Source organism: Pseudoxanthomonas mexicana (assembly GCF_010093385.1).
Lineage (GTDB): Bacteria > Pseudomonadota > Gammaproteobacteria > Xanthomonadales > Xanthomonadaceae > Pseudoxanthomonas_A > Pseudoxanthomonas_A mexicana.
Map to the genome: position 1 here is coordinate 1 of NZ_PDWV01000022.1, position 55,554 is coordinate 55,554.

Consider the following 55,554-nt stretch of genomic DNA (forward strand, 5'->3'; position numbering starts at 1 on the left):
GGCGTGTCCGGGCCGGGGGTGTCGCGCGGGCGGTGCGGATCCGTCATCCGGCGGGGGACTCCTGAAGGCATGGAACGAAAGCAGCCCACCGTCGATGACGGCAGGTGCCCTACCTTGTATCGGCCGGGTTCAAGGAAACGTGAGGGTGGCGTTGGGGTGTGGGGGATGTGTTCAGGGGAGCGGTGAGGCCCGCGCTCGCCCCTCATCCGCCCCCGTATCAAGTACGGGGCAGGCTCGTTGGGCACCTTCTCCCCGCAAGACGGGGAGAAGGAACAGCACGATATGGCGCGCCTCAGGCGCGCAGGACGAGGGACTGGCTTTCGTCCAGGGCGCCGTCTTCCTGGATGACCACGTGGCGCGTGTGGTCGCGGTCGAACAGCACCGGGCTGGGCGCCTGGAACAGCGGACGGCGCACGAAGGCCAGGCGCCACTGGAAGATTTCCAGCGCCTCCAGCGTCACCAGCTGCGCAGGCGTCAGGCCGGCGCGCAACGCATCGGCGCTGTGCACGGGCGCAGCCTTGCGGCGCTCGGGCCGGCGGGGCGCCGCCGCGGCGGGCGCGGGGTGCTGCCAGGGGCCGGAGATGACGGAAGCGTGGGCGGCGTTGCGGTGCATGGAGGCTCCAACCTGTACGGTGTCACGGTGCTTCTAACGGCCACGGGCGGCTGCGATTGAGGGTGACGACCACCCTGCAAGGCGTGGGCCGGAATGAGGGCCGGCCATGAAAAAAGCCCCGCGGGTGCGGGGCTTTCTCAGTCGCTGGGTCCCGGCGTTCGCCGGGATGACGGCGGATTACGCGAACGGGTCCTGCAGGACCATGGTGTGGTCGCGGTCGGGGCCGGTGCTGACGATGGCCAGCGGGCAGCCGGACAGCTCTTCCAGCGCCCGCAGGTAGGCACGCGCGGCCGGCGGCAGCTTGTCCCACTCGGTGATGCCGTGGGTGTTCTCGTCCCAGCCCGGGAATTCCAGGTACACCGGCGTGCACTCTTCCCACCCGCCCGCATCCAGCGGCGCGTACTCGGTGCGCTTGCCACGGTACTCGTAGGCGATGCAGATCTTCAGCGTCTTCATGCCGTCCAGCACGTCCAGCTTGGTGATGCACAGGCCGGAAATGCCGTTGATGGCCACCGCGCGCTTCAGCGCCACGATGTCCATCCAGCCGCAGCGGCGCGGACGGCCGGTGGAGGCGCCGTATTCCTGGCCGCGGTCGCGGATGCCCTGCCCCACCTCATCGTCCAGCTCGGTCGGGAACGGACCGCCGCCCACGCGCGTGGCGTAGGCCTTGCAGATGCCCAGCACGTAGTCGATGGCGTCCGCACCCACGCCGGTGCCGGCGAACGCGCCGCCGACCGTAGTGTTGGAGCTGGTGACGTAGGGATAGGTGCCGTGGTCGATGTCCAGCAGCGCACCCTGCGCGCCTTCGAACAGCACGCGCTTACCCTGCTTGCGCAGGTCGTGCAGGATGCCGGCCACGTCGGACTTCATGGGCTGCACGTATTCGCCGAAGGCCAGGGCTTCGTCGTAGGTCTTCTGGAAATCGACCGCGTCCACGCCCAGGTACTTGGTGAGCACGAAGTTGTGGTAATCCAGCGCCGTGCGCAGCAGTTCTTCCAGCTGCTTGGGGTAATGCAGGTCGGCCACACGGATGCCGCGACGCGCCACCTTGTCCTCGTAGGCCGGGCCGATGCCGCGGCCGGTGGTGCCGATGGCCTTGCCGCCGGCCGCCTTCTCGCGGGCCTGATCCAGGGCGATGTGGTACGGCATGATCAGCGGCGTGGCCGGGGAGATCTTCAGGCGCGAACGCACTTCCACGCCGGCCGATTCCAGCTCGTCGATTTCCTTGATCAGCGCGGCCGGCGACAGCACCACGCCGTTGCCGATCAGGCACAGCGCGTCGGGGCGCAGGATGCCGGAAGGGATCAGGTGCAGGACGGTCTTCTTGCCCCCGATGACCAGCGTGTGGCCGGCATTGTGGCCGCCCTGGAAACGGACGACGGCACCGATTTCCTCGGTGAGCAGATCGACGATCTTGCCCTTGCCTTCATCGCCCCACTGGGCGCCGAGAACGACGACTGACTGACCCATGACGGGTAACTCCTCGATTGGTGGGTGGCCATCGGGGCCACCGGAAGGGGTCGTGCGGGGCCGCCGCGTTACCGATGCCGGCGAACTCCATCGGGGAGCCGCCCGCCACGCCGGGCCCAGACACGGAAAAAGCCGGCGGGTATCCCACGCAGGGGGCCCGTCCGGCTTTTGTGCATTATCCGGGTTTAGGGGGGCGGGGGCTACCCGGGGCCGGGGGCGCCGTTCAGTGCTTCACCGCCCACAGCAGGGTCAGGCCGAAGATCAGGATGAACCCGCCGACCGCGCGGACCTGGCCGTCGGACATCTGCAGCAGTTGCAGCGCGGCGCGTTTCCAGCCGGCGGGGATGGCGAACAGCACCAGGCCTTCCAGGATGGCGACCAGGCACAGGGCGGACCAGAGTTCGGACATGGGCGGATTCCCGGCCCGGCGACCGGGCGCGGGGCGATGAAAGACGAAGGGCCAAACGGGACCGGCCGCCCTGGGGCGGCCGGTGGAAGGGCTCAGCGGTCGCTCTTCATGTACTGCAGGAAGGGGTCGTCCTTGTCCAGCACGATCACGCCCTGGCCATCGGCGAACGAGGCGCGATAGGCCTCCAGGCTGCGCTGGAAGGCGTAGAAGGCCGGATCGCGGTTGGCCGCTTCGCCGTAGATGCGGGCGGCTTCCGCATCGCCTTCGCCGCGCAGCTTCTGCGCGTCGCGTTCGGCCTCGGCCACCAGCACGGTCTGGTCGCGGTCGGCCTGCGCACGCACGATGCGGGCCTGTTCCTCGCCCTCGGCGCGCAGCGCGCTGGCCACCTGGCGGCGTTCGGCGCGCATGCGGTCGTAGACCTGGCCGATCACTTCGCTGTCGGTGGGCAGGTCGATCTGCTTGAAGCGGATGTCGACGATCTGCATGCCCAGGGTCTTGGCGCCGGCGTTGATGCCCGGCAGCTGCTTTTCGATCAGCTCGTTGCGGTTGCCGGACACCAGCTGGGTCAGCGTGCGCGAGTTGATCTCGTTGCGCAGCGATTCCTTGATGATCGGCGCCAGGCGGTCGGTGGCGGTTTCCTGGTTGCCGCCGGTGGCGCGGTAGAAGTCCGCGGCGTTGACGATGAAGCCGATGGCGATGAAGTCGACGCTGACGTCCTTGCGCTCGGAGGTGAGCGAACGCTCGGGCGGGAACTCGTTGGCGGTGAAGCGCTGGTCGAACACGCGCGCGGTCTCCACCAGCGGCCACTTGAAGTGCAGGCCGGGGCCGATCTCGCTGCGGGCCACGCGGCCCAGGTTGAGCACCAGGCCCACCTGCCCTTCGCGGACCACGAACACCGAGCCCATCAGGCCCAGCAGGACGGCCACGGCGATGCCGACGATCAGGGAGGTCCTCATGGCTGGGCCTCCTCGCGGCGGGGAGTGCGCACGGAACTGCGCGCACCGGACGGGGTGCTTTCGACCTGCGGCATCACGACCTCGGCGGGAAGGGCGCCGGCGGGCGCGGGCGCGGCCGGAGCCTGCGCACCGCCCATCGGCACATAGATCAGCTGGCGGCTGTCGCCACCGACCACCTTGCGGTTGTCGGCCAGCACCTGCTGGACGGTATCCAGCCACAGGCGCTTGCGGGTGACTTCCGGTGCGTTGCGGTACTCGTCCAGCAGCAGGCTGAAGCGGGTGGCGTCACCGGTGGCCTTGGCGATGGCGGCGGTCTTGTAGCCTTCGGCCACGGTGCGCACGCGCTGGGCCTGGCCGCGGGCCTCGGGCACGATGCGGGCGGCGTAGGCGCGGGCTTCGTTGACCAGGCGCTCGTTCATCTGCTGGGCGCTGTTGACCTCGTCGAAGGCGGGCTTGACCTCTTCCGGCGGGCGCGCGTCCTGCAGGCTCAGTTCGGTGACCACCAGGCCGGTGCGGTAGGCCTCCAGCGAGGCCTGCAGCGCGGTGGACGCGGCCGCGGACAGCGGGCCGCGCGCGTTCAGCGCGGCGTCCAGGTTGGAGCGGCCGATCACTTCGCGCACGGCGCTCTGGGCGGTCTGCTCCAGCACGCGGACGGCGTCGGTGGTGCCGAACAGGAACTTCTGCGGATCGCCCACGCGGTACTGCACGTTGAACGAGACGGTGATGATGTTCTCGTCGCGGGTCAGCACGGGCAGGCTGTTGCTGAAGGTGCGCACCTCGGTGGCGTTGACCTTGGTGACGCTCTCGATGGGCCAGGGGAACTTGAAGTTCGGGCCCGGCTGCATGGTGCGGTTGTACTGGCCGAAGCGCAGCACCACGCCGCGCTGCTGTTCGCCGATCAGCTGGAAGCTGGAGAACAACACCAGGATGCCGACGCCCAGCAGGACCCAGCGCAGCGGGTTGCCGCCGCCACCGGCGCCGCCGAACAGGCCGCGCAGGCGCTCGACCACGTCGCCGATGCCGCCGCCCTGCCGGTTGCGCGGCTTCCAGCTGTTGTTCCGGTTGCCGTTGTTGCCAGATCCGCCGCTGCTGCTGCCGGGGGTGTTCCAGGCCATGCCCACTCCATCGTGAAGGATTCGCACGGCACGGGGCCGGCGCAGGTTTCGATTCTACTAGATAGGGGCGGCCCGACCGGCAAGCAAGGCCGGGAGGTCATGGGGCCGCCTGACAGCTGTAGGAGCGACGTGAGTCGCGACCGCACGGGTGAACCGCCCGGGGGGCAAATCCCCTGGTACGGAGTTCCCGCGGTCGCGACTGACGTCGCTCCTACAACAGCAACCGACCCCGCCCTACTGCCAGTCTTCCCGCTCGACCTTCGGCAGCAACGCCTCCAGCGGATGGCCGCCGGCCTGCGAGGCCAGGCGCTGGGCGTCGGCCAGGGCCAGGTCGACGGTGACGCGCCAGCCGTGTTCCTCGAAGTCCTCGGCCAGCACCGCGCCCAGCGCATGCAGGCGTGCGCGCAGGCGGGCGGAGTTGGACGGCAGGTGCAGTTCGCCGCGCACGCGCTGGAAGCCCAGCCGCTGCGCCAGCGCGCCCTTCAGCAGGTCGATGCCCTGCCCGTCGCGGGCGGAAATCCACACGCGCTCGCGGCCCATGCCGGCGCTGGGCGCCTCGCCTTCGTCCACGCCGGGATCGGGCTGGTCGTGGCGCGGGGCGGCGCCTTCGATGCGGTCGATCTTGTTGAACACCAGCATCTGCGGCAGGTCGCCGGCGCCGATCTCCTGCAGCACCTCGTCGACCTGGGCGATGCGCTCCTCGCGGTGCGGATCGGCGGCGTCGATGACGTGCAGCAGCAGGTCGGCCTCGCGCGCTTCGCTCAGGGTGGAGCGGAACGCGGCGACGAGTTCGTGCGGCAGGTCGCGCACGAAACCCACCGTATCGGCCAGCACCACCGCGCCGCCGGGCAGGTCGATGCGACGCACGGTGGGGTCGAGCGTGGCGAACAGCTGGTCGGCCGCGTAGGCCTCTGCACCGGTCAGCACGTTGAACAGCGTGGACTTGCCGGCGTTGGTGTAGCCCACCAGGGCCACGCGCGGCAGTTCGCTGCGCACGCGGGCCCGGCGCATCTGGGTGCGCTGCACTTCGACTTTTTCCAGCCGCTTCTGCAATTGCTCGACGCGCTTCTGCAGCAGGCGGCGGTCGGTTTCCAGCTGCGTCTCACCGGGGCCGCGCAGGCCGATGGAACCGCCGCGCTGGCGCTCCAGGTGGGTCCAGCCGCGGACCAGACGCGTGGCCATGTGGCGCAGCTGCGCCAGTTCCACCTGCAGCTTGCCTTCGTGGCTGCGCGCGCGCTGGGCGAAGATGTCCAGGATCAGGCCGGTGCGGTCCAGCACGCGGCGCTGCAGGAATTTCTCCAGGTTGCGCTCCTGGCCGGGCGAGAGCGGGAAGTTGAGCAGCACCAGGTCGGCGCCGGTCGCGTCGGCGGCCGCCTTCACTTCCTCCAGCTTGCCGCTGCCGATCAGCGTGGAGGGATTGGGACGGTCGATGCGCGCGGTCAGCAGCGCGGCGATGCTGGCGCCCGCCGAGCGCGCCAGGTCGCTGAATTCCTCGGTCAGGCCGTCGTCGGGACGGCCGCCGGCATGCGGCTGGATCAGCAGCGCATGCTCGCCCTTGCGGGATCTTTCAAACAATGGGGTCGTGCCTCTTCAATCGAGGCCCGCATTATCACGCGGTTTCGTCGTCGCTGCCTTCCGCCCCGTCCTCGCCCTGCTGCACGTAGCCGCCACCGGGCCCCACGCGCACGTTGCGCGCCGGCACCACCGTGGAGATGGCGTGCTTGTAGACCATCTGGCTGACCGTGTTGCGCAACAGGACCACGAACTGGTCGAAGGATTCGATGGTGCCCTGCAGCTTGATGCCGTTCACCAGGTAGACCGACACCGGGACGCGCTCGCGCCGCAGTGCATTCAGGAAAGGATCCTGCAGGGATTGCCCCTTGGACATGACGTACTCCCGCCTTGCGTTCTTATAGTAGGTATGGTGTTGAACCCGGCGCGGCAAACGGCTCCCCAGCCGCTCCGGAGACCCGATGTTACACAACTCCGGCCCTCGGGGGCGCCGCCAAGTCCGGCAGCCGGTCGCAGTTCGGCCATGCTGGCCCCGGCGGGCTCAGCCGCACGGCAGGAACAGGGCCAGGGCCTGGGCCAGGCGTGCAGCGTCGATGGCGGGATCGAACCAGCGGGCGTCGAGCTCGCCGCGCAGCCAGGTGAGCTGGCGCTTGGCCAGCTGGCGGGTGGCGGCAATGGCGCGTTCGCGGAAGTCCCGGGCATCGCCCTGCCCGTCCAGGAATTCCCAGGCCTGTCGGTAACCCACGGCGCGCACCGCCGGCAGGTCCAGCGGCGCGGCCACCGCCTGCATCCCGGGCAGCACGCGCAGGGCGCGGACTTCCTCCAGGAAACCCTGCGCCAGCATCAGGTCGAAGCGCTGGGCGATGCGCGCGTGCAACACGGCGCGGTCGGCCGGCGCCAGCACCAGCTTCAGCACGCGGTACGGCAGCCGTTCGCGCCGCGCCGTACGTTGCCAGTGGCTGATCGGCGTGCCGGTCAGGTGGAACACTTCCAGCGCGCGCTGGATGCGCTGCGGGTCGGTGGCATGGATGCGCGCGGCGGCCTCCGGATCGATCCGCGCCAGCTCGGCATGCAGGGCGGGCCAGCCGGCCTGCTGCGCCCGGGCGGCGATGCGGTCGCGCAGGGCGGCGTCGGCCGGCGGCAGGGCGGCGAGCCCTTCGAGCAGTGCCTGGAAGTAGAGCCCGGTGCCACCGGCCAGCACCGGCAGACGGCCACGTGCGGCGATGTCGTCCATCGCGCGGCGCGCGTCGTGGGCGAAGTCGGCGGCGGAGTAGACCTGCCAGGGATCGCGCACGTCCAGCAGGTGGTGCGGCACGCGCGCCCGTTCGTCCGCGCTGGGCTTGGCGGCGCCGATGTCCAGGCCGCGGTAGACCAGCGCGGAATCGACGCTGACGATCTCGCCATTGAAACGTTCGGCCACCTCCAGCGCGAACGCCGTCTTGCCCGACGCGGTCGGGCCCATGATGGCGATGGCGGAAGGACGGGGGTCGAGCGACATGCGTGCATTGTCGCATCCGGCCGCCGCGCTGGCCGGTGGAACGCCGGACGCGGTCAGTCGTCGTCGGGCCAGCGGATCGCCGGTGTCGCCGCGGCCTTGCGCGGCGTCGGCACGGCGGCGACGGCGTTCCACACCTTCAGGGCATCGATGGTGGCGGCCACGTCGTGCACGCGCACGATCGCGGCGCCGCGCTGGGCGGCGATCAGGTGCGCCGCCACCGATCCGGCCACGCGGTCCGCCGGCACGTCGCGACCGGTCAGTTCGCCGATGCTGCGCTTGCGCGACAGCCCCGCCAGCACGGGCACGCCCAGTTCGACGAAACGCTCGAACTGCGCGAGCAGCTGCAGGTTGTGCGCGGTGTCCTTGCCGAAGCCGAAGCCCGGATCGACGACGATGCGCTGCTTCGCAATGCCGGCCATTTCGGCGGCGAAGATGCGCTCGGCCAGGAAACGGTGCACCTCGCCCACCACATCGTCGTACTGCGGTGCGGCCTGCATCGAACGCGGTTCGCCCTGCATGTGCATCAGCACGACGGGGACGCCGAGCGCGGCGGCGGCGTCGAGCGCACCTTCGCGGCGCAGGCCGTAGACATCGTTGATCATCCCGGCACCCGCCTGCACGGCCGCGCGCATCACCTCGGGCTTGGAGGTGTCGATGCTGATCGGCACGGCCACCTGCGCAGCCAGGCGTTCGATCACCGGCACCACGCGACGAAGCTCTTCTTCGGCCTCCACTTCGGCGGCGCCGGGTCGGGTGGATTCGCCGCCGATGTCGAGCAGGTCGGTGCCCTCCTCCACCAGCCTCAGCGCATGCGCGACGGCGGCATCGGTCGTGTCGTGCGCGCCACCGTCGGAGAACGAGTCCGGGGTGACGTTGACGATGCCCATCACCTGCGGGCGGTCGAGCCTGAGGATGCGGCCGGCGCAGTCGAGCTGGGGGACGGTGTCGAACATGGGCAGGAAAAAAGAAAGGCCAGACGCGAGTCTGGCCTTTCATCGCGATGCTGGCAACGCGGCTCAGGTCTGCGCGGCCGGTCCACCGATCGGCGGCAGCGGGCGGGACTCGGGCTTGTCGTCGTCCTTGCCGGCCTTGTTCCAGCCCATCGGCGGCGGCGGCTCGCGGCCTTCCATGATGGCGTCGATCTGCGGCGCGTCGATGGTCTCGTACTGCAGCAGCAGGTGGGACATCGTGTGCAGCTTGTCCAGGTTCTCGGTGAGGATGGTCTTGGTGCGCGCATAGGCGCGGTCCAGGATGGCGCGTACCACCTCGTCGATGCGGCGCGCGGTTTCGTTGGAGACGTTCTTGTGCTGGGTGACCGAACGACCCAGGAACACCTCGTCCTCTTCCTCGCCGTAGGCGATCGGGCCCATCTCGTCGCTCAGGCCCCACTTGGTGACCATGTTGCGGGCCATCTTGGTGGCCCGTTCGATGTCGTTGGACGCACCGGTGGTGACCTTGTCGGCGCCGAAGATCAGCTCTTCGGCCACGCGGCCGCCGTACAGCGAGCACAGCTGCGATTCGATGGCCACGCGGTTGAGCGAGTACTTGTCGCCTTCGGGCAGGTACATGGTCACGCCCAGCGCACGACCGCGCGGAATGATGGTGACCTTGTAGACCGGATCGTGCTCAGGCACCACGCGGCCGACGATGGCGTGGCCGGCTTCGTGGTAGGCGGTGAGCGTCTTCTCTTCCTCGCTCATCGCCATCGAACGGCGCTCGGCGCCCATCAGGATCTTGTCGCGGGCACGATCGAAGTGGTCCATACGGACGTCCTTCGCGTTCTCGCGCGCAGCGAACAGCGCCGCCTCGTTGCAGAGGTTGGCCAGGTCGGCGCCGCTGAAGCCCGGCGTACCGCGGGCGATGACTATCGGCTCCACGTCGTCGGCCAGCGGCAGCTTGCGCATGTGCACGCGCAGGATCTGTTCGCGGCCCTTCACGTCCGGCAGGCCCACCACCACCTGGCGGTCGAAACGGCCCGGACGCAGCAGCGCCGGGTCCAGTACGTCGGGACGGTTGGTCGCGGCGATCACGATGACGCCTTCGCCGCCCTCGAAACCGTCCATCTCGACCAGCAGCTGGTTCAGGGTCTGCTCGCGCTCGTCATGACCACCGCCCAGGCCGGCGCCGCGATGGCGGCCGACGGCGTCGATTTCGTCGATGAAGATGATGCACGGCGCATGCTTCTTGGCCTGCTCGAACATGTCGCGCACGCGGCTGGCGCCCACGCCGACGAACATCTCGACGAAGTCCGAGCCGGAGATGCTGAAGAACGGCACCTTGGCTTCGCCGGCGATGGCCTTGGCCAGCAGCGTCTTGCCGGTGCCGGGCTGGCCGACCATCAGCACGCCGCGCGGGATCTTGCCGCCCAGCTTCTGGAACTTGCCGGGATCGCGCAGGAACTCGACCAGCTCGCCGACTTCCTCCTTGGCCTCGTCGCAGCCGGCGACATCGGCGAAGGTCACCTTCACCTGGTCCTCGCCCTGCAGCTTGGCCCGCGACTTGCCGAAGGACATGGCGCCCTTGGCACCACCGCCGCCGCCCTGCATCTGCCGCATGATGAAGATCCAGAACCCGATGATCAGCAGCACCGGCAGGAAGTTCAGCAGGATGGCCACCAGCGAGATGCCGCTTTCGGGCTGCTCGCGGTCGATGGTGACGTTCTTGTCCAGCAGCGTGTCGACCAGCTTGTCGTCCTGCGGGCCGTACACGGTACCGGTGGAGCTGTCCTTGCGCTTGAAGGCGATGGCGTTGGTGGCCAGGTTGCTCTCGTTGGTGAACTTCACCGAGGCCACGCGGCCGGACTCGACCTCGCGCAGGAATTCGGAATAGGTGATCGGGCCGCCGGTCGCGGTGGCACCGCCCTTGGGCGAGAAGCTCTGGAAGACCACCATCAGCACGACGGCGACGACTACCCACAGCAGCAGATTCTTGGTCAGGTCGTTCATCCTCATCGGCTCCGGCGTTCCTCTTTCGTAATACGCACTTTACGTCACCTTACTTGATCTGGATCCGCTTACCCTGCCCCAGGGCGTACACCTCGGGGGAGCGCTTGCGGGAGGCATCCGGCTTGCGGATCGCCACCTTGTCGTAGCGGCGGCGGAGCTCGCGGATGTAGTCGTCGAACCCGGTGCCCTGGAACAGCTTGATCAGGAAGGCGCCGCCCGGCTTCAGGTGCCGGTCGGCGAAGTCCATGGCCAGCTCCGCCAGGTACATCGCCCGCGGCTGGTCGACCGCGTCCACACCACTCTTATTGGGGGCCATGTCGGACAGCACAAGGTCCACGGGCGCGCCGTCCAGCAGGGCTTCAAGCTGCGATAGGACGCTGTCCTCCCTGAAATCACCGTGAAGGAACTCCACGCCCGCCAATGGCGGCATGTCCAGGATGTCCATCGCCACGACCCGGCCGTGGTCGCCCATCGCCTGGCGGACGAACTGCGACCAGCCGCCCGGTGCCGCGCCCAGGTCCACCACCACCATGCCGGGCTTGAGCAGGCGGTCGCGTTCCAGCAGCTCTTCCAGCTTGTAGGCCGCGCGCGAGCGCAGGCCCTCGGCCTGGGCCTTCTTCACGTAGGGATCGGAGAAGTGTTCCTTGAGCCAGCGCTGGCTGCTCTTGCTGCGGGTGGCCATGTCGGCAAGGTCTCCGGGCACGCTGCGACGGGAGCCGCCGGAGCCGTTCGTGGGGGCCGCCATGATACCCTGATCGCCCTTTCCGACCCGTACCGTGCCGCATGCCTGTTGCCCTGACCGCCGCCCAGACCCGTTTCCTGCGCGGCCAGGCCCATGACCTGAAAGCCTTGCTGCAGATCGGCAACAAAGGCGTCACTCCGGCCTTCCTCGCCGAGCTGGACGCCGTGCTGGAACAGCACGAACTGGTCAAGGTGAAGGTGGCGGGCGAAGACCGCGAGGCACGCGACGCGATGATCGGCGAACTGGCCGAGAAGGCCGACGCCGCCCTGGTGCAGCGCATCGGCCATACCGCCGTGCTGTACCGCCCCAGCAAGGAACGCCGGCAGATCGTGCTGCCGCGCGGCTGATCCGACTCCCCTGGCTTCCGTCATGCAGCTGAGCCACGAACTGCCCGACTACGCCTTCACCCTGCGCTCCGCCGACGGCCGACACGCACGGGTGAACGACCTCACCCTCACCGACAGCTTCATCCTGTCCCCGCAGCAGCTGGTCGAGAACTGGCCGGTCAGGGACAGCGCCGCGCTCACCGCCGACGATCTGGCGCCCCTGCTGGCGTTGCAGCCGGAAGTGATCCTGCTGGGCACCGGCGAGCGCCAGGTGTTTCCGCCCGCCGCCGTCATGGCGGCCTGCCTGCGCCAGGGCGTGGGCCTGGAAGTGATGACCAACGCCGCGGCCGCTCGCACCTTCAACGTGCTGGCCGGCGAATCGAGGCGCGTGGTCGCGGGTTTCCTGCTGGCGCCGGGCTGATCCCGTCACGGGCGCGCGGACGCCGCGCGCGGCTACCGGCGCGGAACGTCGCTGTGCATCAGCCGTACCCAGACGCCGTAATGGTCCGACGGCCAGGCGCCGGTCGCATCGGGCTGATCGAGGATGATGTCGGCGTCGACGACGCGGAACGCATCGCGCTGGGCGAACACGTGATCGATGCGGATCGGCGCATGGCCCAGGTGCGGATTGAGCGTGGTATGCACCGCTGCGTTCGTGTCCACGCCCGGGTGCGCTTCCGAATAGGCCTCGGCGAAGCGCGTGCGCAGCGGCGCAAGCTCGGGCATATCGGAGCGCGCATTGAAGTCGCCCCCGATGATCGAAGGGGCGTCGCCCGCCGTCTCGCCTATCAGCGTCAGCACGCCGGCGATCTGTTCGGCCCTGATCGCGCCGCCCTCCGGCGTGTGGTGCAAGTGCGTCACGTAGACGTTCAACGGGCGGCCATCGACCGTCGTGCGCACCCAGCCGGCGTTGCGATAGTCGTCCAGTGGCGACAGCTTCACCTCGCGGGAGGCCTCGATCGTGCCCCGCACCAGGATCGCATTGCCGTAGCGGCGGGCCTGGGTGGGCGCATCGGCGGAAAAGAAGCGGTACTGGTAGCCCAACCGTAAAGCCAGGACCTGCGCCTGGTTGGGCAGTGCCGCATCCTGCAGGACCTCCTGCAGCAGGATCACATCGGGGGCGAGCGCGCGCAGGTCCGCGACGATCGCATCCTGCCTGCGCGGCCAGTCCTGCTTGTCGTGCCAGAGGTTGAGCGTCACCGCATCCACGGTGGCCGGGCTGTCTGCCGGCGTCACGACCTTCGACGCACAGCCTCCGGCCAGGCAGAGCAGCACGCTCCACAGCACGGCGACGAAACCTGCACGTGCCATCCTGACCCGCTTCATCGCGCCGGCAGATATTGCAACGGATCCACCGGCTTGCCGTTGTGGCGGATCTCGAAGTGCAGCATCTCGCGCGCGGCGCCGGTGCTGCCCATCTCGGCGATCTGCTGGCCGGCCTTCACGTTCTGGCCTTCGTTGACCAGGCGCTTGCGGTTGTGGCCGTAGGCGGACAGCCACTGCTCGCTGTGCTTGATGATGATCAGTTCGCCGTAGCCGACCAGGCCGGCGCCGGAATACACCACCACGCCATCGGCCGCCGCACGCACCGCCTGGCCGCTGCTGCCGGCGATGCCGATACCCTGCTTGGTGGCATCGCCGCCGAAGAAGCGCCCGATCAGATGACCTTCCGCGGGCCATCGCCAGGCGAACCCGCTGTTCGCCGGCGCAGGCGCCGGTGCAGGCCGGGTAACCGGCGGCGGCGTGGGCCGCGTCGTGGTGCCGGCGGTGGAACGCGGAGGCGTCGTGGTCGGCCTGCTGCTGCCCGGATACAGCTTGAGCGTCTGCCCCGGATAGATCGTGTAAGGCGCGCCCAGCCCGTTCCAGCGGGCCAGGTCGTTGACGTCAACGCCATTGCGGAACGCGATGCCGTACAGCGTGTCGCCGCGCTGCACGCGCACGGTCGCGCCCGGCTTGCCCTGCGAAGGCTTGCGCGTGGCGGACGATGCGGAAGGCTCGCGCACCACGGTGGTCGAGCAGGCGCCCAGCAGCGCGACAACCAGTCCGATCAGGACGACGGAGGTGATGCGGCGGGCGGAACGGATCGTCGTGGTCATGCGTCGCTTCGTTTCCTCACAGGGCATGTTCTCAGCCGGTCAGCCGCTGGAACAGTTCGCGTACGGCCACGCCACCGCCCCCGATCAGCACGCTGAAATAGACGATCGTGCCGATGTTGGCCAGATGGCCCAGCAGGATCGCGCCACCATCGCGCTGGATGAAGCCGATGGCGTACAACAACAGCGCCAAGGCTGGCAGGGTATTGCTGAATGGCACGAATCCGAAGGGTGCCATCAGCAGCAGGGCGGCCAGGATGAAGGCCAGGTTGTTGATCACGCCCTGCCCCGGTCCGTCGACGAAGAGTCGCAGCCGGTGCGGGCGGCTGATCTTCTCCATGCGCCGCACCCAGACCAGGCCGGCGGTCAGGCCCGGACGCAGGCGCGCGGCCGGCAACGCCTTGTGCTTGACCCGCTGCGGCAGCCACAAGGGCCGGTTGATCAGGCGGCTGACGCCGACCAGCAGGATGGCCGCGCCGAACACCGTGCTCACGCCCGGGATCGACACCGGGATCAGGAACACCAGGGTCAGCAGGATGGTGAGCAGCATCAGGCCTTCATCGCTGAAGACTTCCAGCAGTTCGCCCAGGCTCAAGGCGTCGGGTGGCAGGCGTTCGATGATGTCGGCCAGTTGCTGGCCCAGCGAAGCGGCCGGATCGGCGGCTTCCGTATGCGGTGCGTCGGTCATGCGCTCAGTCCAGCGTGCCCGACAGCAGCGGCACGAACACCACCGGCGCCAGCGTGGTTTCTTCCACGCTGCCGTCTTCGCGCTTCACCAGCCGCACCAGCGATTGTGAACCGCTGCCGCCGACCGGTGCCACCAGCTGCCCGCCCACCGCCAACTGCTCGACCAGCACCGGCACCAGCGCCGGCGCTGCCGCGGTCACGATGATGCCGTCGTAGGGACCGTGCTCGGCCCAGCCGATGCGGCCATCGTCGTGCTTGCTGCGCACGTTCAGGCCCAACTGGCGCAGGCGTTTGCGGGCCTGGCGCAGCAGATCGCCGATCCGCTCCACCGTGTAGACCTCCAGGCCCAGGATGGCGAGCACCGCGGCCTGGTAGCCGGACCCGGTGCCGATCTCCAGCACCTTCTTCGGCGAATTCTCCAGCAGCACCTCGGTCATCCGCGCGACCACCCAGGGCTGGGAAATGGTCTGGCTGTGGCCGATCGGCAGCGCCGTGTCCTCGTAGGCGCGCGTGGCCAGCGCCTCGTCCACGAACAGATGGCGCGGCAGCGTGCGGATGGCGTTGAGGACACGCTCGTCGACGATGCCGGCCTCGCGCAGGCGCTCGACCAGGCGATCACGCACACGCTGCGAGGGCATGCCCATGCCCACCGCTTCGGGCTGCAGGCGCAAGCGCGGCGTCCCGCCGACGCCTCCAGCGCGGCGGTGAGCCCGCCGACCCAACCTGCGACCTTCTCCAGCGCCTGGTAACGGGTCAGGTCCACGTGGATCGGTGTGATCGAGATGTACCCCATGCGCACGGCATGGAAGTCGGTGCCCGGGCCCGCGTCCTGCTCGCGTCCGGCCGGCCCGATCCAGTACACCGTGTGGCCACGCGGGTCCGGCTGCGGTACGCAGGGCTCGGAACGGTGACGGTTGCCCAGGCGGGTGACCTCGAAGCCGCGCACGTCGGCCCAGGCCATGTCGGGGACGTTGACGTTGAGGATGGTATCGGCCGGCAGCGGATCGGCCTTCAGCCGCGCCACGATCTCAACGGCGGCGCGCGCAGCTGTCTCGTAGTGCTTCGCGTCGTGGTTCTTGGTAGCCAGCGACATCGCCACGGCCGGCAGGCCCAGGAAACGCCCTTCCATCGCCGCCGACACGGTGCCGGAGTAGATGACGTCGTCGCCCATGTTGGCGGTGTTGTTGATGCCCGAGACCACGATGTCCGGTTCGAACTCCAGCATCCCGGTCAGCGCCAGGTGTACGCAGTCGGTGGGCGTGCCGGCGACGCTGCAGGTGTAGTGATCGATGCGCTTGAGCCGGATGGGCAGATCCAGCGTCAGCGAGTTGCTGGCGCCCGAGCGGTCGCGGTCGGGGGCGACCACATACACTTCATGGCCCGCACTGCGCAGGCCTTCTGCCAGGATTCGGATGCCGGGGGCGTCGACGCCGTCGTCGTTGCTGACCAGTACGCGCATGGGTTTCCTCGGGGACGGGCCCATGATACCGGAACCGCGCCGATGCTTCCCGCGCTTGCGTCGCAGGACGATGCGGCTACGCTGGCGGCATGGCCCGACCCGATCCGCCCGAAGACGACGACGCTGCGCTGTTCCGCGACGCCATCGGCGAAGTGCGCCGCATGGAAGACGCGCCGCCGCCGCCGCGCAAGGCGCCGCCCAGGCCCCGCGCGCGCATGGCCGAGCGCGACGAGCTGGATGCGCGCAGCGAGTTCCTGCGAGGACTGGATGCGCTTGAGCCGCTGGCGGCTGGCGACACGCTCAGCCATCGCCGCGACGCGCTGCCTGCGCGCGCATTCCAGCGCTTGAAGCGGGGGCAGTACGCGGCGCAGGACGAACTGGACCTGCACGGCGCCACGGCCGCGCAGGCCGAAGGCCTGCTGCGGCGTTTCCTGGCCGATGCCGCTCTGCACGAGTACGGCTGCGTCCGCATCATCCATGGCAAGGGCCAGCGCGCGGACGCCGGTGCACCGGTGATCAAGAATCTGGTCGACCGCCTGCTGCGCCAGCGCGCGGACGTGATGGCGTTCCATTCGGCGCCGCCGGCACAGGGCGGCACCGGTGCGGTGCTGGTGCTGTTGGCGCGTCGCCGTTAGGCGGTTTTCAGTTCGTCGAGGCGATGGGCTTGATGACGGTCCGCTTCGGCGGGTTCACCCAGACCACGCGCGTGCCGCGTTGCTTGGCCACGCCGTCCACATAGGCCACGTAGACCTGGTCGATCTGGGTTTCGCGCTGCATGAGCGGCGCATCGCGCATCGCACTCTGCGTGCTGGTGCAGCCTGCCGACAATGCGGCCAGAAGCAGTGTTCCGCACACGAGGCTGAGACGTTTCATGGTGACCTCCCGTCGGTTGGGGGTGGACATGACATCCAGTACACCGGAGCGCGCCTCCGGCTCACCTTCGGCTTATACGCCTGCTGCAGCAGGCTTCCAGTCCCCTCAGCGATCTTCCGACAAACGGTCGGAGACCACGCGCGACGCATCTCCGACCTCGCCCAGTTCGTGCAGCACCGCCGTCGCATAACTGCCCGGCGGCAGCGCGAAGCTCAACCGCAGCACCGATGAATCGGGCCACTCCCACGCCAGCCCCTCGGGGCGAAGCCGCAGGGCACGACGCTCCTGGCGCAGGCCTTCCTGCTCCAGGCCGGCCTTCAGCGCCTGGGCATCATCGCCCTGCAACGCGGCCTCTTCGCAGTCGCGGGCGGCCGCTTCCGCGCGGGAGGCGCCCTTTCCCCACAGCGGTCCCGTCGGATGGATGTCGAAATCCGCCAGGCGCTGCGCCAGCGTGCCGCTCCAGGGCTCAGGGCCGAAGACGCTGCGGCTGCCCGCGAGCATCCAGACCTCGCCCTCCAGACCGCGATTCCAGCTGCCGTCGGCCAGGCGGGCCGCCAGCACGCGGTTGAAAAGCTCCGAACGCGCGGCCGAGAGCAGCAGCGAACGCTGGTCACGTCGCACCCGGCGACCGGCGAACATCGCCAGCGCCGCCGCCACATTGCCCCCATCGCGGCCGAAGCGCTGCTCGCCGAACCAATTGGGCAGGCCCTGCGCGGCAATGTCGCTGAGCCGCGCCTCGATGGCGGTTCGATCGCCCACCACATCACGCAGGACCAGTTCGAAGCGGTTGCCGGCCAGCGCGCCCCGCGGCAGCTTGCGCGAATGCCACGAGGCCTCGATGACCTTGAGATCGTCCGACACCAGGGCCGCCAGATCCGGCGCCACCTTGCGCGGCAGGTGCACGCTGAAACGCTGGCGGGTGACGGCATGGCGATCCTTCAGGCCCGCATAGCCCACGCCCATCTCGGCGATGCCCGCCCAGGCAGCGATGCGCTTGGCGGCGAAGGCCGTGTTCATGCCGCGCTTCTCCACCGTCAGCAGCAGATGCTCGCCTTCGCCCGACGAGTCGAAGCCCGCCAGTTCTTCGACGAAGAAGTCCTCCGGCACGCGACGGTACTGCGCAGTGAGCACCGGCGCGCCGAACGCGCGCGGCAGCGGCTCGCTCATGCCTTCACCAGCAGCACCACGGCCTGCGCCGCGATGCCCTCGCCGCGGCCGGTGAAGCCGAGCTTCTCCGACGTCGTCGCCTTGATGCTGACGGCGCCCACCTCGATGCCAAGGTCTTCGGCCACACAAGCGCACATGGCATCGGCGTGGGGTCCGACCTTCGGACGCTCGCAGATGACGGTGACGTCCGCATTGCCGACGCGCCAGCCGCGTTCGCGCAGTAGCGCGTCGCAATGCCGCACGAACGCACGGCTGTCGGCGCCCTTCCAGCGATCGTCGGAAGGCGGAAAGTGTTTGCCGATGTCGCCCAGCGCCAGCGCGCCCAGCATGGCGTCGCACAGCGCATGCAGCACCACGTCGCCGTCGCTGTGCGCCTGTACGCCGCGCGCGTGCGGCACGCGCACGCCGCCCAGCATGACGTGGTCGCCGTCGCCGAAGGCATGGACGTCGAAGCCCTGGCCGATGCGGATGTTCAAGGTGTCGGGCATGGGGATACCGTGCGGGCTCAGGTGCGGCGCGAAAGCTCGAATTCGAACCTTTCAAGGTCCGCGCGCGTGGTGATCTTGAAGTTGCTTTCCGCGCCTTCGACCAGCAAGGGGCGCAGGCCCAACCGCTCCATCGCCATGGCCTCGTCGGTGACTTCGACGCCTTCGGCCGTGGCGGCTTCCAGCGCACGGGTCAGTTGCAGGCGGCGGAACAGCTGGGGGGTGAAGGCGCGCCACAGCCGCTCGCGCGGTTCGGTGCCGTCGATGCCGCCATCGTCGCCCGCGCGCTTGAGGGTATCGCGCACGGGGGCGGCAAGGATCGCGCCGACCGGATCGTTCCGGCCGCGCTCCAGCAGTTGGGCAAGGTCTTCCCGCCCCAGGTTCGGGCGGGCCGCATCGTGCACCAGCACGAAATCGTCCGCGCGCACGCTGGCCGGCAATGCCTGCAGGCCGGCCAGCACGGATGCGGCACGCGTCGCGCCGCCGGTACAGGCGATCAGCGGCCGACCCTCGTAATCCGTCCAGCCCGGCCAGTCCGGATCGTTCTCCGACAGCGGCACCACCACGCCTTCGACGGCGTCATGGGCGAACAGGGCCTGCAGCGTCCAGGCAAGCAGCGGGCGACCGTGCACGGTCAGGTACTGCTTGGGCAGTTCGCTTCCGAAACGGGTACCACGGCCGGCGGCAGGGACCACGGCCCAGACACCGGCCATCAGGGCGCCGCCTCTTCGTCCGCGTCGGCGGACGCCGGATCGTCCGACACAGGCGTGGCGGGCACAGGCTCCACCACGCGGTAGAACGTCTCGCCCGGCTTGATCATGCCCAGCTCGCTGCGCGCGCGCTCCTCCACCGCCGATTCGCCGGACTTGAGGTCCTCGACTTCGGCGGCGAGGGCGTCGTTGCGCTCCTGCAGGCCCGCGTTCTCGCGCTTCTGCGCCGCGACCTGCTGTTCCAGCGCGACGACCTGGCCCGTACTGCCGACGCCGAACCAGAACTTGTACTGCAGCCATCCCAGCAGCAGCACAAGCACCAGCAGGAGCCAGGGCGCCTTGCGCATGGACTACTTCTTCAGCGACACGAAGGCGTTGCGGCCGGCATAGCGCGCCTTGCTGCCCAGCGCTTCTTCGATGCGCAGCAGCTGGTTGTACTTGGCCACGCGGTCGCTGCGGCACAGCGAACCGGTCTTGATCTGCGTGGCCGTGGTGGCCACCGCGATGTCGGCGATGGTGGTGTCCTCGGTTTCGCCGGAACGGTGCGACACGATCGCCGCGTAGCCCGCGTGGTGCGCCATCGCGATCGCTTCCAGCGTCTCGCTCAGGGTGCCGATCTGGTTGACCTTGATCAGGATCGCATTGGCGGTGCCGGATTCGATGCCTTCCTTGAAGATCTTCGGGTTGGTGACGAACAGGTCGTCGCCGACCAGCTGCACCTTCTTGCCGATCCGGTCGGTCAGCAGCTTCCAGCCCGCCCAATCGTCCTCGGCCAGGCCGTCCTCGATGGTGATGATGGGGTACTGCGCGGCCCAGTCGGCGAGGAATTCGACGAACTGCTCGCTCGTCAGGCGCTTGTTCTCGCCCACCAGGTGGTACTTGCCGTTGTCGAAGAACTCGCTGGAGGCCACGTCCAGGCCCAGCAGCACGTCCTCGCCCGCGGTGTAACCGGCCTTGCCGATGGCTTCGAGGATGGTATCCAGCGCTTCCACGTTGCTGCGGAAGTCCGGTGCGAAACCGCCCTCGTCGCCGACCGCCGTGCTCAGGCCGTGGCCCTTCAGCACCGATTTCAGCGAGTGGAATATCTCGGTGCCGGCGCGCAGCGACTCGGCGAACGAGTCGAAGCCGACCGGCAGCACCATGAACTCCTGGAAGTCCACGTTGTTGTCCGCGTGCGCACCACCGTTGATGATGTTCATCATCGGCACCGGCAGCGTCACGTCGCCGGTGGCGAGGTACTGCCACAGCGGCTGCTTCTTCGAGGCCGCCACCGCATGCGCGTTGGCCAGCGACACGCCGAGCAGCGCGTTGGCGCCCAGGCGACCCTTGTTCTCGGTGCCGTCCAGGTCGATCAGGCGACGGTCCAGGCCTTCCTGATCGGTGGCGTCGAACCCGTGCAGCGCGTTCGCGATGGGGCCGTTGACGTTCTCCACCGCCTTGCGCACGCCCTTGCCCAGGTAACGGGTCTTGTCGCCGTCGCGCAGTTCCACGGCCTCCTTGGTGCCGGTCGAGGCACCGGACGGCACCATGGCGCGACCGAAGGAGCCGTCGTCCAGCGTGACCTCGGCTTCGAGGGTGGGATTACCGCGGGAATCGAGGATCTCGCGGGCGTGGATCTTGGCGATGGTCATCATCGTGTCGTCTGCTCAGCTCAGAGAGTGGATTCTAGGAAACCGTTCTTCTTGGTGATGGAGTCCAGCGCCAGCAGCGTTTCCAGCAGCGCTTCCATCTTGTCCAGCGGCCAGGCGTTCGGGCCATCGGACAGGGCCTTGGCCGGGTCCGGGTGGGTTTCGGCGAACAGGCCCGCCACGCCCACGGCGACCGCCGCGCGCGCCAGCACCGGGACGAACTCGCGCTGGCCGCCGGAGCTGCTGCCCTGCCCGCCCGGCAACTGCACCGAATGCGTCGCATCGAAGACCACCGGACAGCCGGTGTCGCGCATCACGCTCAACGAGCGCATGTCGCTGACCAGGTTGTTGTAGCCGAACGACGCGCCGCGCTCGCAGACCATGATGTCCTGGTTGCCGGTGGACTTGGCCTTCTCGACGACGGGCTTCATGTCCCACGGCGAGAGGAACTGGCCCTTCTTGATGTTGACCGGCCTGCCGGCGGAGCAGACCTTGCGGATGAAATCGGTCTGGCGCACGAGAAAGGCAGGGGTCTGCAGCACGTCCACGACGGCGGCGACCTCGTCCATCGGCGTGTACTCGTGCACGTCGGTGAGCACCGGCACGCCGACCTGCTTCTTCACCGCGTCCAGCACCTTCAGGCCTTCTTCCATGCCCGGGCCGCGGAAACTGGTGCCGGAGGTGCGGTTGGCCTTGTCGAAGCTGGACTTGAAGATGAAATTCATCCCCAGCCTGCCGGTGATTTCCTTCAGGCGACCGGCGACGTCGATCTGCAGCTGCATCGACTCGATCACGCACGGGCCGGCGATCAGGAACAGGGGCTGGTCCAGGCCGACGTCAAATCCACAAAGCTTCATTCACACACCTCTCGTTTGAGCCCCTCTCCCCCGGGAGAGGGGTTGGGGTGAGGGTACGGCGGAATACGGAGACTGGAACATACCGGATTCCGCCGGGCCCTCATCCGCCCCTTCGGGGCATCTTCTCCCGGCGGGAGAAGGGACATGCGTTTACGCCCGCGCTTCCTTCAGCAGCTTGCCGCCGGCCTTCTTTTCGCGCGCGGCACGGATGAAGCCGACGAACAGCGGGTGACCGTCGCGCGGCGTGGACAGGAATTCCGGATGCGCCTGGCAGGCCAGGAACCACGGATGCACGGTGCGCGGCAGTTCCACCATTTCCACCAGCAGGTCGTCCATCGACTTGGCGGCGATGACCAGGCCGGCGTCTTCCAGCTGGGTGCGGTAGCGGTTGTTGAACTCGTAACGATGGCGGTGGCGCTCGGCCACCACGTCCTTGCCATACAGCTCGCGCGCCAGCGTGCCGGGCTTCAGGCGCTGCTCCTGCAGGCCCAGGCGCATGGTGCCGCCCAGGTCGGAACGTTCGTCGCGCTTCTCGATCTCGCCGGCGGCGGTGCGCCACTCGGTGATCAGGCCGATGACCGGGTGCGGCGACTGCTTGTCGTTCTCGGTGCTGTTGGCATCGACCAGGCCCGCCACGTGGCGCGCATAGTCCACCACGGCCGCCTGCATGCCGTAGCAGATGCCGAAGTACGGCACCTTGTGCTCGCGCGCGAAGCGCGAGGTCAGCACCTTGCCTTCGAAGCCGCGATCGCCGAAGCCGCCCGGTACCAGGATGCCGTCCACGCCCTGCAACAGGGCCATGTCGGTGCCTTCCAGGTCCTGCGCCTCGATCCACTTCAGGTTCACGCGCGTGCGCTGGCGCAGCCCGCCGTGCTTGAGCGCCTCGCCCACGGACTTGTAGGCGTCCTGATGGTCGACGTACTTGCCGACGACGGCGATGGTCACTTCGTCCAGCGGATTGAGCGTGGCGTCTACTGCGGCTTCCCACTCGGACAGGTCGGCGGCCTTCGCGTTGTCGATACGGAACTGGCGCAGGACGATCTCGTCCAGGCCCTGCCCGTGCAGGCCCATCGGGATGCGGTACAGCACGTCCACGTCCGGCACGCTGATGACGGCGCGCTCGGGCACGTTGGTGAACAGCGAGATCTTGCGACGCTCGGAATCGGGGATCGGCTGCTCGGAGCGGCACAGCAGCACGTCGGGCTGGATGCCGATGGAGCGCAGTTCCTTCACCGAGTGCTGGGTGGGCTTGGTCTTCAACTCGCCGGCGGCGGCGACGTACGGCACCAGCGTCAGGTGCATGAAGAGCGCCTTCTCGGGGCCGCGTTCGGTGCGGATCTGGCGGATCGCTTCCAGGAACGGCAGCGACTCGATGTCGCCCACCGTGCCGCCGATCTCCACCAGCGCCACATCGAAGCCTTCTGTGGCCTCGTCGATGCAGCGGCGGATCTCGTCGGTGATGTGCGGGATCACCTGCACCGTGGCACCCAGGTAGTCGCCGCGGCGCTCCTTGCGGATCACGTTCTCGTAGATCCGGCCGGTGGTGATGGAGTTCTTGCGGCTCAGGCGCGTGCGCACGAAGCGCTCGTAGTGGCCCAGGTCCAAGTCGGTCTCGGCGCCGTCGTCGGTGACGTACACCTCGCCGTGCTGGAACGGGCTCATGGTGCCCGGGTCGACGTTGATGTAGGGGTCCAGCTTCATCATCGTGACCTTCAGGCCACGTGCTTCGAGGATGGACGCAAGCGAAGCGGCGGCGATGCCCTTGCCTAGCGAGGACACAACGCCGCCGGTAACGAAAATCAGGGGAGTCATGGCGGGGCTCCGGAAAGCCATAGTCTACAGGCAACACGTGTCGCCCGGAAGCGCGACGCCCCGCCGAAGCGGGGCGTCCTGACGCATCGAGGCACCTCGAAACCCTTGCCCTGCAAGGGTTTCCGGGAAGGCCTGGATCAGGGCTTGCGCTCTTCTTCTTCCTCGCCGGCCTTCTTCTGCTGGCCCTCGGCGGCCTTGCGCTGCTTGGCGGCGGCCTCGTTGGCCGCACGGCGGCGCGCCTTGGCTTCCGGATCGGAGGGATCACTGGTCTGGGACTGGTCCTGCTTGGGCTTGTCGGCGTCGGTCGCGGTCTTGGACTGGGCGAACGCCTGGACCGCGAACAGCGCGCCGACAGCGGCGGCGGACAGCAGCAACAGGTTTCGGGACTTCATGGCAAGGCTCCTCGTGGATGGCGGAAATCTGGGGGCGCCGGGCGGCGATCCCAAGGGCGTCCCTGTCCACGCGCGCAGTTTCAGCCGGTGCGACTGAACATGGCGAAAATATGGGGCAGGCGGCACACTGCCGCACCCTGACGCCCCCGACAGAGGATGTCGAATGCATTTCCCATGCCCCGTGCGCCGCCGGACCGCGTGCTGCCGCCACGGCGCGACGCTGGGAACGGCAAGAGTTTCCCTGGCGACTATCACTACAATCCACCCACCAGCGACGCCCTGCCGGGCGCCGCACCGCCCCGCTGAGACGCCGCAGACCCCATGAGCAGTCGTTACAACGCCGCCGACATCGAAGTCCTTTCCGGCCTTGACCCGGTCAAGCGCCGGCCCGGCATGTACACCGACACCTCGCGCCCCAACCACCTGGCGCAGGAAGTCATCGACAACGCGGTGGACGAGGCGCTGGCCGGCCATGCCGGCAGCATCGAGGTCACTCTCTACAAGGACGGCAGTTGCGAAGTCAGCGATGACGGTCGCGGCATGCCGGTGGACATCCATCCGGAGGAGAAGATCCCCGGCGTGGAACTGATCCTCACGCGGCTGCACGCGGGCGGCAAGTTCAGCAACAAGAACTACACCTTTTCCGGCGGCCTGCACGGCGTGGGCGTGAGCGTGGTGAACGCGCTGTCCACCCTGGTGGAAGTACACATCAAGCGAGACGGCAGCGAACATCGCATCACTTTCCGCAACGGCGACCGTGCCACGCCGCTGGAGGTGGTGGGCAGTGTCGGCAAGAAGAACACCGGCACGCGCGTGCGGTTCTGGGCCGACCCGAAGTACTTCGATACGTCGAAGTTCAACGTGCGCGCCCTGCGCCACCTGCTGCGCGCGAAAGCCGTGCTGTGCCCGGGCCTGAACGTCACCCTGTTCGACGAAGCCACCGGCGAGCGCGACAGCTGGCATTACGAGGATGGCCTGCGCGACTACCTCAAGGGCGAGATGGCCGGCCGCGAACTGCTGCCGCCGGATCTGTTCGTTGGCCAGCTGAAGAAGGACAGCGAAGTCGTCGACTGGGCCGTGGCCTGGGTGCCCGAAGGCGAACTGGTCCAGGAAAGCTACGTCAACCTGATCCCGACCGCACAGCACGGCACCCACGTCAACGGCCTGCGCAGCGGGCTTACCGACGCGCTGCGCGAGTTCTGCGACTTCCGCAACCTGCTGCCGCGCGGCGTGAAGCTGGCGCCCGAAGACGTGTGGGACCGCGTGACCTTCGTTCTGTCGCTGAAGATGACCGACCCGCAGTTCAGCGGCCAGACCAAGGAACGCCTGTCCTCGCGCCAGGCCGCCGGCTTCATCGAGGGCGCGGCGCATGACGCCTTCAGCCTGTGGCTGAACCAGCACGTCGACCTGGGCGAGAAGATCGCGCAGATCGCCATCGAGCGCGCCAGCGCCCGACTGAAGACCGAGAAGCAGGTCGTCCGCAAGAAGGTCACCCAGGGCCCTGCGCTGCCCGGCAAGCTGGCCGACTGCATCAGCCAGGACCTGTCGCGCACCGAGCTGTTCCTGGTGGAGGGCGACTCGGCCGGCGGTTCGGCCAAGCAGGCGCGCGACAAGGATTTCCAGGCCATCCTGCCGCTGCGCGGCAAGATCCTGAACACTTGGGAAGTCGCATCGGGCAGCGTGCTGGCCTCGCAGGAGGTGCACGACCTGGCCGTGGCGATCGGCTGCGACCCGGGCAAGGACGACATCAGCGGCCTGCGCTACGGCAAGGTGGTGATCCTGGCCGATGCCGACTCCGACGGCCTGCACATCGCCACGCTGCTGAGCGCGCTGTTCCTGCGCCATTTCCCCGCGCTGGTCGCTGCCGGCCACGTGTTCGTGGCGATGCCGCCACTGTTCCGCGTGGACGTGGGCAAGCAGGTGTTCTACGCGCTGGACGAGGAAGAGAAGCGTCTGCTGCTGGAGAAGATCGAGCGCGAGAAGATCCGCGGCGCGGTCAACGTCACCCGCTTCAAGGGCCTGGGCGAAATGAATCCCTCCCAGCTGCGCGAGTCCACCATCCACCCGGATACGCGTCGGCTGGTGCAGTTAACCGTCGACGACGACCTGCAGACCCGTGGCCTGATGGACATGCTGCTGGCGAAGAAGCGCGCAGGCGACCGCAAGACGTGGCTGGAGACCAAGGGCGACCTGGCGTCGCTGGACGTCTGATCGCAACCGTTCATTGCACGAGGCCGTCGCGATGGCCTGGTTTTCCTGCGACCGGTGCCATGGCGCGCAGCGGTTGAACATCGCGTTCACCCGGCCGGTGCGATAACCCGGAGATGACCTCCACATCCGGGCCCGCCGCTCATCCCTACACGTTCGGCCTCGAGGAAGAGTACTTCCTGGTACGCCGCAACGGCCGCCGGCTGCGCCACATGCCGCGGCGCTTCTTCACCGAATGCCGGGAAGCGCTGGGCGAACGCTTCGGCAGCGAGATGCTGCAGACCCAGGTCGAAGTCCAGACCCTGGTACACGATGACCCTGACACGGCCGAAGAGGACCTGCGCACGCTGCGCCGCTCTGTCGCCGCGGTCGCGGAGCGGCACGGACTCGGCATCGTGGCAGCCGGCACGCACCCCTCTGCCCAGTGGCGCGGCCAGCTCAGTACCGACAAGCCCCATTACGACCACGTGATGGGCGAGCTGCAGATGCTGGGGCAACGCAACCTTCTGTGTGGCCTGCACGTGCACGTGCAGCCGGCCGATCCCGGCCGTCGCGTGGAACTAATGGCGCGCATGCAACCGTTCCTTCCGCTGTTGCTGGCGCTGAGCACATCGTCCCCGTTCTGGATGGGGCATGCCACCGGCCTGATGGGTTACCGGCAGACGGCGTATCAGGAGATCCCGCGCACCGGACTGCCGCCGCTGTTCCGCGACCAGACCGAATACGACCACTACGTGCAGCGCATGACCGATGGACGCGCGATCCAGGACGCGAGCTTCCTGTGGTGGGCGCTGCGGCCATCGCGGGCCTTTCCCACGCTGGAACTGCGCGTCACCGATGCCTGCACCGACCTGTGCGACGCACTGGCCATCGCACAGCTCTACCGCTGTCTGGTGCGGCACCTCGAGCGCAGGCCATCGCTGTACGCCGACCTGCATGCGGGCGACCAGGCGATCGTGGCGGAAAACCTGTGGCGGGCGCAGCGCCACGGGTTCGATGCCGGGCTGATCGATCTGGGCAGCCGCCGCCTGGTGGCGGTGCGCGAGATGCTGGAGAACACGCTGGAGGCGCTGGACGACGACATCCGCGCACTCGGTTGCGAACGGCAGGTCGAGCGCGTCTGGCGGATCCTGGAAGAAGGCACCAGTGCCCACGCGCAACTGCAGCGTTACCGGGAGCGGCGGGATGCCGGCGACAGCCATGCTGCCGCGCTGTCGCACGTGGTGCATTGGCTCGCCGATGCGAGCGCCCCCGCTTAGATGCGCGGGATCATCGGGCGACGCTCTTCTGCTGCGACACCATGAACACCCCAGCCATCACCAGCACCGTGCCCGCCACCTGCCACGGCCCCATCGGCTCGCCCAACAGCAGCAGGCTCAGCACGATGGTCGAAACGGGACCGATCATGCCGACCTGCGCGGCCAGCGTAGAGCTGATCCGCGCCACCGCCATCATCACCGCCAGCACCGGCAGCACGGTGCACAGCGTTCCGTTTACCAGCGCCAGCGCATACACCTGCCACGGCAGCACCAGCGCATCCAGCGGCCGCAGCAGCACGAACTGCAGCAGGCACAGCACGCAGGCCACGCTGCTCGCGTAGGCGGTCAGGCGCACCGCGCCCACGCGCGCGACCAGCTCGCCGCGGCCCACCAGGTACATCGCATACGCCAGCGCGCTGCCGAACACCAATCCACCCCCGAGCATGATGTCGGCACCACCCACCTGCAGGTCGTGACCGAACGCCAGGGCCACGCCCGCATAACTGACCAGCAGCGCGAGCGCCTGCCGACGGGTGATACGGCGACCGAACGCCAGCCAGCCGATCAGCGCCACCAGGGTCGGCGTGAGATACAGGATCAGCCGTTCCAGCGTGGCCGTGATGTAGGCCAGCCCCGCGAAGTCCAGAAAGCTGGCGAGGTAGTAGCCGAGGAAGCCGAGCGACAGGATGCGCCAGCGGTCCGCCGCTACCAGGGGCTCACCGCGCTGGGCGGCCCATGCGCCCATCGCCAGGAAGAACGGGAACGCCACCAGCATCCGCAGCGCCAGCAGCGTGACCGCATCGGTGCCGTAGCGATAGCCGAGCTTGACGATGATCGCCTTGCCCGAAAATGCGATGGCGCCCAGCGCGGCGAGACCCAGGCCGGAGCGGCTGACCGCGCGCATTGCGGAATGGGTGGACGGCGCGTCGACCGCTTCGGCGGGTGCCACATCCAGCGGCTGGGCCAGTTCATCCTCCGCGCCCGGCCCGCCCCTCGGCACACGGTCATGCCAGCGTGCATTCCAGCAGACGCCGGATCAGCGCCTGCGTGGGCGCGGCGCGTCCTGGCAGGTAGTCGAAGCTGTCCTCGTCCATGTAGGTGTGCTGCACCAGCTCAAGCTGGACGGCCTGCACCTGGTGGGCCGGATCGGCGTAGTGCCGGGTGATGTAGCCGCCCCGGAACCGGCCGTTGACCACGAAACTGTAGTCCGCCTGCGACGCGAGAACCGCTTCCAGCGCCTGCTGCAACGCAGGCGAGCAACTGGCACCGGCCGCGGTACCCAGATTGAAGTCCGGCAGCCGTCCTTCGAACAGGAACGGCACTTCGCTGCGGATCGAATGGCCTTCCCACAGCACCGCACGGCCATGTGTCTCGCGGATGCGGACCAGTTCCTGCTGCAACGCCTGGTGATAGGGCCGCCAGTAGGCGTCGACGCGGGCGGCGATTTCGTCCGGCGCAGGGCCCTGGCCCGGCAGGTACACCGGGTCACCGCTGAAACGCACGATGGGACAGAGGCCGGTGGTGTTCTGGCCGGGATACAGCGAGACATCGTCCTCGGGCCGGTTCAGGTCGACCACATAGCGCGAGTACACCGGCACGATGATTGAAGCCCCCAGCGCGCGCGCGAAGTCGTACAACTCGGCGACATGCCAGTCGGTGTCCGGCACGCGGCGTGCCTCGGGCGTCAGGCGTGCGGCGATGTCGTCGGGCACCTGCGTGCCGTTGTGCGGCAGGCTGATGAAAAGTGGCGCGGTGCCCTGGTGCAGCGTGTAGGTGTCCATGGCGGCATTGTATCGCCGCGCCCCGCGGATTCAGCGCATCAGCACCACTTCCTCGGCGCTGGTGGGATGGATGGCCACGGTGTCGTGCAGGTCCGCCAGCGTGATGCCCTTCTTCACCGCTACCGCGAACCCCTGCAGCATCTCGTCGGCACCTTCACCCAGCAGGTGCAGGCCCACCACCCGCTGCTCCTCGCCCACGCACACCAGCTTGAAAAGGCTGCGCTGCGGCGAGTCGGCCAGCGCATGCAGCATGGGGCGGAACCGCGTGGTGTAGGTCTTCACGTTGTCGCCATGCTCGGCGCGGGCTTCTTCTTCGGTCTGCCCCACCCTGCCTGCCGGCGGATGCGAGAACACGACGGTGGCGATGTCGCGGTAGTCCAGGCGGGCTTCGGCCTGCCCACCGAACAGCCTGTCCATCAGGCGCCGTGCCGCGGCGATGGCCACCGGCGTCAGCGCGGCCTGACCGGTGACGTCGCCCACCGCGTGGATCCCGGGTACGTTCGTGACCTGCCACGCATCCACCTGCACGAAGCCACGCGCATCGGTGGCCACGCCCGCGTCTTCCAGACCCATGCCGCCGGTATTCGGCGTACGGCCGGTCGCGAAGATCACACGGTCGAAGCGCTCGCTGCGCGTCCCGTCTTCCGCCAGCACGATCACGCCGTCGTGGGGCGCCTCCTCCAGCGCGGCCACCGCATGGCCGAAATGCAGGTGCACGCCGTGTTGCCGCATGTCGTCGGCCAGTTCAGCGGTGATCTGCACCTCGAACCCGTCCAGCAACCGCGGCCCGCGCACGAACAGTTCCACCTGGCTGCCCAGCGCCTGCAGCACACCGGCCAGTTCCACCGCCACGTACCCGCCGCCGACGATGGCCACGCGTCGCGGTGCCGCGCACAGGTTGAAGAAATCGTCCGACACCGGCCCCAGCGCCGCGCCCGGGATGTCCGGCCGCGAAGGTCGGCCCCCCGTGGCGATCAGCAGATGTTCCCCACGCAGCGGCACGCCATCGGCGTTCACCACGGTGTGCGCATCGAGCAACCGTCCGTGGCAGGGCATCAGCACCACCCCGCTTTCGTCCAGCCGCTTGCGGTAGCTGGCATGGATGCCCGCGATATAGCGCTGGCGATGGACGATGAACTCCTTCCAGTCAAGCACCGGCGGCGGCGTGTCGAAACCGAGCGACGAGGCCATCGCGATCTTCTGCGAGAGCTCGGCCGCCAGCCACATCGCCTTCTTCGGCACGCAGCCGACATTGACGCAGGTGCCGCCCAGTTCCTTCGGCTCCAGCAGGGCCACGCGCGCACCGTACGAGGCCGCGCGGAAAGCGCCGGCCAGTCCGCCGGAGCCGCCTCCGATCACGATCAGGTCGAAGTCCTGCGGCGTCATGCGAAGCGCTCCGGTCGGTAGGGCGAAGGATCGAAGGCCGGCGGACGGCCCGTCATCAGGTCGGCCATCAGTTGCCCGGTGGCGGTGCTCATGCTGATGCCCAGCATGCCGTGGCCCGCGGCGATCCAGACCTTGCGCTGTCCCGGTGCGCGCCCGAGCAGAGGCAGGTCGTCCCAGGTCATCGGTCGCCACCCGCACCAGCGCTCGTGCACCTCGGCGCCGACGGGCTCGCGCAGGAACTCGCGTGCGCCCCGCTCCAGCGCCGCCAGGCGCGTCGCATTGAGCGTGTCGTCATGGCCGGAGAACTCCATCGTGCTGCCCAGGCGGAAGCCGCTGCCCCAGACCGTGACGCAGACCGACCGGTCCTTCAGCACCATCGGATGGCGCGGCACGCGCGCAGGGCGCGAATAGGTGATCGAGTAGCCCTTGCCTGGCTGGATCGGGGCACGGATACCGAGCCGGCGCGCGAATGCGGGCGTCCACGCGCCCAGCGCGATCACCGCGTCGCCTCCTTTTCGCTCGCCCTGCGACGTCGCCAGGCGAACGCCATCGGACGTGGGCTCCAGTCGATCGACCCGGCACTGTTCCTCGATCACGCCACCGCGTTCGTGCACCACGCGCGCGAGTTCGGCCACATAGCGGTCCGGGCGCAGGCGCGCATCGCCGGGGAACCGGATGGCACCGGCCACACCGGGCAGCATGGCCGGCTCTTCCCGTTCGTAGTCGGTGCCGCCGAAGACCTGCGTGGCGATGCCGAACGTCTTCAGCACGACGCTCTCGTCCACATACTGCTGGAACCTGCGTGGATCACGGAAGACGTAGTCCAGGCCCTCTTCCTCGAATTCGCACTGCAGGCCGTAGCGGCTGACCCAGTCGGCCAGCCGGGCACGGGCATCGTTGAGCAGCGCCGCGCGCGCCTGCGTGCTCTGCCGCCAATCGCGCGGATTGCAGCGGGCGGCGAAGCGCAGCAGCCAGTGCCACAGCGCCGGATCGACGCGGGGCTTGAGGTAGAGCGGCGCGTCCGGCGTGAACATCCAGCGCAGCGCCTGCGCCACTACGCCGGGGGCGGCCAGTGGCGGTGCATGGCTGGGGGTGATGGTGCCGCAGTTGCCGTGCGAGGCGCCGCCGCCAACGGCACCGGCCTCCAGGATGCGGACGCCGCGGCCGGCTTCGAGCAGGGCCAGCGCGGTCGCCAGACCGATGGCGCCGCCACCGATGATGAGGACGTCGTCGTGGGGGGGATTCACCCCGACAGTGTATTCCGAATCACCGCGCCTGCAGCCGCATCGGTTGCGGCGATGCGTAGGTCAGCGACCGCCACAGCCATTCCACCGGGCCGAACCGGAAGCGCGACAGCCAGGCATGGCTCAGCAGGACCTGCCCTCCGAACAGCACCAGCGCGAACAGCGGATGCCATGCGCGCGGCAACTGCTCGAAATACCCCAGGCCATAACCGTAGAAGATCCAGGTGCACACCAGCGACTGCAGCAGATAGTTGGTCAGGGCCATGCGGCCGGCGGGCGCCAGCACCGACAGCGCCCGCTCGAACACCGGCGCCTGCAGGGCCTTCAGTATCCACGCCAGGTAGCCCAGACACATCAGCAGGTTGGCCGTCATCTGCAGCGCGAAGGCCGTAGACAGACGCAGGCTGAAGGTGGCGAAGTCCATCGTCGGCGACAGCGCCAGCGACCCCAGCATCGCCAGCAGGCCGAGCGGCCAGGCACCCCAGCGCAGCAGCCCATAGAGGCGACCGAACTCCCGTGGCCGCGCGATGGCGCCGCTGCGCACGAACCAGGCCCCCAGCAGGAACAGCCCGAAGGCGATGAACCCGAACATGCTGATGTTGCTCAGCGCCATGCCGGCGCTCTTGAGGCGCTGCCACGTCGCGTCCGCATAACTGCCGCCGCCATAGGCCGCACGTTCGCTTTCGATCAGCGCCTGCAACTGTGCGCCGATCTGCGCCATCACCTTGTCCCAGGCCTCGGTGCCGGCCAGCAGGGACCCCATGGCGCCCATCAGGTACATGAAGGCGATCGGCGCGACGTACGCCGCCAGTCCCAGCCAGGCGTACCAGCGGTAGGGCAGCGGCCGGAACGCAAGCAGCAGGAACGAGCACAGCGCGTACATCATCAGGATGTCGCCTGCCCAGATGAACACCGCATGCAGCATGCCGATGGCCAGCAGCACCAGCCCGCGCCGCCAATAGGTGCCCGCGAACGGCCGGCCCGCCTGCTCCGCGCGCTGCGACATCACGGCGAATCCCATGCCGAACAGCAGCGAGAACAGCGTGTAGAACTTGCCCTGCACCAGCACATAGACCAGCAGGTCGACGATGCGGTCGGCGCCGGTCAACGCCGGATCCACGCCGCTCGCCGCCGCCATTACTGGGCCGACGAAGCCCTCCAGGTTCATCAACAGGATGCCCAGCAGCGCGAAACCGCGCAGCACGTCCATCGCTTCGATGCGCTCGGTCACCGCGATCGGTGACAGGTTCCCCGTGATCGTTGCCGACATTCCCTTCCCCTGTTCGATGCCGGGATTAGACCACGTCGCCCGACGCTTCCCACATGCCAAAAGAAACGGCCCGCTTTCGCGGGCCGTTGCAGGTGCAGCGGTGGTGGGGCTCAGTGGTGATGGCCGCCTTCGCCATGCACATGACCATGCTCGATCTCTTCGGGGCTGGCCTCGCGCACGTCGACGATCTCCACGTCGAAGTGCAGGTCCTTGCCCGCCATCGGGTGGTTGAGATCCACGTCCACCACGCTCATGCCGACCTTCTGGATGGTCACGGCACGCGGACCGAAGTTGGTCTGCAGCACCACCTGCTGGCCCGGCACCAGGCGCTGGTTGCCGAAGTGCTTCTTGGGCACCCGCTGGGTCAGGCCGTCGCGGCGCTCGCCATAGGCATCGGCCGCCGCCACGTCCACGCCGAAGCTGTCGCCGGCTTCACGGTCCTGCATGGCGTTCTCCAGGCCCGGGATGATGTTGCCGTGGCCGATCATGATGGCCAGCGGCTCACGGTCCTTCGAACTCTCGATCGGCTCCTGGCCGACTTCGGACACGGTGTAGTGGAAACGGACGACGCTGTCTTTTGCGATTTTCATGCGGGACTCTGGGCGGGGCCTGCCAGCGGGCAGGACGGGGGCGGCTTGTCGGCCGCAAGGGAATGCGGCGAAGATGCGCCGCGATGAAGGTCCGACATTATCCCGGCTTGCCCGCGCCCGCGCCACTTCAACGGTGGGCCGCCGCCTTGCTCTGCGGCGCCCTGCTGGCATTGGCCGGATGCGGCGGTTCGAAGCCGCAGGCGCACAGGACCGCACCGCCGGCCCCGCGCGACTGGCCGGTCGTGCAGGCCGACGATCCTGCCGCCGCCACCTCGGTACTGATGCGGGCGATCGGCCTGGTGGGCACCCCTTACCGGTACGGGGGCAATACCCCCGAGTCCGGCTTCGACTGCAGCGGCCTGGTGACCTACGTGTACCGGGACATGCTGGACCTGCGCCTGCCGCGCACCTCGCGGGAACTGGCACAGGTACAGGGGCCGAAGATCGAACCCCGTCGCCTGGCCCCGGCCGACCTGGTGTTCTTCGGCAGCCGCGGCAGCGTCACCCACGTGGGCATCTACGTAGGCGAGGGCCGGTTCGTGCACGCGCCCAGCACCGGAGGCACGGTGCGGCTGGACCATCTGGACGGCCCCTACTGGCGGGACCACTACACCGGCGCAAAACGCGTGCTTCGTTAGGAATCGGTCAACTCTGTGACGCCGGCCGTTCACAATTAACGAATAAATAACGATTTATGAACCAAATCGCGCCGATCAGACGGCATTATCGCTGCTGACTTGTTAAACCCCTCGCCCGCGTGACGACCGACGACGACCTGCCAACAGGCCAGCCTGCCGCCACCCACCGTCCTTCGCGTGGGGTTTCCCGACTCCTTCTGGGGCTTGGCCTGACGGCCATGGCCGCCATCGCGCAGGCACAGACTGCCCCGGCGGGCGTCGACGCCGCGTCAACGCAGGCGTCGACCGATGTCGTCTCCCCCGCCCCGGCGCCCTCCAAGCCGGTGACCACCAGCGTCAAGGAAAAGGCTGCCGAGGCCGCCACCGCCCCTCTCTCCGCCCTGCTTCCGCGCCTGGCCGCCAGCGATACGCTGCCGCTGGTCGACCGCTCGGCGATGGTTGCCGGCGACATCAGCAAGCTGCTGGCCGCGTACGACCTGAGCAAGGAAGGCGTGGTCGCCCAGGAACAGCAGGGCGGCAAGGTCCAGGCCGTGCTGCAGCGTGCGTTGGCCCTGATGGGCACGCCCTACCGTTGGGGCGGCACCTCGCCCGACAGCGGTTTCGACTGCAGCGGGCTGGTCGGTTACGTGTTCCGCACCGCGTTGGGCATCGAACTGCCGCGCGTGTCCCGCGACATGGCCAGCAAGGCGGACGCCGAACTGGTCGCGGCACGTGAAGAACTGCGCCAGGGCGACCTGGTGTTCTTCGGGCTGAAGGGCCGCGTGAACCACGTCGGCATCTACGTGGGCGAAGGACGTTTCCTGCACTCGCCCAGCCGTGGCAAGGACGTGCGCGTGGACAGCCTGCTGACCGGCTACTGGGCCAACCGCTACCTGAGCGGTCGTCGCGTCGCGATGTAAGCGCCGGAAGGTTTCCGCGACATGATGAAGGCCGCCACGCGCGGCCTTCTGCATTCTGGGCGACGGTGCAGCGCAGCTTGCACCGCATGGTGCCCTGCCGCCATCCTCCGGCCGACGCGCCAACACCGCGCGCCACCTGTTGTTTCGCGCCGAAGGGGAGTCGTACGCGATGCAGGCTTCACTGCTGACCAACCTGCTGCTGCCGTTGGCCCTGGGCATCATCATGCTCGGGCTGGGACTGGGACTGACGCTGGACGACTTCCGTCGCGTGGCGCGCTACCCGCGCGCGGTGCTGATCGGGCTCGCCCTGCAGACGCTGGTGCTGCCCTGGGCCGCGTTCGGGCTGGCACTGGGCTTCGGCCTGCCGGCCGAACTCGCCGTCGGCCTGATGCTGCTGGCCGCTTCGCCCGGCGGCGCCACCGCCAACATCTACAGCCATCTCGCGCGCGGCGACGTGGCGTTGAACATCACCCTGACCGCGATCAACAGCCTGCTTTGCCTGCTCACGCTGCCGGTGATCCTGAATCTTTCACTGGAGTATTTCCTCGGCGCCGGCCAGTACGTGCCGCCGCCGACGAAGAAAGTGATCGAGGTCGCCGCCATCATCCTGCTGCCGGTCGCCATCGGCATGGTTATACGCGCCAGGGCCGCCGGGTTCGCAGCGCGCACCGAAAAGCCCATCCGCCTGCTGTCGGTGCTCGTGCTGGCGTTGCTGGTGGTCGCGGCAGTGGCGCAGGAATGGAAAACCCTGACCACCTATTTCGCCATCGTCGGCCTGGCCTGCCTGCTGTTCAACCTGGCCAGCATGGGCGCCGGCTACGCCGCACCGCTGGCGCTGCGCCTGCCGAAGAAGCAGGCCATCGCCATCGCCATGGAGATCGGCATCCACAACGGCACACTGGCCATCTTCATCGCACTCAACGTGCTGCAGAACGCGACCATCTCGGTACCGGCGGCGGTCTACAGCCTGCTGATGTTCGTCACCGCGGCGGTGTTCGCGTGGTGGGTGTCGCGCGGCGGGCGCGACGCCGCGGGCCAATCGCCGCTCCCCGGGCCACACGCCACATAGGCCATGCTGATGGACGCGGGTGCGGTTTCGGCGAAGCCGAACTGCGTATAGAGGTGTCGGGCGTCTCCGTCAGCGATCAGCACGACGTAGGCCGATGGCGGCGCATTCGCACGCAACCATGCATCCAGCGCCGCCATGATCCGCTTGCCCAGCCCCTGCCCCTGGTGGTCCCGCCGCACGGCGATGTCCACGACGACGAAGACGGTGCCGCCGTCGCCGACCACCCGTCCCATGCCGATCACCTCACCGGCCTACAGCAGGCTGACGCCGTACAGTGTGTTCGCGAGGCCGCGCTCGGCGGCTTCCTGCGATTTGGGGGACAGCCCCGTCTCGATACGAAGGTGCCTGTAAGTCGGCGCGTCGGGGAACGACTCGACCAGTTCGATCCGGCCCACGTCACTCATGGCGTGGACGCAGCATCGTCCGTGAGGCCCACGTTCGTCGATGCCGATTCGTAGACCTCCCTGTCCAGCAGTCCGGTCTCCTTCGCCACCAGCACCGGCACCAGCATCTGCCCGGTCACGTTGGTCATGGTGCGCATCATGTCGAGGATGCGGTCGATCGCCACCAGCAAGCCGATGCCTTCCAGCGGCAGGTTGGCGGCGCTCAGCACCAGGGTGACCATCACCGTGGCCGTGCCCGGCACGCCGGCCGTGCCGAAGCTGCCCAGCACCGATGCCAGCAGGATGACGAAGTACTGGTTCATCGACAGCTCCAGCCCGAAGTACTGGGCCACGAAGATCGACGTCAGCGCCGGATAGATCGCACCGCAGCCGTCCATCTTGATGCTGGCGCCCAGCGGCACCGCGAATGCGGCGTAGTCCTTGTCCACACCCAGATTGTGGGTGACGCTGCGCAGCGCGACCGGCATGGAAGCGAAGCTGGACGAACTGACGAACGCCACCTGCATGCCCGGCGCGGCGCCGCGAAAGAACTTCCATGGGTTGAGCCCGTGCGCCAGCAGCAGGCTGCCGTACACGACGGTGATGTGGAGCGCGCAGGCCAGGTAGAGCGCACCGATGTAGCTGCCCAGCGGCAGCAGCTTCTCGAATCCATAGGTGCCGACCAGGCTGCCGATCAGGCCGAACGTACCGATCGGCGTCATCTCCAGGACGAAGCGGGTGACCTGCACCATGGTGTCGCTGGCCTCGCCGGCCAGCTTGCGCAGGCCGGCGCTGCGCTCGCCCAGCTTGACCAGCGCGAAGCCCAGCAGGCCGGCGAAGAAGATCACCTGCAGGATCTTCCCCTCGGTGAGCGCCTTGAACGGATTGGCCGGCACGATGTCGAGCAGCACCTGTACCGGCGTGGGGACTTCGCGCACCTGGTAATCCGGCGCCATCATCAGCCCGGTCAGCCCCTTGCCCGGCTGCACCACCCAGCCCACCGCCAGGCCCACGCAGACCGCCAGCGCGGCCGTCGCAGCGAACCACAGGAACGTGCGTCCGCCCAGCGCGGCCACGGACTTCTGCCCGTGCAGGCTGGACACGGCATTGATCACCGCAAAGAACACCAGCGGCACCGCGATCATCTTGATCAGCGTGACGTAAAGGTCGCCGAGCGGCTTCAACCAGGTACCCGCGGCCGGCCCCATCAGCCAGCCCGCCACTGCGCCCAGCACGAAGCCGGCGACGACGCGCTGCCAGAACGGGATCCTCAACCAGGCTGCAACCAGCTTCATCCGTACGACCCACAGGGTGGACGCGACACCTTAGCCCAAGGTCTGCCACCCCGCGACCCTGCTCACGGAATGCCGGGTGTCATGAACAGGACACTGCACGGGCGGCATAATGGCGCGTCCGCCCTCTCCCGGTTCGCCATGCTCCTGCGTTCTTTCGTGTCGCCGCTCGCCGGCATGACCCTGCTCACCGCCCTGGCCGGCTGCGCCAGCACCACGCCCTCTTCCTCACCAGCGCTGCACGTCGACGTGCCTGCGGTTGCGCACCCGCAGGGTGAGAGTCCGCAGTGGTGGTATCGGAATGGTGCGGCGAAGGCCGCCGCCCAAGGCGCGATGCAAGGCAAGGCGAAGAACGTCATCGTCTTCCTCGGCGACGGCATGAGCCTGACCACGGTGGCCGCCGCGCGTATCTTCGAAGGCCAGCGCAAAGGCATGCCGGGGGAGGAGAACCTGCTGAGCTGGGAGCGCTTCCCGCACACCGCCTTCAGCAAGACCTACAACACCGATTCGCAGACGCCCGACTCGGCCGGCACCATGACCGCCATCGCCACCGGCGTGAAGTCGCACATGGGCGCCATCGGCGTGTCGTCGGGCCGCAAGGGCGAATGCACGCCCGACGGCAGCAAGGACCTGCTCAGCTGGCTGACGCTGGCCGACAGCGCCGGCCTGGCCACGGGCGTCGTCACCACCGCGCGCCTCACCCATGCAACGCCTGCCGCGACGTATGCGCATGTCTCGCACCGCGACTGGGAGAACGACACCGACCTGCCGCCTGAAGCCGCGGCAGCGGGTTGCAAGGACATCGCGCAGCAGTTGCTTGCCGCCGCGCGCTTCGGCCGCGGCCCCACCGTCGCGCTGGGCGGCGGGCGTGGCGAGTTCCTGCCGATCGATGTCCGCGACCCCGAAGAGGACGACAAGGTCGGTCAGCGCCTGGACGGCCGCAACCTGGTGGCCGAATGGCAGCAGGCGCATCCGCAGGGCGCGTACGTCACCAACACGCAGCAGCTGAAAGCCGCCGCCGATGCACCGCAGCTGCTGGGCCTGTTCGAATACGACCACATGCAGTTCGAACACGACCGCCGCAAGGACGACCAAGGCGAGCCCTCGCTGGCCGAGCTGACCCGCGCGGCGACCGCACCCTGTCAGGCAATCCCAACGGCTTCGTGCTGCTGGTGGAAGGCGCGCGCATCGACCACGCCAACCATTACGGCAATGCCTATCGTGCGCTCGACGAGACCGTCGCCATGTCGGATGCCGTGCAGACCGCACTGGAAGCGACTTCGCGCGACGACACGCTGATCGTCGTGACGGCCGACCACTCGCACACGCTGAACTTCGTCGGTTACCCCGTACGCGGCAATCCCATCCTCGGCAAGGTCCGCGGCCAGGGCGGCGAAGACGACACGCCGGGCGACCTGGCCCGCGACCAGACCGGCCTGACCTTCACCACGCTGAGCTATGCCAACGGCCCCGGCTACACCGGCGCCAGCAACCGGCAGCCCGCCGGCCCGAAGAAATTCCTGCATGCGCCCAGCAGCGTCGAGCCCGCCGAAGGCCGCCCGGACCTGAGTCATGTCGACACCGAGCATCCCGATTACCTGCAGGAAGCCCTGGTGCCGCTGAAGTCCGAATCGCACGGCGGCGAAGACGTGGGCATCTGGGCCATCGGCCCCGGCAGCGACGCCTTCCGCGGCACGCTGGAACAGAACACGATCTACCACGTCATCGTGCAGGCCGCGCCGAAGCTGCGCGCGCGCCTGTGCGCCGCAGGCACCTGCGACGCAAACGGGGTACCGGTGGAGTTGCCGAAACCGGGAAATTTCGAGAAGAAGTGAGTCAGCGTGCCGGCCTGGCCGGCACCGCCCTCAGAACGGCTTGGCCAGCACCAGCCACACCACCCCGATCAGCCCGAACAGCGGCAGTTCGTTGAACCACCGCAGCGCGGTGGGCGAAGGCAGCGACTTGCCCTTCGCGGCGCCCTTCAGCCAGCGGCCGGTGACGATGAAGTGCACCAGCATCAGCGCGACCAGCGTCAGCTTGGCATGCAGCCAGCCGCCGCTGATGCCAAAGTAGAACCACAGCACCAGGCCCAGGATCACCGCGATGCCGAACATGCTGTGGCCGAAACCGTAGAGGCGGCGTCCCATCAGTTGCAGGCGCGCCTGCACGTCGGCCTGGCCCGACGTCTCGGCCAGGTTGACCAGGATGCGCGGCAGGTAGAACACCGTCGCCATCCAGGCGATGACGAAGACGAGGTGGAAGGTCTTGACCCACAGGTAAGGGCTGGCTTGGTCCACGCTGGCCGACTCCATCGCTTGGAAGGGTGATGAGGGATTCTCCGCTACCGTCGCAGGGACTGTCCAACTTCCGGGATGCCAGCTTGCCGTCGTTCCAGCGTAAGCTGGAACCCCGCTTGATTCTGCCGCTGCGCACCGCCCACGGAAATGCAACGGCAACGTGGATCCCGGCTTGACCAGCCATTCGGCTGTTGAAAACCGCCGGGTTGACGACCAAGCGCTTCTTTTCCACTACCCGCGTATTTCAATGACCAAGCATTACGACGCCGACTACTTCCAGCGCTGGTACCGCGACGGCGACATCGGCGGCGCACCCCGGCTCGCGCGCAAGGTCGCACTGGCCGTCGCGGTGGCCGAGTACCACCTGGAGCGCCCGATCCGCACGGTGCTCGACATCGGATGCGGCGAAGGCGCCTGGCGCGCACCGCTGCTGAAGCTGCGACCGAAGCTGCAGTACCTGGGCTTCGACAGCAGCGAGTACGCGATCCGCCGCTTCGGGCGCACACGCAACCTGCACTACGCGCGCTTCGAAGACTTCCAGTACCTGCGCCCCTGCGAACCGGTCGACCTGCTGGTGTGCTCGGATGTACTGCATTACGTGCCCACGCGCGAACTGAAGCGCGGCCTGACCGGACTGGCGGAACTGTGCGGCGGGGTGGCCTTCCTGGAGACGTTCGCCAAGGAAGACGACTTCGAGGGCGATCACGACGGCTTCCAGTCGCGCAGGGCGGCCTGGTACCGGCAGGCCTTCAACGGTGAGGGCTTCCAGTCCGTCGGCAATCACTGCTGGCTGGGCCCACGCCTGGCTGGCGACGTGGCGGTACTGGAGGCTGCGGATTACCGGCCGATAACCTGAACAGGCCACGGGCGGCAGCTCACCCTTTGCGGTATGCTGCGGCGCAGCACCACGCACCAAAATCGGGATTCCGGACTGACATGACCCTGTACCAACTGCACGAACTCGGACGCGCATGGATGGCGCCGCTGGCCTACATGGCCGAAGCGAACGCGCGCATCTTCTCCGCCCCGACCAGTTGGTTGTCCAACCTGCCAGGCGCGGAACGCATCGCGGCGGGCAACGAACTCGTCCACCGCATCGGCAAGGACTACGAAAAGCCGGCGTGGGAGATCCGCGAGGTCGAGGCGCATGGCCGTACCGTGCCCGTGGTGGAACTGGAAGCGCTGAAGAAGCCGTTCTGCCGGCTGCTGCGCTTCAAGCGCTACACCGACGATGCCGACACCATCTCACTGTTGAAGGACGACCCGGTGGTGCTGGTGGTGGCGCCGTTGTCGGGCCATCACGCCACCCTGCTGCGCGATACCGTGCACACGCTGCTGCGCAACCACAAGGTGTACGTGACCGACTGGGTGGACGCCCGGATGGTGCCGGCGTCCGAAGGCGCCTTCAGCCTGGACGACTACGTGGCCTACGTGGAGGAGTTCATCCGCCACATCGGCGCAGAGAAGCTGCATGTGATCAGCGTCTGCCAGCCGACCGTGCCCGTGCTGGCCGCCGTGTCGCTGATGGCCGCGCGTGGCGAAGCCACACCGCGCTCGCTGGTGATGATGGGCGGCCCGATCGATGCACGCCGCAGTCCCACCGAGGTCAACGGCCTGGCCACGCGCAATCCCCTGTCGTGGTTCGAGCACAACGTCATCCACACCGTGCCGATGCCCTACCCGGGCGAAGGCCGCCGCGTGTATCCCGGTTTCCTGCAGCACGCCGGCTTCATCGCGATGAATCCCAGCCGCCACTTCATGTCGCACTGGGACTTCTACAGCGACCTGGTGAAGGGCGACCTTCAGGATGCCGAATCGCACCGCAGGTTCTACGACGAGTACAACGCCGTGCTGGACATGCCGGCCGAGTATTACCTGGACACCATCCGCACCGTGTTCCAGGAATTCCTGCTGCCGCGCGGCATGTGGAAGGTCAATGGCGAGCTGGTGAAGCCGGCCGCGATCAGGAAGACCGCGCTGATGAGCATCGAAGGCGAACTGGACGACATCTCCGGCCAGGGCCAGACCGCTGCCGCGCACGACCTGTGCACCGGCATTCCCAAGCCCCACCACAAGCACCTGACCGTCGAGGGGGCCGGCCATTACGGCATCTTCAGCGGCCGCCGCTGGCGCGAGAAGGTCTACCCGCAGGTGCGCGATTTCATCGCGAAATACGCAGGCTGACGCCAGACGCTGTAGAGCCGAGCTTGCCCGGCTCCGCACGGTGGCGCAGCGCAGCGGAGCACGCTCCGCTCTATGAAAGAAAAGCCGCCCGGGGGCGGCTTTCTTCGTTTCTGTGTCTGCGGCTTCACACCACCGGCGTGCGCACCAGCAGGTGCTTGGCCAGCCAGCCGTGGAAGCGGCCGACCATGCGCGCCAGGTGCAGGGTGACGAACAGCAGGACGATGCCGAAAACGGACACCAGCGGCAGCATCCAGGGCGCGTCGGTGATCATGTTCCAGTCGCCGAAGCTCATCACGTAATCGAACGGCAGGAAGTACGCCACCGGCGCCGCGATGAAGCCCAGCGACACGGCCAGCAGCGTGATGGCCACCGAGAAGTACAGGACGCCGAGCGGGTGCATCAGCAGCAGGTACAGCATCGCCGTCCAGGTGCGGCCGTCGGTGAACAGTTCCTTCAGGCGCGTCGTCCAGGGCTTGTCGCGCTGCGTGTACAGCGGACGGCGCGGCATGCGTTCGCCCAGCAGCACCTCCACCACGCGCCCCTCGACCAGCGACAGCAGGCGCACCGACATCAGGAACAACAGCAGCAGCGGAATGCCGATGATCAGGATCATCAGACCGAACGACAGGCTGGCGCCGGTCACGACCCAGGTGAAGTAGAACGTGCCGGTGGCCAGCGACAGCAGCATGTAGAACAGCGCACCGTAGGTACGGGCATCGGCGGCCACGCCGAAGAACCGGCCCAGCAGCGACTTGCGCTTCGGCGGTAGCGGCGGACGCAGGGCCTTGGCGACGGTGACCTCGGTCTCGCGGTAGATGTCGGCAACTTCCTCCGGCGCACCGTAGCTGCCGGCGACCGAGGCGATCACCTCGGCTTCGGACTTGCCGGGGTTTTCGGCCAGTTCCGAGCGCAGGTATTCCTCCGCGTCGTAGACGGCGTCTTGGATCATCGCCTTGTCCGCACCGGCGAGCGCCGCGCGCAACTGGTCCAGATACTCGGGAATCGTGGTGGGCAGGCGGCTGCCCGGGTGGGTGGTGGTGTTCATGCAGGAATCCCCTCAAGCACGGAATCGACGGAATCGCGGGTGGCGCGCCAGGCGGCGGCCCAGGACTGCAGGGTCTGTCGCCCCGCCTCGGTGATGCGGTAGTAGCGGCGCGGCGGGCCCGCGACCGAGGGCTCGACGAAGCTGTCCAGCAGGCCGCCGCCCTCCAGGTTGCGGAGCACCGGATACAGGGCACTCTGCTTGCCGCTGAGTACGCCGTCGCCGACACGTTCCAGCTGCTTGGCGATCAGGTAGCCGTACAGCGGTTCGCCCGCGCGGGCCAGGACCGCCAGCAGCGCCAGCGACACCGTGCCGGCGCTGAGCTCTTTCTGGAACTTCTTCAGATGGATATCGGGTTCACTCATGGCTCCCCCCTTCGCGGCACATCCGCTAGGTTGGAGACGATGCTATTGCGAACTTTGATATAGCGAATGTGCCAGTAGTCACCGTGCCCTGATGCACGGCGGGCTGCTCGCGGCGGCCCGACGCCCTGCAGCGACCCGCCGACCCGTCACCGCGAAGCGTACTGACTTCGTCCGGCCTGCCACCGCGCGGCCGCCAGCAGTCCCGGCAACGCAGCGGCCCAGGCGGCTGCCAGCCACAGCAGTCCCCGCCACGCAGGGCTGGCGAACTCGGCGGCTCCCCAACCGCGCGCGGCTGCCAGATACGCCAGGGGGCCGCCGATGCCTCCCAGCAGCGCCCCCGCCCACCACCGCGCCTGCAGGCTGCGCATGGCGCCATTGAGGGTGACGGCCAGCGATGCCCACAGCGCCAGGATCCAGGCCGGTGCCGTCGCACCGCCCGCCATCGAGGCCCGATACGTCACCCAGCCCTGCGCCGCGGCCACACCGTCGACCACCAGTCCACACGCCACGGCGAGCACCACCAGTCTCACCTCGTCGCCACGACGCGGCGCCCACGCCAGGTGCATGCCAACGAATACTGCCGCGGCCAGCACGCCGGGCCATGCACTGCCCTGGCCGGCGGCGATCACCGCGATGAACCACACGATCTGGTTGCCGGCCACATTGAACAGCGTCCGCCATGCGGCTTTCCGGATTCCGAATGCGGAAAGACCGGGGGGCGACGCCCCCCGGCTCTCCCGGCGCAGGTCCCGACTCAAGGCGCCGGCTCGTAGAAGTAGGTCTGCACGCGGGCGGTGCCCACCGGCAGGCCGGCCTGGAACGCGGACACGTTGAAGACCGCGTTCAATGCCACGGCCGCTTCGTCATTGAGCGTCAGCCGCACGTTGTCCAGTTGCACGGAACCGGCACGCGCGTGCAGTCCGCGTACGACCGGTGCGCTCACCAGTGTGATGTCGAACAGCGGCAGGCGGCCCAGCACGCTGTCGTTGACCTTCACCCGGCCGGTCAGCACCGGGGCGGCACCGGTCGTGTCGATGGTATAGCTGCTCAGGTTGACCTCGGTGGCGCCGGCGCGCAGCGTCAGGCCCCCCGCATGATCCACCTCGCCCTTCAGGGTGCCCCGATCCAGCTCGCCGCCGGGAATGGGGAACGACGCGCTCGCGCCCCGCAGGCGGGCGGGATACGAGGCTTTCACGGAGACACCCAGCGAGGTCAGCGCGCCCACCAGGTCGGCGGACAGCTGCACGCGGGTATCGCCGCCCAGCGTGTTGACGGTGGGCGACGCGAATGCCGCCGCAGGCAGCAACGCGGCCATGACCAGGACGAGACCACGGAGTCGAAGCGTTTTCATGAGGGCTTCCTGTGAAGTGGGTTTCGGGGGAATGACAACGACAGGGCACGCGCGGGTTCAACGCTTCCCACGGCCCTCGGCGCGTGCATCGAAGGCCCTTCGCCATACGCGGGCGCAACGGCCGTGGATGCGGGACACGCGGCATCGCGCCGTCCGCCCGATGGACGGCAGCCTGCGGATTCGCTGATGTGCACGTGCCGTGAAGGCCGGCCCGGGGAGGCCCTATTTGACGCGCCGCTTTTCCAGCTTGCGCGCCAGCGTGCGCCGGTGGAGTCCCAGCCGGCGTGCGGCCTCGGAAATGTTGAAGTCGCTGGCCGCCAGGGCTTCGTGAATGTGCTCCCACTCCAGCGTCTTGATCGAGGTGGTGCGCGCGCTCAGTTCCACATCGGCATCGCCGACGGCACGCTGGAAGGCCGCCTCGATGTCGTCGGTGTTGGACGGCTTGGCCAGATAGTGGCGCGCGCCCAGCTTGATCGCCTCCACCGCCGTGGCGATGCTGGCATAGCCGGTCAGCACCACGATCACCATCTCCGGATCGGCATCGTGCAGGAGCCTGACGCTGGACAGGCCGGACGCACCGCCGGCCAGCTTCAGGTCCACCACCGCATGCGTGGGCGCGAATTCGCCCAGCAACGCCGCCATGCCCTCCTCGCCGGCGAGATGGCGTACCTGATAGCCGCGCCGCTCGAACGAGCGCACCAGCGTGCGCGCGAACGCCGCGTCATCCTCGACGATCAGCAACCGGCGCTCATTCTTGGCCGTCATCATCCGGGTCCTCGATCGCGATCGCCGCCAGCGGCAGCGTCACCGTCACCACCGCACCGCCCTGGGGGCGATTCTCCGCGTGCAGCCGGCCGCCCAGCGTGCGGGCCACGTTGACCGACAGGAACAGGCCCAAGCCACCGCCCGGCCGTCCCTTGCTGCTGTTGTAGGGCGTGCCGAGCCGCCGCAGGATGCCCGGCTCGAACCCGGGCCCGGCGTCGGCGACCACCACCACCACGGCGTCGTCCTCGCAGCGCACGTCCAGGGCGACCCAGTCGGGTGAAGCTTCCAGCGCGTTGTCCAGCACGTTGAACACCATCTGCCGAAGGCCGGCATCGGTGACGATACGCGGATCGGGGCCGCTCTGGTTGCGGTAATCGAAGCGTGGCGGGTTCCGCGCCTGTTCCCATTCATGCGCCAGCTCGTCGAACAGCGCATGCAATGTGGTTTCGGTGGGCGCTTCGGCGCGGGTCTCGCCGGCAGCCATCAGGATGTTGGTGACGATGGATTTGCAGCGGGCCACCTGCGCCTGCATTTCCAGCACGTCGTTGTGCAGCTCACCGTCGGAGGCCATGGTGGGCAGGTGCTGCCAGTCGCCCAGGATCACCGACAGCGTGGAAAGCGGCGTGCCCAGCTCGTGCGCGGCCCCGGACGCCAGCAGGCCGATGCGCACGATGTGCTCCTCCTCCACCGCCCGCTGGCGCAGCTCGGCCAGGCGCGCATCCCGCTCGCGCAGGATGCCGCCGATGCGGGTGATGAACACCACCAGCAAGCCGGCGATCAGCAGGAAGCAGACCAGCAACCCCTGCACGTAGTGATCCGCCAGCCCACGCGCAGGCTCCACCGCCAGCTTCAGCGGCGCAGGCACGGCCGCGAGTCCGACGACACACAGCGCCGCGGCGACCGCGATTACCCAACTGCCGGGCGAACGAACAGCACCGTGCCGATCACGACCTGCAGCAGGAACAGGAACACGAACGGATTGGCGATGCCGCCGGACAGGTACAGCTGCACCGTGAGCGAGGCCACGTCCACCAGCAGGCCAACCAGCAGGGCCGCATGCGAAACCTGTGTGTGGCGCCGGCACCACAGGTGGCTGGCCAGGTTGAACAGCACCAGAGCGGCTAGCACGGCAAACATCGGCTGCAGGGGCAGTGCGATGCCCAGGCCGTACTGCACCACCAGGATCGTCGCCACCTGTCCCACCACCGCGATCCAGCGCAGCTGAATGAGCTGCTGCAGGTTGCGCAGGCCCGCGCGATCGTATGACCCCGCCAGGCGTAAGGCCGGCGGGGCAGGGTCGTCTGGAGCTTCAGCCCGGCGGAAGTACATGCGTGCCCCGGGAGGAGTGTCGGCGCCGATCATCGCGCCAGCGGCGGTCCGACGCGAACAGGACACCCACGGCCACCAGCGTCAGCAGCGCCATCCCGAACCAGGGCAGCGCGTAGGACAGGTGCGGATCGCGGAACTTCACCACCGTCATGCCGCCGCGCGGCCAACCGCGGAAGCCAGGCTCGGCATCGGCGTCGACGAAGAAGGGAGCGACCCGCGCAGCCGGCAATCCCTGCCTGCGTGCTATCGCGACGACATCACGCGAATACCAGCGATCCTGTTCCGGCACGTTGCGCCGCAGGAAGCCACCCTCCGGTTCGCTGATGCGCAGCAGGCCTTCCACGACCACCCGGCCCTGTGGTGCGCGCGACGCGGTGGCGCCGGCCGGCACGAAGCCCCGATTGACCAGCACGTAGTCACCGTTGTCGGCCTGCAAGGGCTGCAGCAGCCAGAAGCCGCCGCCGAGTTCGGTCACCGCCTGCGTGCGTACCAGCCGATCCTGCAGGAAGTGTCCGGCCACCAAGATGCGCCGGTAGCCATGGTCCGCCTCGGTGATGGCGCGCCACTGCACGCGGGAAGGCGCCGGTACGGCCGCCGCATGGATGCGTGCATCGACGCGGGCGATCAGGTCGTGCTTCCACGCCATCCGTTGCAGCTGCCACACACCCAGCACGACGAATCCGCAGAAGGCGAACACCAGCAGCGCCGCGAACGCGACCCGCCAGCGCGCGCGCGGCGGCGGCGGCGTGGCAGCCACGTCGGTCACGGCAGGCTCTGGACCGCCTCCTGCATCCGATGCATGTCGTGCGCGCCCGGCATCATGTGGGTGTTCATGTTATGCATGACCCACAACGTACCGGCCAGCACGATCACCAGCAGCACGGCGGTGAAGATCAGCGCGAACAGGTTCCAGCCGCCTTCCGACTTCGGATTCATGTGCAGGAAATACACCATGTGCACGACGACCTGCACCATCGCGAAGGCCAGGATCACCAGCGTGGTGATGGCCGGCGTGGGCAGCACCTTGGCCATCACCAGCCAGAACGGGATCGCGGTCAGCACGACCGACAGCACGAAGCCGGTGACGTATTCCTTCACGCTGACATGCGGAATGCCGTCCTCGAGGAAGTCGTCGTGTTCGGAGGAAGAAGAAGGGTTGGCCATCACTGCACGCCCATCAGGTAGACGAAGGTGAAGACGCCGATCCAGACGACGTCCAGGAAATGCCAGAACATCGACAGGCAGGCGATGCGGCGCGTGGTGGTGCGATTGAGGCCCCACTTGCGCACCTGTACGCACAGCACGACCAGCCAGATGACGCCGAACAGCACGTGCAGGCCGTGCGTGCCGACCAGCGTGAAGAACGCCGACAGGAACGCGCTGCGCTGGGGTCCTGCACCGATGTGGATCAGGTGATGGAACTCGTAGACCTCGATCGTCAGGAACGCCAGGCCCAGCAGGCCGGTGACCAGCAGCCAGCCGATCGTGCCGCGGCTGTTGCGCTTCATCATCGCCAGCATCGCGAAGCCGTAGGTGATCGACGACACCAGCAGGATGCCGGTATTGATGGCGATCAGGTGCAGATTGGGCAGGAACAGGTCGCGGCCGGACGGGCCGGCGGCGTAGCTGCCCGAGAACACCCCGAACGTGGCGAACAGGCTGCCGAAGATCATCAGGTCGCTGAGCAGGTAGATCCAGAAACCCAGCAGCGTGCCGTTCTCCGGGTGATGCCTGCCCTCGGTATCCAGGAACACCGGCGAGCCGTCGGGTCGAGAGAGGGCGATGGACTCAGACATGGACCTGCTCCAGCTGCACGGTGCGCGCCTGTTCGGTCCTGGCGACCTCATCGGCAGGGATGTAGTAATCGCGGTCGCGGTCGAAGCTGTGCCAGATCGCATAGGCGATCGTCGCCAGCAGCGACACGCCCGCCAGCCACCACACATGCCAGATCAGCGCGAAACCGCACACCGTGCTCAGCGCCGACAGGACCACGCCCGCACCGGTGTTGCGCGGCATATGGATGGCCTTGAAGCCGCTCTTGGGGCGCTCGAACCCGCGCTGCTTCATGTCCGTCCAGGCGTCGGTGTCGTGCACGACCGGGGTGAAGGCGAAGTTGTAGTCCGGCGGCGGCGATGACGTGGACCACTCCAGCGTGCGGCCGCCCCAGGGATCGCCGGTGTGGTCGCGCAGCTGTTCGCGGCGGCGGAAGCTGATGAAGATGCAGTACAGGAACGCGGCGATGCCGATGGCCACCAGTACCGCGCCGAAGGCCGCGATCTGGAACCAGATCTGCAACGACGGATCCTCGAAGTGGCTCATGCGGCGGGTCACGCCCATCAGGCCCAGCACATACAGCGGGGTGAACGCGAACCAGTAACCGGCCAACCAGAACCAGAACGACACCTTGCCCCAGAAATCGTCCAGCCTGAAACCGAAGGCCTTGGGGAACCAGTGCGTCATCGCCGCGAACAGGCCGAACACCACGCCACCGATGATGACGTTGTGGAAGTGCGCCACCAGGAACAGGCTGTTGTGCAGCACGAAGTCCGCCGGCGGCACCGCCAGCAGCACGCCCGTCATGCCGCCGATCACGAAGGTCACCATGAAGCCCATGGTCCACAGCATCGGCACCTCGAAGCGGATGCGGCCGCGGTACATGGTGAACAGCCAGTTGAAGATCTTCGCGCCCGTCGGGATCGAGATGATCATCGTGGTGATGCCGAAGAACGAGTTGACGCTGGCGCCCGAGCCCATCGTGAAGAAGTGGTGCAGCCACACCAGGTAGGACAGCACGGTGATGCAGACCGTGGCGTAGACCATCGACGAGTAGCCGAACAGGCGCTTGCCCGAGTAGGTGGACACGATCTCGGAAAACACGCCGAACAGCGGCAGGATCAGGATGTAGACCTCCGGGTGGCCCCATATCCAGATCAGGTTGACGTACAGCATGGCGTTGCCGCCGAGATCGGTGGTGAAGAAGTTGGTACCCACGTAGCGGTCCAGCGTCATCAGCGCCAGCACCGCCGTCAGCACCGGGAACGACACCACGATCAGCACGTTGGTGCACAGCGCCGTCCAGGTGAACACCGGCATCTTCATCATGCCCATGCCCGGCGCGCGCATCTTCAGGATGGTCACCAACAGGTTGACGCCGGACAACAAGGTGCCGACGCCGGCGATCTGCAGCGCCCAGATGTAGTAGTCCAGCCCCACCCCGGGGTCCTGGTTGCCCAGGTTGGACAGCGCCAGCCAGCCGGAGGTGGAGAACTCGCCCAGGAACAGCGACAGCATGACCAGCACCGCGCCTGCGGTGGTCATCCAGAAGCTAAAGTTGTTGAGGAACGGGAACGCCACGTCGCGCGCGCCGATCTGCAGCGGCACCAGATAGTTCATCAGGCCGGTGACCAGCGGCATGGCCACGAAGAAGATCATGATCACGCCATGGGCGGTGAAGATCTGGTCGTAGTGGTGCGGCGGCAGGTAACCCAGGTTGTCGCCGAAGGCCATCGCCTGGTGCAGGCGCATCATGATGGCGTCGGCGAAGCCGCGCAGCAGCATCACCAGGCCCAGCACCATGTACATGATGCCGATCTTCTTGTGGTCGATGCTGGTGAACCACTCGCGCCACAGCCAGCCCCACAGCCTGTACTTCGTGATCACCGCGACCAGCGCGAGGCCGCCGAGGCAGGTGCCGACGAAGGTCGCGGCGATGATCGGATCGTGCAGCATGGGAATCGCGTCCCAGGCCAGGCGACCGGTGATCGGTGAATGGGGGACGGTGCTGGTATCGAAGGCCATCTTGCTGATCCGGTGAATCCAGGAGTGCGGCGACCGGGCGCGTCAGGGCGCCTTCAGGCCACCGGCAGTGGGAACGGGAGACATGCGACCCGCCGCTCGCGCCGTCTCGACCGTGCAGAGGTCGGAACGAACGAACGGACCGGCGGCGAGGTTGCCGCGGCGCGGCCGCTGCAACGCCCCGCTGCCGTCCAGGCCGCGGCCGCCCATGGCGTCGTAGGCCATCATCTGGTCCATGCACAGGCGGTCGGTGTCCACGCAGCGGTTGACCACCGCATCGAACAGGCCGGGATCGACCGACGCGTACAGGCGCGCCGGTTCGCGTGAACTGGGCACTTCCAGCTTCAGGTATTCGGCGCGGGTCAATGCCTTGCCTTCCGTCCGGGCTTCAGCGATCCAGCGGTCGAAGTCCTGGCCGGACAGCGCATGGAAACGGAAGCGCATGTGCGAGAAGCCCTCGCCGCTGTAGTGCGAGGAGAAGCCTTCGTACTCGCCTTCCTTGTTCATGACGGCGTGGAGCTTGGTCTCCATCGCCGGCATCGTGTAGATCATGCCCGCCAGCGCCGGCACGTAGAACGCGTTCATCGTGGACGACGACGTCAGCCGGAAGGTGATGGGACGGTCGACCGGCGCGGCCATCTGGTTGACCGAGGCCACGCTGTACTCCGGATAGACGAACAGCCATTTCCAGTCCAGCGCGACCACCTGCACTTCCAGCGGTTTGACGTCGGCCGGCACAGGGCGTCCCTCGCCGATGCGTCCCAGCGGGCGGTACGGGTCGAGCAGGTGCGTGCCGATCCACGTCACCGCGCCCAGCGCGATGATGATGAGCAGCGGCACGCCCCAGATCACCAGCTCCAATTGGGTGGAGTGGTCCCAGTCGGGCTTGTAGGTGGCGCGCGTGTTCGCGGCCCGGTAACGCCAGGCGAACCAGAACGTCAGCGCGATCACCGGCACGATGACGATGAGCATCAGCACGGTGGCCACGACGATCAGATGGCCCTGGCGGGCCGCGATGTCGCCGGCCGGGTTCAGGACCAGCAGGTTGCATCCCGACAGCATGGACGCGGCGGACATCGCCACGGCGGCCTGCAGGGTTCTGCGCACGAAGGACATGGGCATGGGGGGGTCTGCCGATTGATCCAGATCAATGTAGTGCGCTCCGCTTTCCGGGAGTATTGGACGTTTTGTCCTATCGCGGATGCGCGCCCGGTCTGCGAGTCTATGGTCGCCCCTTCCCTCGTCCGGCCCGGCGGTCCTTGCGCGATGTCGACCCTCAGCCCCACCCGCTCCACCCATGACCATGGCACCAAGGCCGATGCCGATGTCGCCCCGGGCGAGATCGCCGTGGGCGTGGTGATTGGACGCGCGTCGGAATACTTCGACTTCTTCGTGTTCGGCATCGCCTCGGCGCTGGTGTTCCCGGCGGTGTTCTTTCCGTTCATGGACCGCCTGGAAGGCACGCTGTGGTCGTTTGCGCTGTTCGCGCTGGCGTTCGTCGCGCGGCCCTTCGGCACCATGCTGTCGATGAAGATCCAGGCACGTTGGGGACGCGGCATCAAGCTGACCGTGGCCCTGTTCCTGCTGGGCACGGCGACCGCCGGCATCGCCTTCCTTCCCGGTTACGGCACGCTCGGCGGCACCGCCATCGTGTTGCTCGCTCTGTTCCGCGTACTGCAGGGCCTGGCGATGGGCGGCTCGTGGGACGGCCTGCCGTCGCTGCTGGCATTGAACGCCCCCAAGGACCGCCGCGGCTGGTACGCCATGCTGGGACAGTTGGGCGCGCCGGTGGGATTCATCGTGGCCGCGGGTGTGTTCGCCTTCCTGTATGCCAGCCTGGAACCCGCCGATCTGCTGTCGTGGGGCTGGCGTTATCCGTTCTTCGTCGCGTTCGCCATCAACGTGGTGGCGCTGTTCGCCCGCCTGCGCATCGTGGTGGCCGAGGAATACCAGCACCGCATGGGCGAACTGGAACTGGAGCCCACGTCGGTGCGCGAACTCTTCCGGGCCAAGGGCCGCCATGTGGTGATCGGCGCGTTCGCGGCACTGGCCAGCTACGCGCTGTTCCATATCGTCACCATCTTCCCGCTGTCGTGGATCCTGCTGTACTCGCAGCAGTCCATCGTCAGCTTCCTGATCGTGCAGATCGTCGGCGCGTTCATCGCCGCCGGCGCCATCGTGGCCTCGGGCGTGATCGCCGACCGCTTCGGCCGCGCCCGCACGCTGGGCGCGCTGGCCGTGGGCATCGCCATGTTCAGTGGCTTCGCGCCCACGCTGATGGAGGGCGGGCCGGTCGGCCAGGGCGCCTTCATCCTGGTGGGCTTCGCGCTGCTCGGCCTGTCCTATGGCCAGGCCGCCGGCGCAGTCACCGCCAATTTCGGCCAGCGCTACCGCTACACCGGCGCCGCCCTCACCTCCGACCTGGCCTGGCTGATCGGCGCGGCGTTCGCCCCGCTGGTCGCGCTGGGCCTGTGCGCCAACTTCGGACTGGCGTGGCTAGGCGCCTACCTGCTCTCGGGCGCGCTGGGCACGCTCGTGGCCCTGGGCATCAACCGGGCCATGAACTACAAGAGCTGACGCCGGCGCAGTCGCACTACAATCCGGTCATCCCAAGCCCCGGAACGTCCATGCGCCTGACGCCCCTGCTGCTCGCCTGCCTGTTCGCCCTGCCCGCCGCGCACGCGGCTGAGCCGCCGAAGTACCTCAGCGCCAAGGAGATCCTGGACGCCTCGCCCGACGCCGACTGGCGCACGCTCGACCCGGCCAGCACGCTGTACATGGACGTGCCCGGTGGACGCGTGGTGATCGAACTGGCGCCGGGCTTCGCGCCGGAGCACGTGGCCAACATCCGCACGCTGGCGCGTGAGGGTTTCTGGAACGGGCTGGCCATCTACCGCTCGCAGGACAATTTCGTGGTGCAGTTCGGCGATGCCGATGCGGAAGACGCCGCCAAGGCGAAACCGCTGGGCACGGCGAAGACCAAGCTGCCGGCGGAATTCGCGCGCACGGGTGAAGGTGTGTCTTTCACCCGGCTGCCGGACGTGGACGGCTGGGCGCCCCAGGTAGGATTCGTCGATGGCTTTCCGGTGGCACGCGATCCGAAGACGAACGAGGTCTGGCTGGCGCACTGCTATGGCGCGCTGGGCGCGGGTCGCGGTGGCCCGCCCGACAGCAGCAACGGCAGCGAACTGTACGTGGTCACCGGCCAGTCGCCGCGGCAGCTGGACCGCAACATCACCCTGGTCGGACGCGTGGTGAAGGGCATGGAATTGCTCAGCGCGATCCCGCGCGGCCCCGAGCCGATGGGCTTCTACGAGAACGCGACCGAGCGCACGCCGATCACCGCCATCCGCCTGGCCAGCGAGGTGCCCGAATCCGAGCGCACGCCGCTGCAGGTGCTGCGCACCGACACGAAGACCTTCGCCGCCGCCACCGAGGCGCGCCGCAACCGCCGCGACGGCTGGTACGTGCGGCCCGCCGGCCATATCGACCTGTGCAACGTGCCGCTGCCGGTGCGCGAAGCCAAGCGTTGAGCCGCTGATTTTCCCGTGGGAGCGACGTCAGTCGCGATGACGTCGTCCCATGTCTCACCGCGACTGACGTCGCTCCCACAAGAACCGCACAGCCTCATGGCGCCCGCTGGCTGGCCGCCACGCTGCCCAGGATCAGCACGCCTGCGGCCAGCATCGCCAGCGTGACCGGTTCGCCGAGGAACGCCCACGCGAAGCCCGCGCCGAACAGCGGCACCAGGTAGGTCACCGTCGATGCGCGGGCCGGGCCGATGCGCTGGATCAGCCGGTAATACAGCAGGAACGCATAGCCCGTGCAGACCACGCCGATGGCGATGGCAGCGCCCCACGCACCGGGCGGGATGCGGGCCGTCGGCCAATGGGTCGCCGCGAACGGCAGCACCAGTAGCGCCGCGCAACCGAGCGTTGCGGCGGCGGCCGCCGCCGGTGGAATCCCCGACAGGTGCTTGCGTACCAGGTTCACGCCCACGCCATAGAGCAATGCCGCCGTGGAGCCGGCCACCACCGCGCCGCCCACACTCAGGCCACCTGCCTTGCTGGTCGCCAGCACCACCACGCCGACGAACCCCACAAGCAGCGCGAGCGAACGGCGCGTACCGATCTTTTGCCCGAAGAACAGAAAGCCCACCAACGCGGCGAACAGCACGGTCATGGCGTTGCAGATCGCACCGATCGCGGCCGGCGACCGTTGCGCCGCCCACGCGAACAGCAGGAACGGGATGGCCGAATTGATCGCGCCGATCATGGCCAGGCGCGGCCACATGCCGGCGCGGAAGTGCGCACGCTCGCGCCACAGGAACGGCAGCAGGACCAGCGCACCCAGCGCCAGCCGCACCTCGACCAGCGCAAACGGCCCGAACGGGTTCGCCGCGATGCGCATGAAGAGGAACGAGCTACCCCAGATCGCGCCCAACGCCAGCAACTCGAGCGGCGTGCGCCAGTCGCGCCCGGCCACCTGCGGGATGGGGTCTACGGTGGTCGTCGCCTGTGCCATCGCGGGAGCCTCGTTCGTGTCGGGCACCATTCTGGCGTAACACGATAGCCCTACAAGCGCGTACGATACGCCCATGCCACAAATTTGGCTTGTGTCTGGAGACTCCTATGAGCCTGCGCCCCGCCCTGCTGCCC

Annotated in this window: 56 protein-coding genes and 4 pseudogenes; 13 read left to right on the forward strand and 47 right to left on the reverse strand. The window is 68.1% G+C overall.

Translation table 11 applies throughout. From position 1 onward, the window contains the following. Positions 1-292: 292 nt before the first annotated feature. The 11 genes from CSC76_RS09660 to rlmE all read right to left on the reverse strand — a co-directional run bounded on the left by CSC76_RS09660 (position 293) and on the right by rlmE (position 11,200). Positions 293-613: a hypothetical protein gene (locus CSC76_RS09660; RefSeq protein WP_238394925.1), complete on the reverse strand. Its 321-nt coding sequence runs from the start codon at positions 611-613 to the stop codon at positions 293-295. Between the two features lie 177 nt (positions 614-790). Beyond that, positions 791-2,083 (reverse strand): adenylosuccinate synthase, encoded by a 1,293-nt coding sequence (locus tag CSC76_RS09665; protein WP_162109803.1) that lies wholly within the window; start codon positions 2,081-2,083, stop codon positions 791-793. A gap of 223 nt (positions 2,084-2,306) precedes the next feature. Then, positions 2,307-2,492: a DUF2065 domain-containing protein gene (locus CSC76_RS09670; protein WP_162109804.1), complete on the reverse strand. Its 186-nt coding sequence runs from the start codon at positions 2,490-2,492 to the stop codon at positions 2,307-2,309. Positions 2,493-2,584: 92 nt separating this feature from the next. Continuing rightward, positions 2,585-3,448: a protease modulator HflC gene (gene hflC, locus CSC76_RS09675; protein ID WP_162109805.1), complete on the reverse strand. Its 864-nt coding sequence runs from the start codon at positions 3,446-3,448 to the stop codon at positions 2,585-2,587. After that, complete coding sequence (hflK, locus tag CSC76_RS09680) at positions 3,445-4,563, reverse strand: FtsH protease activity modulator HflK (RefSeq protein WP_162109806.1); 1,119 nt, start codon at positions 4,561-4,563, stop codon at positions 3,445-3,447. The genes hflC and hflK overlap by 4 nt, the downstream gene beginning before the upstream one ends. Before the next feature lie 234 nt (positions 4,564-4,797). Beyond that, positions 4,798-6,138, reverse strand: coding sequence for a ribosome rescue GTPase HflX (hflX, locus tag CSC76_RS09685; protein ID WP_162109807.1), 1,341 nt, complete (start codon positions 6,136-6,138; stop codon positions 4,798-4,800). Positions 6,139-6,172: 34 nt separating this feature from the next. Next, positions 6,173-6,451 (reverse strand): RNA chaperone Hfq, encoded by a 279-nt coding sequence (gene hfq / locus CSC76_RS09690; protein WP_162109808.1) that lies wholly within the window; start codon positions 6,449-6,451, stop codon positions 6,173-6,175. 165 nt (positions 6,452-6,616) lie between these two features. After that, complete coding sequence (miaA, locus tag CSC76_RS09695) at positions 6,617-7,573, reverse strand: tRNA (adenosine(37)-N6)-dimethylallyltransferase MiaA (RefSeq protein ID WP_162109809.1); 957 nt, start codon at positions 7,571-7,573, stop codon at positions 6,617-6,619. Between the two features lie 53 nt (positions 7,574-7,626). Next, a complete protein-coding gene (gene folP, locus CSC76_RS09700; protein ID WP_162109810.1) occupies positions 7,627-8,526 on the reverse strand; it encodes a dihydropteroate synthase in 900 nt (299 codons plus the stop codon). Positions 8,527-8,589: 63 nt separating this feature from the next. Further along, on the reverse strand, positions 8,590-10,518 hold the full coding sequence (gene ftsH, locus CSC76_RS09705) for an ATP-dependent zinc metalloprotease FtsH (protein WP_162109811.1): 1,929 nt from the start codon (positions 10,516-10,518) through the stop codon (positions 8,590-8,592). A gap of 49 nt (positions 10,519-10,567) precedes the next feature. Next, positions 10,568-11,200, reverse strand: coding sequence for a 23S rRNA (uridine(2552)-2'-O)-methyltransferase RlmE (gene rlmE / locus CSC76_RS09710; protein WP_162109853.1), 633 nt, complete (start codon positions 11,198-11,200; stop codon positions 10,568-10,570). Positions 11,201-11,301: 101 nt separating this feature from the next. Here rlmE and yhbY point away from each other — a divergent pair, with 101 nt between their 5' ends. After that, positions 11,302-11,607, forward strand: coding sequence for a ribosome assembly RNA-binding protein YhbY (yhbY, locus tag CSC76_RS09715; RefSeq protein WP_162109812.1), 306 nt, complete (start codon positions 11,302-11,304; stop codon positions 11,605-11,607). Positions 11,608-11,629: 22 nt separating this feature from the next. Next, entirely contained in the window at positions 11,630-12,007 is a 378-nt protein-coding gene (locus CSC76_RS09720) for an Mth938-like domain-containing protein (RefSeq protein WP_162109813.1), read from the forward strand. 32 nt (positions 12,008-12,039) lie between these two features. On the opposite strand, the gene CSC76_RS09725 is transcribed toward CSC76_RS09720, so the two are convergent. The 5 genes and pseudogenes from CSC76_RS09725 to surE form a co-directional block, all read right to left on the reverse strand. Continuing rightward, on the reverse strand, positions 12,040-12,897 hold the full coding sequence (locus CSC76_RS09725; RefSeq protein WP_162109814.1) for an endonuclease/exonuclease/phosphatase family protein: 858 nt from the start codon (positions 12,895-12,897) through the stop codon (positions 12,040-12,042). A gap of 11 nt (positions 12,898-12,908) precedes the next feature. Beyond that, a complete protein-coding gene (locus CSC76_RS09730; RefSeq protein ID WP_162109815.1) occupies positions 12,909-13,682 on the reverse strand; it encodes a peptidoglycan DD-metalloendopeptidase family protein in 774 nt (257 codons plus the stop codon). A 31-nt stretch (positions 13,683-13,713) separates the two neighbouring features. Further along, entirely contained in the window at positions 13,714-14,367 is a 654-nt protein-coding gene (locus CSC76_RS09735) for an exopolysaccharide biosynthesis protein (RefSeq protein WP_162109816.1), read from the reverse strand. 4 nt (positions 14,368-14,371) lie between these two features. Beyond that, on the reverse strand, positions 14,372-15,004 hold the full coding sequence (locus CSC76_RS09740) for a protein-L-isoaspartate(D-aspartate) O-methyltransferase (protein ID WP_162109817.1): 633 nt from the start codon (positions 15,002-15,004) through the stop codon (positions 14,372-14,374). Between the two features lie 44 nt (positions 15,005-15,048). Further along, a pseudogene (surE, locus tag CSC76_RS09745) lies at positions 15,049-15,825 on the reverse strand (5'/3'-nucleotidase SurE); the annotation flags it as partial. Positions 15,826-15,914: 89 nt separating this feature from the next. Between surE and CSC76_RS09750 the strand changes: the two are divergent. Continuing rightward, positions 15,915-16,460, forward strand: a complete 546-nt coding sequence (locus tag CSC76_RS09750; RefSeq protein WP_162109818.1) for a Smr/MutS family protein — start codon at positions 15,915-15,917, stop codon at positions 16,458-16,460. A gap of 7 nt (positions 16,461-16,467) precedes the next feature. On the opposite strand, the gene CSC76_RS09755 is transcribed toward CSC76_RS09750, so the two are convergent. From CSC76_RS09755 to CSC76_RS09795, 9 genes are all read right to left on the reverse strand, one after another. Then, positions 16,468-16,698: a hypothetical protein gene (locus tag CSC76_RS09755; RefSeq protein WP_162109819.1), complete on the reverse strand. Its 231-nt coding sequence runs from the start codon at positions 16,696-16,698 to the stop codon at positions 16,468-16,470. Positions 16,699-16,803: 105 nt separating this feature from the next. Beyond that, the gene (truD, locus tag CSC76_RS09760) at positions 16,804-17,865 is read right to left on the reverse strand and encodes a tRNA pseudouridine(13) synthase TruD (protein ID WP_162109820.1); all 1,062 of its coding nucleotides are present in this window, start codon (positions 17,863-17,865) and stop codon (positions 16,804-16,806) included. After that, positions 17,862-18,353, reverse strand: coding sequence for a 2-C-methyl-D-erythritol 2,4-cyclodiphosphate synthase (gene ispF / locus CSC76_RS09765; protein WP_162109821.1), 492 nt, complete (start codon positions 18,351-18,353; stop codon positions 17,862-17,864). Before ispF ends, truD begins: the two co-directional genes overlap by 4 nt. A gap of 17 nt (positions 18,354-18,370) precedes the next feature. After that, positions 18,371-19,063: a 2-C-methyl-D-erythritol 4-phosphate cytidylyltransferase gene (gene ispD, locus CSC76_RS09770; protein WP_162109822.1), complete on the reverse strand. Its 693-nt coding sequence runs from the start codon at positions 19,061-19,063 to the stop codon at positions 18,371-18,373. Continuing rightward, the gene (gene ftsB, locus CSC76_RS09775) at positions 19,063-19,407 is read right to left on the reverse strand and encodes a cell division protein FtsB (RefSeq protein ID WP_162109823.1); all 345 of its coding nucleotides are present in this window, start codon (positions 19,405-19,407) and stop codon (positions 19,063-19,065) included. The genes ispD and ftsB overlap by 1 nt, the downstream gene beginning before the upstream one ends. Before the next feature lie 3 nt (positions 19,408-19,410). Then, complete coding sequence (eno, locus tag CSC76_RS09780; RefSeq protein ID WP_162109824.1) at positions 19,411-20,694, reverse strand: phosphopyruvate hydratase; 1,284 nt, start codon at positions 20,692-20,694, stop codon at positions 19,411-19,413. 17 nt (positions 20,695-20,711) lie between these two features. After that, positions 20,712-21,545, reverse strand: a complete 834-nt coding sequence (kdsA, locus tag CSC76_RS09785) for a 3-deoxy-8-phosphooctulonate synthase (RefSeq protein WP_162109825.1) — start codon at positions 21,543-21,545, stop codon at positions 20,712-20,714. Between the two features lie 150 nt (positions 21,546-21,695). After that, complete coding sequence (gene pyrG / locus CSC76_RS09790; RefSeq protein WP_162109826.1) at positions 21,696-23,357, reverse strand: CTP synthase; 1,662 nt, start codon at positions 23,355-23,357, stop codon at positions 21,696-21,698. Positions 23,358-23,494: 137 nt separating this feature from the next. Beyond that, entirely contained in the window at positions 23,495-23,749 is a 255-nt protein-coding gene (locus CSC76_RS09795) for a hypothetical protein (protein WP_162109827.1), read from the reverse strand. 321 nt (positions 23,750-24,070) lie between these two features. Here CSC76_RS09795 and parE point away from each other — a divergent pair, with 321 nt between their 5' ends. Both parE and CSC76_RS09805 read left to right on the forward strand, forming a co-directional pair. Next, positions 24,071-25,960, forward strand: a complete 1,890-nt coding sequence (gene parE / locus CSC76_RS09800; RefSeq protein ID WP_162109828.1) for a DNA topoisomerase IV subunit B — start codon at positions 24,071-24,073, stop codon at positions 25,958-25,960. Between the two features lie 113 nt (positions 25,961-26,073). Beyond that, positions 26,074-27,216 carry a carboxylate-amine ligase gene (locus CSC76_RS09805; protein WP_162109829.1) on the forward strand — a complete coding sequence of 381 codons (1,143 nt, stop codon included), beginning with the start codon at positions 26,074-26,076 and terminating at the stop codon, positions 27,214-27,216. Between the two features lie 10 nt (positions 27,217-27,226). Here the strand turns inward: CSC76_RS09805 and CSC76_RS09810 are convergent, their stop codons facing one another. From CSC76_RS09810 to CSC76_RS09835, 6 genes are all read right to left on the reverse strand, one after another. After that, positions 27,227-28,120 carry a DMT family transporter gene (locus CSC76_RS09810; RefSeq protein ID WP_162109854.1) on the reverse strand — a complete coding sequence of 298 codons (894 nt, stop codon included), beginning with the start codon at positions 28,118-28,120 and terminating at the stop codon, positions 27,227-27,229. A 100-nt stretch (positions 28,121-28,220) separates the two neighbouring features. Continuing rightward, entirely contained in the window at positions 28,221-28,997 is a 777-nt protein-coding gene (gene hutG, locus CSC76_RS09815; RefSeq protein ID WP_162109830.1) for an N-formylglutamate deformylase, read from the reverse strand. Positions 28,998-29,027: 30 nt separating this feature from the next. Continuing rightward, entirely contained in the window at positions 29,028-30,383 is a 1,356-nt protein-coding gene (gene gorA / locus CSC76_RS09820) for a glutathione-disulfide reductase (RefSeq protein ID WP_162109831.1), read from the reverse strand. Further along, positions 30,380-31,630 carry an NAD(P)/FAD-dependent oxidoreductase gene (locus CSC76_RS09825; RefSeq protein ID WP_162109832.1) on the reverse strand — a complete coding sequence of 417 codons (1,251 nt, stop codon included), beginning with the start codon at positions 31,628-31,630 and terminating at the stop codon, positions 30,380-30,382. The genes gorA and CSC76_RS09825 overlap by 4 nt, the downstream gene beginning before the upstream one ends. A gap of 19 nt (positions 31,631-31,649) precedes the next feature. Next, on the reverse strand, positions 31,650-32,897 hold the full coding sequence (locus CSC76_RS09830; RefSeq protein ID WP_162109833.1) for a DUF418 domain-containing protein: 1,248 nt from the start codon (positions 32,895-32,897) through the stop codon (positions 31,650-31,652). A 110-nt stretch (positions 32,898-33,007) separates the two neighbouring features. After that, complete coding sequence (locus CSC76_RS09835) at positions 33,008-33,487, reverse strand: FKBP-type peptidyl-prolyl cis-trans isomerase (RefSeq protein ID WP_162109834.1); 480 nt, start codon at positions 33,485-33,487, stop codon at positions 33,008-33,010. A gap of 83 nt (positions 33,488-33,570) precedes the next feature. Between CSC76_RS09835 and CSC76_RS09840 the strand changes: the two genes are divergently transcribed. The 3 genes from CSC76_RS09840 to CSC76_RS09850 all read left to right on the forward strand — a co-directional run bounded on the left by CSC76_RS09840 (position 33,571) and on the right by CSC76_RS09850 (position 36,093). Beyond that, positions 33,571-34,125: a C40 family peptidase gene (locus CSC76_RS09840; RefSeq protein ID WP_162109835.1), complete on the forward strand. Its 555-nt coding sequence runs from the start codon at positions 33,571-33,573 to the stop codon at positions 34,123-34,125. A gap of 119 nt (positions 34,126-34,244) precedes the next feature. Then, entirely contained in the window at positions 34,245-35,024 is a 780-nt protein-coding gene (locus CSC76_RS09845; protein WP_238394926.1) for a C40 family peptidase, read from the forward strand. A 169-nt stretch (positions 35,025-35,193) separates the two neighbouring features. Further along, positions 35,194-36,093: a bile acid:sodium symporter family protein gene (locus tag CSC76_RS09850; protein ID WP_162109837.1), complete on the forward strand. Its 900-nt coding sequence runs from the start codon at positions 35,194-35,196 to the stop codon at positions 36,091-36,093. Here the strand turns inward: CSC76_RS09850 and CSC76_RS09855 are convergent. Both CSC76_RS09855 and CSC76_RS09860 read right to left on the reverse strand, forming a co-directional pair. Then, positions 35,985-36,497, reverse strand: a pseudogene (locus CSC76_RS09855) (GNAT family N-acetyltransferase). The gene CSC76_RS09850 and the pseudogene CSC76_RS09855 overlap by 109 nt on opposite strands. Beyond that, a complete protein-coding gene (locus tag CSC76_RS09860; RefSeq protein WP_162109838.1) occupies positions 36,494-37,771 on the reverse strand; it encodes a dicarboxylate/amino acid:cation symporter in 1,278 nt (425 codons plus the stop codon). The pseudogene CSC76_RS09855 and the gene CSC76_RS09860 overlap by 4 nt, the downstream one beginning before the upstream one ends. Positions 37,772-37,909: 138 nt before the next feature. On the opposite strand from CSC76_RS09860, the pseudogene CSC76_RS09865 reads away from it, so the two are divergent. Next, a pseudogene (locus CSC76_RS09865) lies at positions 37,910-39,603 on the forward strand (alkaline phosphatase family protein). A gap of 30 nt (positions 39,604-39,633) precedes the next feature. On the opposite strand, the gene CSC76_RS09870 reads toward CSC76_RS09865, so the two are convergent. Beyond that, complete coding sequence (locus tag CSC76_RS09870; RefSeq protein ID WP_274382092.1) at positions 39,634-40,065, reverse strand: CopD family protein; 432 nt, start codon at positions 40,063-40,065, stop codon at positions 39,634-39,636. A gap of 247 nt (positions 40,066-40,312) precedes the next feature. Between CSC76_RS09870 and CSC76_RS09875 the strand changes: the two genes are divergently transcribed. Continuing rightward, entirely contained in the window at positions 40,313-40,921 is a 609-nt protein-coding gene (locus CSC76_RS09875; protein ID WP_162109840.1) for a class I SAM-dependent DNA methyltransferase, read from the forward strand. A gap of 80 nt (positions 40,922-41,001) precedes the next feature. Next, positions 41,002-42,240, forward strand: a pseudogene (locus CSC76_RS09880) (polyhydroxyalkanoate depolymerase); the annotation flags it as partial. Between the two features lie 133 nt (positions 42,241-42,373). Here the strand turns inward: CSC76_RS09880 and CSC76_RS09885 are convergent. The 12 genes from CSC76_RS09885 to cyoA form a co-directional block, all read right to left on the reverse strand. Beyond that, complete coding sequence (locus CSC76_RS09885) at positions 42,374-43,294, reverse strand: sensor domain-containing protein (RefSeq protein WP_162109842.1); 921 nt, start codon at positions 43,292-43,294, stop codon at positions 42,374-42,376. Beyond that, complete coding sequence (locus tag CSC76_RS09890; RefSeq protein WP_162109843.1) at positions 43,291-43,656, reverse strand: PadR family transcriptional regulator; 366 nt, start codon at positions 43,654-43,656, stop codon at positions 43,291-43,293. Before CSC76_RS09890 ends, CSC76_RS09885 begins: the two co-directional genes overlap by 4 nt. Positions 43,657-43,802: 146 nt before the next feature. Continuing rightward, complete coding sequence (locus CSC76_RS09895; RefSeq protein WP_238394927.1) at positions 43,803-44,318, reverse strand: DUF2878 domain-containing protein; 516 nt, start codon at positions 44,316-44,318, stop codon at positions 43,803-43,805. A 92-nt stretch (positions 44,319-44,410) separates the two neighbouring features. Further along, positions 44,411-45,007, reverse strand: coding sequence for a hypothetical protein (locus CSC76_RS09900; RefSeq protein WP_162109844.1), 597 nt, complete (start codon positions 45,005-45,007; stop codon positions 44,411-44,413). A gap of 222 nt (positions 45,008-45,229) precedes the next feature. Beyond that, on the reverse strand, positions 45,230-45,772 hold the full coding sequence (locus CSC76_RS09905) for a response regulator transcription factor (protein WP_162109845.1): 543 nt from the start codon (positions 45,770-45,772) through the stop codon (positions 45,230-45,232). Then, the gene (locus CSC76_RS09910) at positions 45,756-46,637 is read right to left on the reverse strand and encodes a sensor histidine kinase (RefSeq protein ID WP_202923510.1); all 882 of its coding nucleotides are present in this window, start codon (positions 46,635-46,637) and stop codon (positions 45,756-45,758) included. The genes CSC76_RS09905 and CSC76_RS09910 overlap by 17 nt, the downstream gene beginning before the upstream one ends. A gap of 41 nt (positions 46,638-46,678) precedes the next feature. Beyond that, a complete protein-coding gene (locus CSC76_RS18880) occupies positions 46,679-47,101 on the reverse strand; it encodes a hypothetical protein (protein ID WP_202923511.1) in 423 nt (140 codons plus the stop codon). Beyond that, positions 47,082-47,867, reverse strand: coding sequence for an SURF1 family protein (locus CSC76_RS09915; protein ID WP_238394928.1), 786 nt, complete (start codon positions 47,865-47,867; stop codon positions 47,082-47,084). Before CSC76_RS09915 ends, CSC76_RS18880 begins: the two co-directional genes overlap by 20 nt. After that, on the reverse strand, positions 47,864-48,265 hold the full coding sequence (gene cyoD, locus CSC76_RS09920; protein ID WP_162109846.1) for a cytochrome o ubiquinol oxidase subunit IV: 402 nt from the start codon (positions 48,263-48,265) through the stop codon (positions 47,864-47,866). Before cyoD ends, CSC76_RS09915 begins: the two co-directional genes overlap by 4 nt. Then, positions 48,265-48,897, reverse strand: a complete 633-nt coding sequence (gene cyoC, locus CSC76_RS09925; RefSeq protein ID WP_162109847.1) for a cytochrome o ubiquinol oxidase subunit III — start codon at positions 48,895-48,897, stop codon at positions 48,265-48,267. Before cyoC ends, cyoD begins: the two co-directional genes overlap by 1 nt. After that, complete coding sequence (gene cyoB, locus CSC76_RS09930; protein WP_162109848.1) at positions 48,890-50,899, reverse strand: cytochrome o ubiquinol oxidase subunit I; 2,010 nt, start codon at positions 50,897-50,899, stop codon at positions 48,890-48,892. Before cyoB ends, cyoC begins: the two co-directional genes overlap by 8 nt. Positions 50,900-50,941: 42 nt before the next feature. Beyond that, complete coding sequence (gene cyoA / locus CSC76_RS09935; RefSeq protein ID WP_238394929.1) at positions 50,942-52,018, reverse strand: ubiquinol oxidase subunit II; 1,077 nt, start codon at positions 52,016-52,018, stop codon at positions 50,942-50,944. A 144-nt stretch (positions 52,019-52,162) separates the two neighbouring features. On the opposite strand from cyoA, the gene CSC76_RS09940 reads away from it, so the two are divergent. Together CSC76_RS09940 and CSC76_RS09945 are read left to right on the forward strand one after the other, a co-directional pair. Further along, positions 52,163-53,473 carry an MFS transporter gene (locus tag CSC76_RS09940; RefSeq protein WP_162109849.1) on the forward strand — a complete coding sequence of 437 codons (1,311 nt, stop codon included), beginning with the start codon at positions 52,163-52,165 and terminating at the stop codon, positions 53,471-53,473. A gap of 50 nt (positions 53,474-53,523) precedes the next feature. Further along, a complete protein-coding gene (locus CSC76_RS09945; protein WP_162109850.1) occupies positions 53,524-54,429 on the forward strand; it encodes a peptidylprolyl isomerase in 906 nt (301 codons plus the stop codon). Positions 54,430-54,523: 94 nt separating this feature from the next. Here CSC76_RS09945 and CSC76_RS09950 read toward each other — a convergent pair whose 3' ends face one another. Continuing rightward, the gene (locus CSC76_RS09950) at positions 54,524-55,420 is read right to left on the reverse strand and encodes a DMT family transporter (protein ID WP_162109851.1); all 897 of its coding nucleotides are present in this window, start codon (positions 55,418-55,420) and stop codon (positions 54,524-54,526) included. Positions 55,421-55,554: the final 134 nt, after the last annotated feature.

Excerpts from the sequence above, each read along its gene's own strand:
- CSC76_RS09660 (WP_238394925.1), bottom strand. The coding sequence starts at position 613 with ATGCACCGCAACGCCGCCCACGCTTCCGTCATCTCCGGCCCCTGGCAG.
- CSC76_RS09665 (WP_162109803.1), bottom strand. The coding sequence starts at position 2,083 with ATGGGTCAGTCAGTCGTCGTTCTCGGCGCCCAGTGGGGCGATGAAGGC.
- CSC76_RS09670 (WP_162109804.1), bottom strand. The coding sequence starts at position 2,492 with ATGTCCGAACTCTGGTCCGCCCTGTGCCTGGTCGCCATCCTGGAAGGC.
- hflC (WP_162109805.1), bottom strand. The coding sequence starts at position 3,448 with ATGAGGACCTCCCTGATCGTCGGCATCGCCGTGGCCGTCCTGCTGGGC.
- hflK (WP_162109806.1), bottom strand. The coding sequence starts at position 4,563 with ATGGCCTGGAACACCCCCGGCAGCAGCAGCGGCGGATCTGGCAACAAC.
- hfq (WP_162109808.1), bottom strand. The coding sequence starts at position 6,451 with ATGTCCAAGGGGCAATCCCTGCAGGATCCTTTCCTGAATGCACTGCGG.
- miaA (WP_162109809.1), bottom strand. The coding sequence starts at position 7,573 with ATGTCGCTCGACCCCCGTCCTTCCGCCATCGCCATCATGGGCCCGACC.
- folP (WP_162109810.1), bottom strand. The coding sequence starts at position 8,526 with ATGTTCGACACCGTCCCCCAGCTCGACTGCGCCGGCCGCATCCTCAGG.
- ftsH (WP_162109811.1), bottom strand. The coding sequence starts at position 10,518 with ATGAACGACCTGACCAAGAATCTGCTGCTGTGGGTAGTCGTCGCCGTC.
- rlmE (WP_162109853.1), bottom strand. The coding sequence starts at position 11,200 with ATGGCCACCCGCAGCAAGAGCAGCCAGCGCTGGCTCAAGGAACACTTC.
- yhbY (WP_162109812.1), top strand. The coding sequence starts at position 11,302 with ATGCCTGTTGCCCTGACCGCCGCCCAGACCCGTTTCCTGCGCGGCCAG.
- CSC76_RS09720 (WP_162109813.1), top strand. The coding sequence starts at position 11,630 with ATGCAGCTGAGCCACGAACTGCCCGACTACGCCTTCACCCTGCGCTCC.
- CSC76_RS09725 (WP_162109814.1), bottom strand. The coding sequence starts at position 12,897 with ATGGCACGTGCAGGTTTCGTCGCCGTGCTGTGGAGCGTGCTGCTCTGC.
- CSC76_RS09730 (WP_162109815.1), bottom strand. The coding sequence starts at position 13,682 with ATGACCACGACGATCCGTTCCGCCCGCCGCATCACCTCCGTCGTCCTG.
- CSC76_RS09735 (WP_162109816.1), bottom strand. The coding sequence starts at position 14,367 with ATGACCGACGCACCGCATACGGAAGCCGCCGATCCGGCCGCTTCGCTG.
- CSC76_RS09740 (WP_162109817.1), bottom strand. The coding sequence starts at position 15,004 with ATGCCCTCGCAGCGTGTGCGTGATCGCCTGGTCGAGCGCCTGCGCGAG.
- CSC76_RS09750 (WP_162109818.1), top strand. The coding sequence starts at position 15,915 with ATGGCCCGACCCGATCCGCCCGAAGACGACGACGCTGCGCTGTTCCGC.
- CSC76_RS09755 (WP_162109819.1), bottom strand. The coding sequence starts at position 16,698 with ATGAAACGTCTCAGCCTCGTGTGCGGAACACTGCTTCTGGCCGCATTG.
- truD (WP_162109820.1), bottom strand. The coding sequence starts at position 17,865 with ATGAGCGAGCCGCTGCCGCGCGCGTTCGGCGCGCCGGTGCTCACTGCG.
- ispF (WP_162109821.1), bottom strand. The coding sequence starts at position 18,353 with ATGCCCGACACCTTGAACATCCGCATCGGCCAGGGCTTCGACGTCCAT.
- ispD (WP_162109822.1), bottom strand. The coding sequence starts at position 19,063 with ATGGCCGGTGTCTGGGCCGTGGTCCCTGCCGCCGGCCGTGGTACCCGT.
- ftsB (WP_162109823.1), bottom strand. The coding sequence starts at position 19,407 with ATGCGCAAGGCGCCCTGGCTCCTGCTGGTGCTTGTGCTGCTGCTGGGA.
- eno (WP_162109824.1), bottom strand. The coding sequence starts at position 20,694 with ATGATGACCATCGCCAAGATCCACGCCCGCGAGATCCTCGATTCCCGC.
- kdsA (WP_162109825.1), bottom strand. The coding sequence starts at position 21,545 with ATGAAGCTTTGTGGATTTGACGTCGGCCTGGACCAGCCCCTGTTCCTG.
- pyrG (WP_162109826.1), bottom strand. The coding sequence starts at position 23,357 with ATGACTCCCCTGATTTTCGTTACCGGCGGCGTTGTGTCCTCGCTAGGC.
- CSC76_RS09795 (WP_162109827.1), bottom strand. The coding sequence starts at position 23,749 with ATGAAGTCCCGAAACCTGTTGCTGCTGTCCGCCGCCGCTGTCGGCGCG.
- parE (WP_162109828.1), top strand. The coding sequence starts at position 24,071 with ATGAGCAGTCGTTACAACGCCGCCGACATCGAAGTCCTTTCCGGCCTT.
- CSC76_RS09805 (WP_162109829.1), top strand. The coding sequence starts at position 26,074 with ATGACCTCCACATCCGGGCCCGCCGCTCATCCCTACACGTTCGGCCTC.
- CSC76_RS09810 (WP_162109854.1), bottom strand. The coding sequence starts at position 28,120 with ATGCGCGCGGTCAGCCGCTCCGGCCTGGGTCTCGCCGCGCTGGGCGCC.
- hutG (WP_162109830.1), bottom strand. The coding sequence starts at position 28,997 with ATGGACACCTACACGCTGCACCAGGGCACCGCGCCACTTTTCATCAGC.
- gorA (WP_162109831.1), bottom strand. The coding sequence starts at position 30,383 with ATGACGCCGCAGGACTTCGACCTGATCGTGATCGGAGGCGGCTCCGGC.
- CSC76_RS09830 (WP_162109833.1), bottom strand. The coding sequence starts at position 32,897 with ATGTCGGCAACGATCACGGGGAACCTGTCACCGATCGCGGTGACCGAG.
- CSC76_RS09835 (WP_162109834.1), bottom strand. The coding sequence starts at position 33,487 with ATGAAAATCGCAAAAGACAGCGTCGTCCGTTTCCACTACACCGTGTCC.
- CSC76_RS09840 (WP_162109835.1), top strand. The coding sequence starts at position 33,571 with ATGAAGGTCCGACATTATCCCGGCTTGCCCGCGCCCGCGCCACTTCAA.
- CSC76_RS09850 (WP_162109837.1), top strand. The coding sequence starts at position 35,194 with ATGCAGGCTTCACTGCTGACCAACCTGCTGCTGCCGTTGGCCCTGGGC.
- CSC76_RS09860 (WP_162109838.1), bottom strand. The coding sequence starts at position 37,771 with ATGAAGCTGGTTGCAGCCTGGTTGAGGATCCCGTTCTGGCAGCGCGTC.
- CSC76_RS09875 (WP_162109840.1), top strand. The coding sequence starts at position 40,313 with ATGACCAAGCATTACGACGCCGACTACTTCCAGCGCTGGTACCGCGAC.
- CSC76_RS09885 (WP_162109842.1), bottom strand. The coding sequence starts at position 43,294 with ATGAACACCACCACCCACCCGGGCAGCCGCCTGCCCACCACGATTCCC.
- CSC76_RS09890 (WP_162109843.1), bottom strand. The coding sequence starts at position 43,656 with ATGAGTGAACCCGATATCCATCTGAAGAAGTTCCAGAAAGAGCTCAGC.
- CSC76_RS09900 (WP_162109844.1), bottom strand. The coding sequence starts at position 45,007 with ATGAAAACGCTTCGACTCCGTGGTCTCGTCCTGGTCATGGCCGCGTTG.
- CSC76_RS09905 (WP_162109845.1), bottom strand. The coding sequence starts at position 45,772 with ATGACGGCCAAGAATGAGCGCCGGTTGCTGATCGTCGAGGATGACGCG.
- CSC76_RS18880 (WP_202923511.1), bottom strand. The coding sequence starts at position 47,101 with ATGTACTTCCGCCGGGCTGAAGCTCCAGACGACCCTGCCCCGCCGGCC.
- cyoD (WP_162109846.1), bottom strand. The coding sequence starts at position 48,265 with ATGGCCAACCCTTCTTCTTCCTCCGAACACGACGACTTCCTCGAGGAC.
- cyoC (WP_162109847.1), bottom strand. The coding sequence starts at position 48,897 with ATGTCTGAGTCCATCGCCCTCTCTCGACCCGACGGCTCGCCGGTGTTC.
- cyoB (WP_162109848.1), bottom strand. The coding sequence starts at position 50,899 with ATGGCCTTCGATACCAGCACCGTCCCCCATTCACCGATCACCGGTCGC.
- cyoA (WP_238394929.1), bottom strand. The coding sequence starts at position 52,018 with ATGCCCATGTCCTTCGTGCGCAGAACCCTGCAGGCCGCCGTGGCGATG.
- CSC76_RS09940 (WP_162109849.1), top strand. The coding sequence starts at position 52,163 with ATGTCGACCCTCAGCCCCACCCGCTCCACCCATGACCATGGCACCAAG.
- CSC76_RS09945 (WP_162109850.1), top strand. The coding sequence starts at position 53,524 with ATGCGCCTGACGCCCCTGCTGCTCGCCTGCCTGTTCGCCCTGCCCGCC.
- CSC76_RS09950 (WP_162109851.1), bottom strand. The coding sequence starts at position 55,420 with ATGGCACAGGCGACGACCACCGTAGACCCCATCCCGCAGGTGGCCGGG.